Source organism: Kitasatospora sp. NPDC089913, from assembly GCF_044748625.1.
GTDB lineage: Bacteria > Actinomycetota > Actinomycetes > Streptomycetales > Streptomycetaceae > Kitasatospora.
On the sequence record NZ_JBIVGI010000002.1, the window covers coordinates 408,914 to 466,584 of the forward strand.

The 57,671-nt window shown below is 75.8% G+C and carries 30 protein-coding genes and 1 riboswitch (2 of these 31 running past the window's edge); of the genes, 12 read left to right on the top strand and 18 right to left on the bottom strand.

Annotated elements, in window-relative coordinates:
- From ACIPYS_RS05895 to ACIPYS_RS05935, 9 genes are all read right to left on the bottom strand, one after another.
- Positions 1-4,383 carry the start of a type I polyketide synthase gene (locus tag ACIPYS_RS05895; protein ID WP_400743624.1) on the bottom strand. Its footprint begins 8,925 nt before the window's first position, so the window shows 4,383 of its 13,308 coding nt (coding positions 1-4,383); the start codon lies at positions 4,381-4,383; its stop codon lies beyond the left edge, outside the window.
- Positions 4,292-13,921, bottom strand: coding sequence for a type I polyketide synthase (locus ACIPYS_RS05900; RefSeq protein ID WP_400743627.1), 9,630 nt, complete (start codon positions 13,919-13,921; stop codon positions 4,292-4,294). Before ACIPYS_RS05900 ends, ACIPYS_RS05895 begins: the two co-directional genes overlap by 92 nt.
- Positions 13,922-14,223: 302 nt before the next feature.
- Positions 14,224-16,788 (bottom strand): ABC transporter permease, encoded by a 2,565-nt coding sequence (locus ACIPYS_RS05905; RefSeq protein WP_400743992.1) that lies wholly within the window; start codon positions 16,786-16,788, stop codon positions 14,224-14,226.
- A 137-nt stretch (positions 16,789-16,925) separates the two neighbouring features.
- A complete protein-coding gene (locus ACIPYS_RS05910; protein WP_093863258.1) occupies positions 16,926-17,717 on the bottom strand; it encodes an ABC transporter ATP-binding protein in 792 nt (263 codons plus the stop codon).
- 231 nt (positions 17,718-17,948) lie between these two features.
- The gene (locus ACIPYS_RS05915; RefSeq protein WP_400743630.1) at positions 17,949-19,217 is read right to left on the bottom strand and encodes a sensor histidine kinase; all 1,269 of its coding nucleotides are present in this window, start codon (positions 19,215-19,217) and stop codon (positions 17,949-17,951) included.
- A gap of 5 nt (positions 19,218-19,222) precedes the next feature.
- The gene (gene cseB, locus ACIPYS_RS05920; protein WP_286158595.1) at positions 19,223-19,942 is read right to left on the bottom strand and encodes a two-component system response regulator CseB; all 720 of its coding nucleotides are present in this window, start codon (positions 19,940-19,942) and stop codon (positions 19,223-19,225) included.
- A gap of 394 nt (positions 19,943-20,336) precedes the next feature.
- Entirely contained in the window at positions 20,337-23,390 is a 3,054-nt protein-coding gene (locus ACIPYS_RS05925) for an AAA family ATPase (RefSeq protein ID WP_400743633.1), read from the bottom strand.
- Between the two features lie 124 nt (positions 23,391-23,514).
- Positions 23,515-23,673: a hypothetical protein gene (locus ACIPYS_RS05930; protein WP_159425089.1), complete on the bottom strand. Its 159-nt coding sequence runs from the start codon at positions 23,671-23,673 to the stop codon at positions 23,515-23,517.
- A gap of 35 nt (positions 23,674-23,708) precedes the next feature.
- Positions 23,709-23,832, bottom strand: a riboswitch (SAM riboswitch).
- 184 nt (positions 23,833-24,016) lie between these two features.
- Entirely contained in the window at positions 24,017-25,426 is a 1,410-nt protein-coding gene (locus ACIPYS_RS05935) for a helix-turn-helix domain-containing protein (RefSeq protein ID WP_400743637.1), read from the bottom strand.
- Positions 25,427-25,888: 462 nt separating this feature from the next.
- On the opposite strand from ACIPYS_RS05935, the gene ACIPYS_RS05940 reads away from it, so the two are divergent.
- Together ACIPYS_RS05940 and ACIPYS_RS05945 are read left to right on the top strand one after the other, a co-directional pair.
- Positions 25,889-29,080 (top strand): M28 family peptidase, encoded by a 3,192-nt coding sequence (locus ACIPYS_RS05940; protein WP_400743640.1) that lies wholly within the window; start codon positions 25,889-25,891, stop codon positions 29,078-29,080.
- 243 nt (positions 29,081-29,323) lie between these two features.
- Complete coding sequence (locus ACIPYS_RS05945; RefSeq protein ID WP_400743643.1) at positions 29,324-30,640, top strand: cytochrome P450; 1,317 nt, start codon at positions 29,324-29,326, stop codon at positions 30,638-30,640.
- A gap of 59 nt (positions 30,641-30,699) precedes the next feature.
- Here the strand turns inward: ACIPYS_RS05945 and ACIPYS_RS05950 are convergent, their stop codons facing one another.
- Positions 30,700-31,494, bottom strand: a complete 795-nt coding sequence (locus tag ACIPYS_RS05950; protein WP_400743646.1) for a hypothetical protein — start codon at positions 31,492-31,494, stop codon at positions 30,700-30,702.
- Between the two features lie 203 nt (positions 31,495-31,697).
- On the opposite strand from ACIPYS_RS05950, the gene ACIPYS_RS05955 reads away from it, so the two are divergent.
- Positions 31,698-32,327, top strand: a complete 630-nt coding sequence (locus tag ACIPYS_RS05955) for a LysE family transporter (protein WP_400743649.1) — start codon at positions 31,698-31,700, stop codon at positions 32,325-32,327.
- Positions 32,328-32,394: 67 nt separating this feature from the next.
- Here the strand turns inward: ACIPYS_RS05955 and ACIPYS_RS05960 are convergent, their stop codons facing one another.
- Positions 32,395-33,291 (bottom strand): helix-turn-helix transcriptional regulator, encoded by an 897-nt coding sequence (locus tag ACIPYS_RS05960; RefSeq protein ID WP_400743652.1) that lies wholly within the window; start codon positions 33,289-33,291, stop codon positions 32,395-32,397.
- Positions 33,292-33,340: 49 nt separating this feature from the next.
- On the opposite strand from ACIPYS_RS05960, the gene ACIPYS_RS05965 reads away from it, so the two are divergent.
- The gene (locus ACIPYS_RS05965) at positions 33,341-34,072 is read left to right on the top strand and encodes an SDR family NAD(P)-dependent oxidoreductase (protein ID WP_360011942.1); all 732 of its coding nucleotides are present in this window, start codon (positions 33,341-33,343) and stop codon (positions 34,070-34,072) included.
- Between the two features lie 87 nt (positions 34,073-34,159).
- On the opposite strand, the gene ACIPYS_RS05970 is transcribed toward ACIPYS_RS05965, so the two are convergent.
- Together ACIPYS_RS05970 and ACIPYS_RS05975 are read right to left on the bottom strand one after the other, a co-directional pair.
- Positions 34,160-36,370 carry a discoidin domain-containing protein gene (locus ACIPYS_RS05970; RefSeq protein WP_400743655.1) on the bottom strand — a complete coding sequence of 737 codons (2,211 nt, stop codon included), beginning with the start codon at positions 36,368-36,370 and terminating at the stop codon, positions 34,160-34,162.
- A 360-nt stretch (positions 36,371-36,730) separates the two neighbouring features.
- Positions 36,731-38,038, bottom strand: a complete 1,308-nt coding sequence (locus ACIPYS_RS05975; protein WP_400743658.1) for an ROK family protein — start codon at positions 38,036-38,038, stop codon at positions 36,731-36,733.
- A 126-nt stretch (positions 38,039-38,164) separates the two neighbouring features.
- On the opposite strand from ACIPYS_RS05975, the gene ACIPYS_RS05980 reads away from it, so the two are divergent.
- The 5 genes from ACIPYS_RS05980 to ACIPYS_RS06000 all read left to right on the top strand — a co-directional run bounded on the left by ACIPYS_RS05980 (position 38,165) and on the right by ACIPYS_RS06000 (position 43,434).
- Entirely contained in the window at positions 38,165-39,478 is a 1,314-nt protein-coding gene (locus ACIPYS_RS05980; RefSeq protein ID WP_400743661.1) for an ABC transporter substrate-binding protein, read from the top strand.
- 1 nt (position 39,479) lies between these two features.
- Positions 39,480-40,418, top strand: coding sequence for a carbohydrate ABC transporter permease (locus ACIPYS_RS05985; RefSeq protein WP_231978005.1), 939 nt, complete (start codon positions 39,480-39,482; stop codon positions 40,416-40,418).
- A complete protein-coding gene (locus tag ACIPYS_RS05990) occupies positions 40,415-41,257 on the top strand; it encodes a carbohydrate ABC transporter permease (protein ID WP_093863247.1) in 843 nt (280 codons plus the stop codon). Before ACIPYS_RS05985 ends, ACIPYS_RS05990 begins: the two co-directional genes overlap by 4 nt.
- 62 nt (positions 41,258-41,319) lie before the next feature.
- Entirely contained in the window at positions 41,320-42,672 is a 1,353-nt protein-coding gene (locus ACIPYS_RS05995) for a GH1 family beta-glucosidase (RefSeq protein ID WP_093863246.1), read from the top strand.
- Positions 42,673-42,864: 192 nt separating this feature from the next.
- On the top strand, positions 42,865-43,434 hold the full coding sequence (locus tag ACIPYS_RS06000) for a hypothetical protein (protein WP_093863245.1): 570 nt from the start codon (positions 42,865-42,867) through the stop codon (positions 43,432-43,434).
- A gap of 96 nt (positions 43,435-43,530) precedes the next feature.
- Here the strand turns inward: ACIPYS_RS06000 and ACIPYS_RS06005 are convergent, their stop codons facing one another.
- The gene (locus tag ACIPYS_RS06005; protein WP_400743667.1) at positions 43,531-44,586 is read right to left on the bottom strand and encodes an ABC transporter substrate-binding protein; all 1,056 of its coding nucleotides are present in this window, start codon (positions 44,584-44,586) and stop codon (positions 43,531-43,533) included.
- Positions 44,587-44,746: 160 nt separating this feature from the next.
- Between ACIPYS_RS06005 and ACIPYS_RS06010 the strand changes: the two genes are divergently transcribed.
- Genes ACIPYS_RS06010 through ACIPYS_RS06020 form a run of 3 tightly spaced genes read left to right on the top strand, consistent with a single transcriptional unit; the run spans position 44,747 to position 47,707 of the window.
- A complete protein-coding gene (locus tag ACIPYS_RS06010; protein WP_400743670.1) occupies positions 44,747-45,796 on the top strand; it encodes a FecCD family ABC transporter permease in 1,050 nt (349 codons plus the stop codon).
- Complete coding sequence (locus tag ACIPYS_RS06015; protein ID WP_400743673.1) at positions 45,793-46,839, top strand: FecCD family ABC transporter permease; 1,047 nt, start codon at positions 45,793-45,795, stop codon at positions 46,837-46,839. The genes ACIPYS_RS06010 and ACIPYS_RS06015 overlap by 4 nt, the downstream gene beginning before the upstream one ends.
- A gap of 49 nt (positions 46,840-46,888) precedes the next feature.
- Positions 46,889-47,707 (top strand): ABC transporter ATP-binding protein, encoded by an 819-nt coding sequence (locus tag ACIPYS_RS06020; RefSeq protein ID WP_400743676.1) that lies wholly within the window; start codon positions 46,889-46,891, stop codon positions 47,705-47,707.
- A gap of 100 nt (positions 47,708-47,807) precedes the next feature.
- Here ACIPYS_RS06020 and ACIPYS_RS06025 read toward each other — a convergent pair whose 3' ends face one another.
- The 4 genes from ACIPYS_RS06025 to ACIPYS_RS06040 form a co-directional block, all read right to left on the bottom strand.
- Positions 47,808-50,141 carry a transglycosylase domain-containing protein gene (locus tag ACIPYS_RS06025; protein ID WP_400743679.1) on the bottom strand — a complete coding sequence of 778 codons (2,334 nt, stop codon included), beginning with the start codon at positions 50,139-50,141 and terminating at the stop codon, positions 47,808-47,810.
- A gap of 297 nt (positions 50,142-50,438) precedes the next feature.
- The gene (locus ACIPYS_RS06030) at positions 50,439-51,173 is read right to left on the bottom strand and encodes a hypothetical protein (protein ID WP_093863240.1); all 735 of its coding nucleotides are present in this window, start codon (positions 51,171-51,173) and stop codon (positions 50,439-50,441) included.
- Positions 51,170-55,399 carry an NEW3 domain-containing protein gene (locus ACIPYS_RS06035; protein ID WP_400743682.1) on the bottom strand — a complete coding sequence of 1,410 codons (4,230 nt, stop codon included), beginning with the start codon at positions 55,397-55,399 and terminating at the stop codon, positions 51,170-51,172. Before ACIPYS_RS06035 ends, ACIPYS_RS06030 begins: the two co-directional genes overlap by 4 nt.
- A gap of 119 nt (positions 55,400-55,518) precedes the next feature.
- A protein-coding gene (locus tag ACIPYS_RS06040; protein WP_400743685.1) for a discoidin domain-containing protein crosses the window boundary here: on the bottom strand, positions 55,519-57,671 show its 3' portion. It continues 316 nt past the right edge of the window; 2,153 of the gene's 2,469 nt are visible here — the last part of the coding sequence; the start codon falls outside the window, past its right edge — the gene reads right to left on this strand; it ends in the stop codon at positions 55,519-55,521.

Below are 57,671 nucleotides of genomic sequence, written 5' to 3' on the forward strand. Positions count from 1 at the left end.
CGGCAGCGAGGCGAGCCCGTGCCGGAGCAGTTGCCGTTCGGCGCCGTCGGCGGCGATCCCGGCGCCCGCCCAGTGGCCCCAGGCGATCGAGGTGGCGGGCAGTCCGGCGGCCCGGCGCTCGGCGGCGAGGGCGTCCAAGTAGGCGTTGCCGGGCGCGTAGTTGGCCTGGCCGGGGATCCCGGCGACGCCCGCGAGCGAGGAGAACAGGACGAACGCGGTCAGCGGCAGGTCCGCGGTGAGTTCGTGCAGCAGCCGGGCGGCGCCCGCCTTGGCGCGCAGGGCGGCGGCGAGCCGGTCGGCGCCGAGGGTGGGGAGCAGTCCGTCGTGCAGGGCGGCGGCGGTGTGGACGACGGCGCCGAGCGGCAGGTCGGCGGGGATCCCGGCGAGCACGGCCGCGAGCTGCTCGCGGTCGGCGACGTCGGCCGCGGCGAAGGTCACCCGGGCGCCGAGGGCGGCGAGTTCGGCCTCCAGCACGGCGGCGCCGGGCGCCTCGGCCCCGCGCCGGCCGACCAGCAGCAGGTGTTCGGCGCCGCGCGCGGCCAGCCAGCGGGCGACGTGGCCGCCGAGCGCGCCGGTGCCGCCGGTGATCAGGGTGGTGCCGCGCGGCTCCCAGGGCTGCTCCGCCGGGGCGGACGGCGCGGCGGGGGCCAGCCGGCGGGCGAAGGCGCCGGCCGGGCGCAGGGCGAGTTCGCTCTCCCGGTCGGGCGAGCGGTCGGTGACCAGGGCGGCGACCTGCTGCCAGGTGTGCCGGTCGGGCTCGGCGGGCAGGTCGAGCAGACCGCCGTGCAGGGCGGGCTGCTCGGCGGCCAGGATCGCCCCGAAGCCCCAGGTCAGGGCCTGCTCGGGGGCGGTGACGGGGTCGGTCGCGGAGTCGGCGGGCCCGGTGCTGACGGCGCCCCGGGTGAGGTACCAGACGGGGGCGGGCGCGGCCGCGTCGTCGAGGGCCTGGGCCAGGGCCACCTGGGCGGCGTGCGCCCAGGGCAGCTCGGGGTGCTCGGGGTGGGCGCCGGGGCGCAGGGCGAGCAGCGAGACGACGCCGCTGAGCGGGCCGTCCGCGGCGGTCAGCCGGGCCAGTTCGGCGGCCAGGGCGGGCCGGTCGGCGCCGGCCGTGAGAGTCGCCACGGTGGCGCCGAGCGCGCCGAGCGCCTCGGTGAGCGCGTCGGCCCACGGGTGGCGGGCCGGGTCGAGAGCCTCGTCCAGGCCCTCCGGCAGGACGAGCAGCCAGCGGCCCCCCGCGGCGGTCGCGGTCGCCGCCGGGGTGCCGACCGGCCGCCAGACGACGCGGTACCGCCAGCCGTCGGCGGCGGTGGCGGCGCGGCGCCGGTCCCACCAGGAGGCGAGTGCGGGCAGCACGGGGACCAGCCGGTCGCCGTCCACCCCGATCGCCTCGCCGAGGCGGCCGGCGTCCTGCTCGCCGACCAGGTCCCAGAACACGCTGTCCCCGGCGGGCCCGCCCGGGGCGGCGGCCAGCTCCGGGGAGCGGCTGGCGTCCAGCCAGTAGCGCTGCCGCTGGAACGGGTAGCCGGGCAGCTCGGCGTGTGCGGGCCGGGCGCCGGCGAAGGCGGCCGTCCAGTCGACGGCCACGCCGCGCACGGACAGCTCGGCGACGGAGGTGAGCCAGCGCTCGCGGCCGCCCTGCCCGCGCCGCAGCGAGCCGGTGACGACGGCGGACGCGGTGGCGCCCGGGGTCACGGCGTCGAGGGTGTCCTCGATCGCGCCGGTGAGCACCGGGTGCGGGGAGACCTCGACGAACACGGTGTGGCCGGTCTCCGCGAGCCGGCGGGTGGCCTGCTCGAAGCGGACGGTGTGGCGCAGGTTGCGGTACCAGTAGCCGGCGTCCAGGGCGGCGGTGTCCTGCCAGTCGCCGGTGACGGTGGACAGCAGCGGCACGGTACCGGTGCGCGGGCGCAGGTCGGCGAGCAGGGTGAGGAGTTCCTCGCGCAGCGCCTCGGTCTGGGCGGAGTGCGAGGCGTAGTCGATGTTGACCGGCCGGACGGTGGCGCCCTCGGCGGTGTACGCGGCGGTGAGTTCGGCGAGCGCGTCGAGGTCGCCGGAGACGACGGTGGCCTGCGGGCCGTTGACGACGCCGACGGAGAGCCGGCCGGGCCAGGCGGCGATCCGCTGCTCGACCTCGGCGAGCGGGCGCGGCACCGAGACCATGCCGCCGCGGTGGGAGATCCGGGCCAGCAGCTTGGCCCGCAGGGCGACGATCCGGGCCGCGTCGGCGAGGTCGAGACCGCCCGCGACGTACGCGGCGGCGACCTCGCCCTGGCTGTGGCCGACGACGGCGTCCGGGCGGACGCCGTAGGCCCGCCAGAGTTCGGCGAGCGAGACCATCACCGCGAACAGCACCGGCTGGACGACGTCCACCCGGTCCGGGTCGGGGCCGTCGGCGGCGCCGCGGACGACGTCGAGCAGCGACCAGTCGGTGTGCGGGGCCAGCGCCTCGGCGCAGCGGGTGAGCGCGGCGGCGAAGGCGGGTTCGGTCTCGAGCAGTCCGGCGGCCATGCCGGCCCACTGGGAGCCCTGGCCGGGGAAGACGAAGACGGTCCGGCCCGGGGTGGCGGCCCGGCCGCGGACGACGCCGGGGCCGTCGAGCGCGCGCAGGGCCCCGGCGGCGTCGGCGGCCGGGGCGACGACGACGGCGCGCTCGTCGAGTGCGGCGCGGCCGGTGGCCAGGGTGTGCGCGGCGTCGACCGGCCGGGTGCCGGGCAGCCGGTCGGCGATCCGGGCGGCGTGGGCGGTGAGGGCCTCGGGGGTGCGGGCGGAGAGCACGTACGGGAGGACGGCGGGGGCGGCGGCGGGCTCGGGCGCGCCCGGGTCGGCGGCGGGCTGCTCGGCCGGGGCCTGCTCGACGATGACGTGGGCGTTGGTGCCGGAGACACCGAACGCGGAGACGGCGGCCCGGCGCGGACGCTGCAGCGCCGGCCACTCCCGCTGCTCCGTGAGCAGCTCGACCGTGCCCGCGGACCAGTCCACGTGCGGCGACGGCGCATCCACGTGCAGGGTGCGCGGCAGCACCCCGTGCCGGATCGCCAGCACCGACTTGATCACACCCGCCACACCGGCCGCCGCCTGGGTGTGCCCGATGTTCGACTTCACCGAACCCAGCCACAGCGGCTGTTCGGCACTGCGCCCCGCACCGTAGGTCGCGATCAGCGCCTGCGCCTCGATCGGATCGCCCAGCCGGGTACCGGTGCCGTGCGCCTCGACCACGTCCACGTCCCCGGCGGTGAGCCCGGCGGAGTCGAGCGCCGCCCGGATCACCCGCTGCTGCGAGGTCCCGCTCGGGGCGGTGAGCTGGCTGGAGCGGCCGTCCTGGTTGACGGCGGAGCCGCGCAGCAGGGCGAGCACCCGGTGGCCGTTGCGGCGGGCGTCCGAGAGCCGCTCCAGGACGAGCAGGCCGGCGCCCTCGCCCCAGCCGGTGCCGTCGGCGGCGGCGGCGAAGGGCTTGCAGCGGCCGTCGGCGGCCAGGCCGCGCTGACGGCTGAACTCGATGAACATGCCCGGCGCGGCGAGCACGGTGGCGCCGCCGGCCAGGGCGAGCGAGCTCTCGCCGGAGCGCAGCGAGCGGGCGGCGAGGTGCAGCGCGACCAGCGAGGAGGAGCAGGCGGTGTCGACGGTGACGGCCGGGCCCTCCAGGCCGAGGGTGTAGGCGATCCGGCCGGAGGCGACGGAGGTGGTGGTGCCGGTGAGGACGTAGCCGTCGGTCTGCTCGGCGGGCAGGTGGTGCATGCTCGGCCCGTACTCCTGGGCGATCACACCCGCGAACACGCCGGTGCGGGTGCCGCGCAGGGCCTCCGGGTCGATCGCGGCGTCCTCCAGGGCCTGCCAGGCGGTCTCCAGCAGCAGGCGCTGCTGGGGCTCGGCGGCGAGCGCCTCGCGGGGCGAGATGCCGAAGAAGTCGGCGTCGAACTCGCCCGCGTCGTAGAGGAATCCGCCCTCGCGGGCGTAGCTGCGGCCGGCCCGGTCGGGGTCGGGGTCGTAGAGGTGGTCGAGATCCCAGCCGCGGTCGGTCGGGAAGGGGCCGACGACGTCGCGCTCCTCGGTGACCAGCCGCCACAGCGCGTCGGGGGTGTCGGCGCCGCCGGGGAAGCGGCAGGCCATGCCGACGATGGCGATCGGCTCCTCCGCGGCGGGGCCGGTCGCGCCGTCGGCGGCGGTGTCGGTGACGGCGGCGCGGGCCTCCGCGTCGCGCAGGCGGCGGCGGGTCTGGTGCAGCTCGGCGGCAACCTTGTTGAGGTAGTCGCGCAGCTTCTGCTCGTTGGTGCTCATCTCTGCGGTGCCTCTCTCAGGAAATGCCGAGCTCGTTGTCGATGAAGTCGAAGATGTCGTCGTCACTGACATCGGTGATGCGGGTGGCGAGGTCGCCGTCGCCTTCACCGGGGGGCGGGCCGGTCAGGCCGGCGAGCAGCGCGGTGAGCCGGTCGACGGCCCCGGCGCGGGCGGCCGGGTCGGCGGCGAGGGCGGTCAGGGCGCGCTCCAGCCGGTCGAACTCGACGGCCGCGTCCACGGGTTCGACCGCGTCGGCGGGGCCGGCCGGCGCTGCTGACGCTTCGGCCGGTGCCGGGGCGAGCCGCTCGCGCAGATGGGCGGCGAGGGCGGCCGGGGTGGGATGGTCGAAGAGGGCGGTGGTGGGCAGTCGCAGACCGGTCGCGGTGTTGATCCGGTTCCGCAGCTCGATCACTCCGAGGGAGTCGAACTCACTGTCCATGAAGCCGAGTTCCGGCCGGATCGCAGTCGCGTCCGGGTGGCCGAGCACGGCCGCCGCGGTGGTGCGGACCAGCGCCAGCAGCTGCCGTTCCTGCTCGGCCGCCGGCTGCCCGGCCAGTCGGGCCAGCAGCGCGGCCGGGCCGTCGGCGCCGCCCCGGGCGGCCGGGCGGGGCCGGTGCCGGGCGAGTCCGCGCAGCACCGGTGCCAGCCGGTCGGCGGGCACGGCCGCCGGGTCGAGCCGGGCCGCCACCAGGGCGGCGTCCGGGACGCCCCGGGTTCCCGGAGCGGCCGTCGGGGAGCCGAGCGCGGCGTCGAACAGCGCGAGCGCCTGCTCGTCGGTCATCGGCGCCAGACCGGTGGCGCCCAGGCGCTCCCGCTCGGCGGCGCCGAGGCCGGCCGCCATACCGCCCTCGGCCTGCGCCCAGTGGCCCCAGGCGAGCGAGACCGCGGGCAGCCCCCGCACCGTCCGGTGCTGCGCCAGCGCGTCCAGCTCGGCGTTGGCGGCCCCGTAGTTGGCCTGGCCCGGATTGCCCAGCAGGCCCACGGCGGAGGAGAACAGGACGAACGCGGCGAGGTCCTGGGAGCGGGTCAGCTCGTGCAGGTGCCGGGCGCCGTCGGCCTTGGGGCGGCCCACGGTGCGCAGCCGCTCGGCGGTGAGCGAGCCGAGCACGGCGTCGTCCAGTACTCCGGCGGTGTGCACCACGGCGGTCAGCGGGCGCTCGGCGGGGACGGCCGCGAGCAGTTCCGCGACGGCGTCCCGGTCGCCGAGGTCGGCGGCCCGCACGGTCACCTCGGCACCCGACTGCGCCAGTTCGGCGACCAGTTCGGCCACGCCCGGGGCCGACGGCCCGCGCCGGCTCGCGAGCAGCAGGTGCCGCACGCCGTGCCGGTCGACCAGGCGGCGGGCGACGAGCCGGCCGAGGGCGCCGGTACCGCCGGTGACGAGCACGGTGCCCTCGGGGTCGAGCGGGGCGGGCAGGGTCAGTGCGAGCTTGCCCGTGTGCCGGGCCTGGCTCAGCCGGCGCACCGCCTGCGGGGCCTGCCGGACGTCCTGGGCGTGCACCGGCAGCGGGCGCAGCGCGCCCTCGGCGAAGAGCCCGGCGAGTTCGGCGAGGATCGCGGCGATCCGGTCGGGGTCGACGTCGAACAGGTCGAAGGCCAGGTAGGCGGCGCCGTCGTGGTCGGCGGCGACGACGGCAGGGTCGCGCGGGTCGGTCTTGCCCATCTCGACGAACCGGCCGCCGGGGGCGAGCAGGCGCAGCGAGGCGTCGGTGAACTCGTGGGCCAGCGCGTTGAGGACGACGTCGACGCCCCGGCCGCCGGTGGCCGTGCGGAAGGCCGGTTCGAAGTCTAGGGTGCGGCTGGAGGCGACCCGGTCGCCGACCAGGCCGAGCCCGCGGAGCACGCCCCACTTGCCGGGACCGGCCGTGGCGAGCACCACCGAGCCGCCGTGCTGGGCGAGTTGGACGGCCGCCTGGCCGACGCCGCCGGTCGCGGCGTGGATCAGCACGGACTCGCCGGACCGCAGCCGGGCGAGGTCGTAGAGGCCGTGGTAGGCGGTGAGGAAGGCGACCGGGGCGGTGGCGGCCTCGGCCCAGCTCCAGCCCTCGGGGACGGGGAGGAGCAGTCGGTGGTCGGTGACGGCGACCGGGCCGAGGGTGCCCTGCACCAGGCCCATCACCCGGTCGCCGGGCCGCAGTCCGATGACGCCGGGGCCGGTCTCCAGGACGGTACCCGCTCCCTCGGCGCCGATCCGGGCGCCGCCCGGGTAGAGGCCGAGGGTGATCAGCACGTCCCGGAAGTTGAGGCCGGCGGCGCGCAGGGCGATCCGGACCTCCCCGGCGGCCAGTGGCCGGCGGGCCTCGGGGGCGGGCAGCAGGGCGAGCGAGTCCAGGCTGCCGGGGGTGGCGGTGTCGAGCCGCCAGGTGTCGGCGGCACCGGGGTCGAGCCGGTCGCCCGGGCGGGGGCGGCCGATCCTGGGGACGAGGATCTCCCCCGCGCGGAGCGCGAGTTGGGGCTCGCCCTCGGGAGCGGTGCGCTGCGCGGCGGCGAGCGCCGCACCGAGGGCGGCGCGACTCGCGGGGGTGCCGTCGGTGTCCAGCAGGACGAAGCGGTCGGGGTGTTCGGCCTGGGCGGTGCGGACCAGGCCCCAGACCGCGCCGGCCGCCGGTTCGGGGACGTCCTCGCCGGGGTGGGTGGCGACGGCGTGCTCGGTGAGCAGCGCGAGGGTGCCGGTGTGCGTGGCGTCCAGCCAGCCGTGCAGCAGGGCGAGTGCCTGTTCGGCGGTGCGGACGGGGGCCAGCACGCTCTGCCCGGGGGCGGCCCCGGCGAGGGAGGCGAGCACGGGCTGTCCCTCGACCGGGTCGGCCGGGTCGACCGGCGCGGCGGACTCGGCGGACTCGGCGGACTCGGCGGCTGAGGCTGCTGAGGCCGGGTCGGCCAGCAGGGCCCAGTCGACGGGCGGGGCGTCGGCGGCCGTCAGCGGGTGCCAGTCCAGCCGGTGGAGCGAGTCCGGGCCGGCGGCGGCCGGGGCACGCAGGGTCAGTGCGCCGACGGTAGCGACCGGCAGCCCGGCCGGGTCGGTCAGCTCCAGCGCGACGGTGTCGGGCCCGGCCGGGGTGATCCGGGCCCGCAGGGCGCCGGTCCCGGTGCCGGTTCGGTGCACGGTGACGTCCCGCCAGGAGAACGGCAGCACCGTCCGGTCGGCGTCCAGCACGACGGCGTGCAGCACGGCGTCCAGCAGGGCCGGGTGGAGGGCGTAGGCCTCGGCCCCGACGGCGGGCAGCACCGGCGGCGCGGTGACCTCGGCGTAGCGCCGCTCGCCGTCGACGGCGGCGGCGGTGAGGCCCCGGAAGGCGGGCCCGTAGTGGTAGCCGCGCTCGGCGAGGCGGTCGTAGGCGTCGGCGAGGTCGAGCGGCACGGCGGCATCGGCGGCAGCGGGCCCGGCGGAGGCGTCGGGCCCGGCGGGCTCCCCCGGGGCGACGGCGACCGCGCCGGTCGCGTGGGTGGTCCAGTCGGCGTCCCCGGAGTCCCCGGCCTCGGGCTGGGAGCGGATCCGCAGCGGGCGGCGTCCCTCCTCGTCGGCGGCGCCCAGCAGCACCTGGAGCCGCACCCCCGCCCTCGCGGCGGCCGGCAGGGCCAGCGGCGCGGCCAGGTCCAGGGTCTCCACCCGGGCGGCACCGGACCGCAGCGCGGCCTGCACGGCCAGCTCAAGGAAGGCGGTGCCCGGCAGCAGGACGGCACCGGCCACGGAGTGGTCGGCCAGCCACGGGTGGGTCCGCAGCGAGAGCCGGCCGGTGAACAACCAGCCTTCGCCGTCGGGGAGTTCGGTGACGCCGGTGAGCAGCGGGTGGCCGGTCGGGGCGAGACCGCCGGGGCCGTCGGCAGTGTGCCCGGCCGGAGTGTCCAGCCAGTGCCGGCGGCGTTCGAAGGGGTAGGTGGGCAGCTCGGGGCGGCCGGCCCCGGGGGCGGCCGGCAGGGCGGCGGCCCAGTCGACCGGCACCCCGTGCACGTGCAGCCGGGCCAGCGCCTCGGCGACGGTCGCCCGCTCCGGCCGGTCGGCGCGCAGCAGCGCCGCGATCGCCCGCGCGGGCGGGGCGGGGAGGGCCGTGTCCGCGTCGGCGAGCGCCTCCTCGGCGAGGGCGGTCAGCACGGGGCCGGGGCCGAGTTCCAGGTAGGCGGTGGTGCCGAGGCCGTCCAGGGTGCGCACGCCGTCGTGGAAGCGGACCGCCTCCCGGATGTGCCGCACCCAGTAGCCGGGGTCGGTCAGCTCCCCGGCCCGGGCGAGGCCGCCGTGCAGGTTGGAGACGACGGGGGTGTGCGGCTCCCGGTAGTCGAGCCGCTCCGCGACCGCGCGGAACTCGTCCAGCACGGCGTCCATGTGCGGCGAGTGGAACGCCCGGCCGACCGTCAGCAGCTTCACCCGCCGTCCGCGTGCCCGCCAGTCCTCGGCCAGTCGGCGGACCTCGGTCTCGTCACCGGAAAGGACCACGGACGACGGGCCGTTGACGGCGGCGATCGCCACCCGGTCGGCGAGCGCGGCAAGTTCGGGCGCGACCTCGGCCTCGGTGGCCCCGATCGCGGCCATCGCGCCGTGCGCGGGCAGCGCCTCCATCAGCCGGCCGCGCGCGGCCACCAGCGCCACCGCGTCGGGCAGGGTGAGCACACCGGCCAGGTGCGCGGCGCTCAACTCGCCGATGGAGTGGCCGATCAGCCGCTCCGGACGCAGGCCGTACGCCTGGACGGCGAGCCGGTGCAGGGCCACGTGCAGGGTGAACAGGGCGGGCTGGGTGTAGGCGGTGGTGTCCAGCAGGGCGGCCGGTGCGGTGCCGGGTTCGGCGAACAGCACCTCGGCCAGCGGCGTGGCCAGGTGCGGGGCGAACAGCTCCGCGATCTCGTCCACGGCGGCCCGGAACACCGGCTCGCCCGCGTACAGTTCGCGGCCGGCGCCCGGCCGCTGGCTGCCCTGGCCGGAGTAGAGGAAGGCCGGTCCGGACGGGCGGGCGGCCTCGGCCCGGAGCAGGCCGGGCGCGTCCTGCTCGCCCTCGGCGAGTGCCCGCAGGGCCTCGGTGCGGGCCTCGACCGGGCCGGCCAGGACGGCGGCCCGGTGCGCGAAGTGGGTGCGTCCGGTGGCCAGGGCCCGGGCGACACCCGGGGCGTCGGGCGCGACCGCGTCCAGCAGCCGGGCGGCCTGGGCCCGCAGGGCGGCGGGCGTCCGGGCCGACAGCAGCAGCGGGGCGTCGGACAGCGCCGTGTGCTCCTCGGAAAGCTCGGGCTCCTCCGGCGCGGCCTCCAGGATCAGGTGCGCGTTGGTGCCGCTGATCCCGAACGAGGACACCGCCGCCCGGCGCGGCCGGCCCGTGACGGGCCAGGCGCGCGTCCCGTCGAGCAGTTCCACGCTGCCCGCCGACCAGTCGACGTGCGGCGAGGGCGCGTCCAGGTGCAGCGTGCCCGGCAGTTCGCCGTGCCGCAGCGCCTGGACCAGCTTGATCACCCCGGTGACCCCGGCGGCGGCCTGGGTGTGCCCGAGGTTGGACTTCGACGAGCCCAGCAGGACCGGCTGTCCGCCCGGGCCCCGCTGCCCGTAGGTGGCGAGCAGCGCGCGGGCCTCGATCGGGTCGCCGAGCGCGGTACCGGTGCCGTGCGCCTCCACCGCGTCCACCTCGGCCGGGGTGAGACCGGCGGCGTCGAGCGCCTGGCGGATCACCCGCTCCTGGGCCGGGCCGTTGGGGGCGGTCAGCCCGTTGGAGGCGCCGTCCTGGTTCACGGCACTGCCCCGCAGCAGCGCCAGCACCCGGTGCCCGTTGCGGCGGGCCGCGGAGAGCCGCTCCAGCAGCACCAGCCCGACGCCCTCGGCCCAGGCGGTGCCGTCGGCGGCGGCCGCGAACGGCTTGCAGCGGCCGTCCGGGGCCAGGCCGCGCTGACGGCTGAACTCGGTGAACATGCCGGGCGAGGACATCACCGTGGCACCGCCCGCGAGGGCGAGGTCGCACTCCCCCGCGCGCAGCGCCTGCGCGGCCAGGTGGATCGCGACCAGCGAGGAGGAGCAGGCGGTGTCGACGGTGATCGCCGGCCCCTCCAGCCCGAGCGCGTAAGCGAGCCGGCCGGAGGCGACGGAGGTCAGGGTGCCGGTGAGGGCGTGCCCCTCGTACCCGGGCGGCGTCTCGTGCAGGCGCGGGCCGTAGTCCTGCGGCATCACGCCGACGAACACGCCGGTGCGGGTGCCGCGCAGGGCCGCCGGGACGATGCCGGCCCGTTCGGTCAGCTCCCAGGCGGACTCCAGCAGCAGCCGCTGCTGGGGGTCGGTCGCGGCCGCCTCGCGCGGCGGGATGCCGAAGAAGGCGCCGTCGAACTCGTCGGCGTCGTGGAGGAATCCGCCCTGGCGGGTGTAGGAGGTGCCGGGCCGCTCGCCGTCCGGGTCGAACAGGGCGTCGAGGTCCCAGCCCCGGTTCTCCGGGAACGGGCCGATGGCGTCCCGGCCGTCGCGCAGCAGCTCCCACAACTGCTCGGGGGTGTCGGCGCCGCCCGGCCAGCGACCGCTGAGGGCGACCACGGCGACCGGGTCGTCCGCCTCCCGCGCGGCGGCCGTTCCGTGAGCGGCAGGACCGGATCCCGCACCCGCACCTCGGGCTCCCGCACCGGTGGCCTCCGGCCGGGCGGCGTCCGGCCGGGCGGCGAGGAACGCCGCGACCGCGCGCGGAGTCGGCCGGTCGTACACCAGGCTGGTCGGCAGGGCGCGGCCGACCGAGCCCGCGAGGCGGTCGCGGAACTCGACCGAGGCGACGGAGTCGAAGCCGAGGTCCTTGAAGGTGCGGTCCGGGTCCACGGCCTCCGCCCCGCCGGGCTCGCCCAGCACGATCGCCGCGCCCGCGCGGACGGCGGCCAGGGCGGCGGCCTCGTCCAGGGCGGGCGCCTCGTCCACAGTGGGCGCCCCGTCCGGGGCGGGAGCCTCCGGGACGGCCACCGGCTCCTCGGTCACCGGACGGCCCGGCCCGGTCGCCACCGCGACCGGCCCGCCGTCCGGCAGCCAGAGCCGGCGCCGCTGGAACGCGTACGTCGGCAGCCCGGTGAGCCGCTGCCCCGGCCCGGACCAGGCGTGCCAGTCGACCGCGCCGCCGCGCACGAACAGCTCGGCGACGGAGCCGCCGAACTGGTCCAGGCCGCCGTGGTCGCGGCGCAGCGTTCCGGTGACCGCGGCCGCGCCGTCCGTCAACTCGCCCAGGCCGAGGGTGAGTACGGGGTGGGGGCTGCTCTCGACGAAGGCCCGGTGGCCGTCGGCCAGGGCGGCCCGCACGGCCCGGTCCAGCCGGACGGTGCCGCGCAGGTTGCGGAACCAGTACCCGCCGTCCAGCCCCGCGGTGTCGAGGCGGCCGCCGGTGAGCGTCGAGTAGAACGCGACATCACCGGTGCGCGGGCGGATCCCGGCCAGCAGTGCGGGCAGGGACTCGCGCAGCGGCTCCATCTGTGCGGAGTGCGAGGCGTAGTCGACGGGGACGAGCTTGGCCCGCACGCCCTCCGCCCGGTAGCGCTCGACCAGCGCCTCGACGGCCTCCCGCTCCCCCGAAACCACCGTCGAGGTGGGGCCGTTGACGGCGGCTACACCGATCAGGGCCGGGTTCGGCACGGCGGCGATCGCGGCCTCGACCTCGGCGACGGGCAGCGGGACGGCGGCCATCGCGCCCCGGCCGGTCAGGCCGAGCCCGGCGATCGCCCGCGACCGAAGGGCGACCACGGCGGCCGCGTCCTCCAGCGAGAGCGCGCCGGCCACCTGCGCGGCGGCGATCTCGCCCTGGGAATGGCCGATCACGGCATCGGGCCGCACCCCCGCCGCCTCCCAGAGCGCGGCCAGGGCCACCATCACGGCGAACAGGGCGGGCTGGACGACGTCGACCCGGTCCAGGCCGGGCGCTCCCGCCCGGCCGCGCAGCACCGCGTCGAGCGACCAGTCCACGTGTGGGGCGAGGGCCCGCTCGCAGTCCTCGATCTTCGCCGCGAACACCGGTGCGGTGTCGAGCAGTTCGCGCGCCATGGCGTCCCACTGGGCCCCCTGGCCGGGGAAGACCAGCACGGTGCCGCCCGACGCCGACAGCGGCGACGGCAGCACCGCCCGGCCCTGCACCAGACCCGGCAGCTGGCCACCCCCGGCGAGGGCGTCCAGACCGGCGAGCAGCTCGGACCGGTCGGTGCCGGTGACGGCGGCCCGGTACTCGAAGGCGGTCCGGGTGGTGGCCAGCGCCCGCCCGAGGTCCGCCGGCGCCAGATCCTCCCGCCCGGCCGCGAACTCCCCGAGGCGGAGGGCCTGTTCGCGCAGCCCGGCCGGGGTCCGCGCGGACAGCGGCCAGAGCGCCGGCCACGGCGTCGGCTCCGCCGGGGTGCCTCCCCCGGCCGCGCCCGGGGCCGTCTCCGGGGCTGTCTCCGGGGCGTCGGCGACCAGGACGTGGGCGTTGGTTCCGCCCACGCCGAAGGAGCTGACCCCGGCGATCAGCCGGCCCTGCGGGTCCGGCCACGGACCGGACCCGGTACGGACGGCCAGGCCGAGCCGGTCGAAGTCGATGTCCGGGTTGGGCGTACGGAAGTTGAGGCTGGCGGGCAGTCGGCGGTGGCGCACCGCCAGGACCGTCTTCAGCAGGCCGACCAGGCCCGCCGCGCCCTCCAGGTGGCCCACATTGGTCTTCGCGGAGCCGACCAGCAGCGGCCGGTCCGCCGGGCGGCCCGCGCCCAGCGCGGCACCGAGGCCGGCCGCCTCGACCGGGTCGCCGACCCGGGTGCCGGTCCCGTGCAGTTCGACGTACTGGACCAGGCCGGGGGCGACGTCCGCACGCCGGGCGGCGGCGCGGATCACCGCGGCCTGGGCCTCGGCGCTCGGCACGGTGAGTCCGTCGGTCCCGCCGTCGCTGTTGACCGCGCTGCCGAGCAGCACGGCGTGCACCGGGTCGCCGTCGGCGACGGCGCGGGCGAGCGGCTTCAGCACCAGCAGCACCGCGCCCTCACCGCGCGCGTAGCCGTCGGCCCCGGCGTCGAAGGTGGCGCAGCGGCCCTCGGGCGACAGGGCGCCGAACCGCTCGACGGTGAGGGTGGACCCGGGGGCGAGGTTGAGGTTGACGCCGGCGACCAGGGCGACGTCCGACTCGCCGGTGCGCAGGCTCTCCAGCGCGAGGTGGACGGCGACCAGCGAGGAGGACTGCGCGGAGTCGACGGTGAGGCTGGGGCCGCGCAGGTCGAGGGCGTGGGAGACGCGGTTGGCGATCAGGCCCCGGTTGACGCCGGTGAGGCTGTGCCGGGTGATCGCGTCGGCCCCGGTGGTGAGGGTGCTCCAGTCACCGGCGATGGCGCCGACGAAGACGCCGGCCCGCCGCCCGGCCAGGGCGGCGGGGAGGATGCCCGCGTCCTCCAGGGCCTCCCAGGCGAGTTCCAGGACGAGCCGCTGCTGCGGGTCGGCGGCGGCGGCCTCCCCGGCCGCGAGGCCGAAGAACTCGGCGTCGAAGAGGTCGACCCGGTCGAGCCAGCCGGCGGCCAGCCGCGGACGGGCCGCGTCGGCGAACCGGCCCGGCGGGACGGTGCCGACACTGCTGGTGCCGGTGTCGAGCAGCCGCCAGAACGCCTCGGGGTCCGCCGCGCCGGGCAGGCGGCAGGCGGCGCCGACGACGGCCACCGCCTCCGGCGGGCCGGACTGCGGGACGGACGGGTCGAGGGGTTCCAGGGGCGCCATGGTGGTTCCACTCCTGAGGGCCGGCGGCTCGGGTGACGGACCTCAGCGTTCCGTGGCACCCGGCCCACCGGCCCCCTAGCCAACCCCTGTCGAACCCCTATGACGCCTCCGACCAGGCCGGGAACGGCCTCCGGCCGCCCCGGGAGGCCGTCGGCACCCGGTGCGCCGACGGCCCGTCACCACCGGCCGACGGTCCGTCACCGCCGGGAGCCGGCCGCGAGCCGGGCGGGACCCCGACCGCGAGCCGGAGGCCGACCCCGACCGGGCCGCCGGCCGGGAGCCGACCCCGCCCGGGCCGCCCGTCACCGCTCGGCGACGGCCTCCAGCGGCCCCAGACCGGCGGCCCGGCGGGCCGGGACGGTGGCGGCGAGCGCGCCGATCACCGGCGACGCCAGGCAGATCAGCAGCAGCGTCGGCCAGGGCAGCTCCAACCGGTACTGCGGGACGGCCCCGCCCGCCAGGGCGCCGACCCCCCAGGCACCGAACAGTCCGGCCGCCAGGCCCAGCACGGTACCGAAGAGCGCCACCGTCACCGCCTCCAGCCGGATCGTCCGGCGGACGGCGGCCCGGTCCATGCCGACCGCGCGCAGGACGCCGATCTCGCGGGTGCGTTCGGTGACCGACATGACCAGGGTGTTGACGATCCCGAGGGCGGAGATCAGGACCCCGATCCCGAGCAGCCCGTACGTCAGGCTGAGCAGGCTGCTCGTCACACCCCCGGCCGCCCGGACCAGCTCGGCCCGGCTCTCCACCCTCAGCAGCGGGTTGTCGCCGACGGCGGTGCGCAGCTGCCGCGCGGTGGCCCCGTCCGCGCGGACCAGGATCCGCTGGACGCTGCCGGGGCGGAAGGCGTCCCGCTGGACGTCCTCGCGGACGGCGAGCGCGTCGCGGGCGGTGGGGTTGTCCTGGTAGACGCCGACGACGGTGACGGTGGCGGGCTCGCGGTTGCGGCCGACGGAGGCGCTGACCCGGTCACCGGTGGTCAGTCCGTTCTCCCGGGCGGTGCTGCGGGAGACGGCGATCCGGCCCGGACCGAGGTCCTGGAGGGAGCCGCTGACGAAGTCGAGCCGCAGGACGCGCCCGGCTGTCGCCGGGTCGACGCCGGAGACCTCCCGGACCGTGCCGCCGAGGAACAGCGTGGAGTCCGCGACGGCCGCGGCCGTCCGCACCCCCGGGACGGTGGCGACCCGCCGCACGGCCTCCGGGTCGATGCCGGTCATGGTGCTGCCGGTGGCGACCACCCAGTCCGCGTCGAGCCCGGCCGCGGCCTGCCGGTCGAGCGCCCGCCCGGTGGAGTGGCCGACCGTGGCGAGCCCGCCGACCAGTGCGGTACTGACGAGCAGGGTGGCGGCGGTGGCCGCGGTGCGGCGCGGGTCGCGCAGCACGTTCTGCCGGGCGAGCAGGCCGGTGACGCCGAAGCGCCGGGTGAGCGGCCCGGTCAGCCGGACGGCCGGGGCGGCGAGGGCGGGCGCCAGCACGATCAGGCCGACGACGAGGGCACCGCAGGCCAGCATGGCATTGCGCAGGTTGGCCTCGGAGGCGTCCTCCGCGTGACCGGCGAGGGCGACCAGCAGGCCGGCCCCGAGCAGCAGCAGTCCGGCCCCGGCGACGGGGCGCAGCCGCGAGCGGGCGGCGGGGCGCTCCGCCGCGCGGAGTGCCTCGACGGGGGCGATCCGGGCGGCCCGGCGGGCCGGCAGCCAGGCGGCGAGGACCGTCACGCCGACGCCGACGAACAGTGCCGCCGCGACCGGCCGGGGCCCGATCACCAGCGGGCCCTCCGGCAGCCGGTCGCCGTCGGTGCCCAGCAGGCCGGGCAGCAGTTCGGCGATGCCGAGGCCGAGGACGAATCCGGCCGCGGAGGCGGCCAGGCCGACCAGCAGTGCTTCGGCGAGCAGCGAGCGCACCACCTGGCGGCGGGTGGCGCCGACCGCCCGCAGCAGCGCGATCTCCCGGGTGCGGCGGGTGATCAGCATGGTGAAGGTGTTGACGACCAGGAAGGAGCCGATGAAGAGCGAGACACCGGCGAAGACCAGCGGCAGCTTCTGGTAACCACGGGTCAGGGTGCCGACGTAGCGGGCCTGCTGGTCGGCCAACGCGCGGCCGGTGGTGGCCTCGGCGCGGGCGGCGGGGAGCAGTTCGGTGATCCGCCGCGCCAGCTCGTACTGGCCGGTGCCGGGGGTGGCGGAGACGTCCAGGGCGGTCCAGTGGCCGGGGGTGGCGAACAGCCGCTGGGCGGTCGCCCGGTCGAACAGGACGAGGGTGCCGCCCGCGGTGATCCGGGTGTCCGTGGTGGTGACGAGGCCGGTCAGACGGGCGGTGCGGGCCGGGCCGTCGGTGGCGAGGGTGACGGCGTCGCCGAGGCGCAGGTGTCCGGCGGCGGCGGTGCCCCGGTCGAGGGCGATCTCGTCGGCGCCGGCGGGGGCGCGGCCCTCGACCAGGGGGTGCCGGGGGTCGGTGCCGTCGGCGCCGGGCGTGTACGCGGCGGCGAGATTGGCGCCGGGCCGGACCCGCAGCGGGCCGCCGTCGGCGGCGTTCAGCACGGCGGTGCCGTCGGCCCGGGGCCGGACGGCGGCCACGCCGGGGACCTCCGCCAGCTTCGCGGCCAGCGCGTCGTCGAGCACGCCGTCCGGTCCGCCCCCGGCGGCCGTGCCCGGCGGGGGTTCCGCCGCGGTGACGGGGGTGAGCGCGGTGACGGTGACGGCGGTGTCGGCGAAGTCCTTGGAAGCGGCGGCCCGGTGGGCGGCGGCGGTGGAGTCGGCGAACACGAGGGTGCCGGAGGCGAAGGCGACGCCGAGGCAGATCGCGAGGACGGTCATCAGCAGGCGGGCCTTGTGCGCCAGGACGTTGCGCAGGGCTGTTCTCAGCATGGCGGGGCTCTCGGTGGCGGTGGTGGCGGGCGGAGGGTCCGGCGTGTTCGCGAGCGCGGCCACGGTCACGATCGGGGTCGCGGCCACGGTCGCGGTCGCGGTCGCGGTCGCGGTCAGGGTCGCGGTCAGGGTCGCGGTCAGCCGGTGCGCACGCGGGTGTCGACGGTCCGCATCACGTCGAGCACCCGCTCGGGCGTCGGGTGGGCCAGCTCGTCCACCGGGCGGCCGTCGGCCAGGAACAGCACCCGGTCCGCGTAGCCCGCCGCGACCGGGTCGTGGGTGACCATGACGACCGTCCGCCCCAGCTCGTGGACGGACTCGCGCAGGAAGCCGAGCACCTCGGCCCCGGCCCGCGAGTCGAGGTTGCCGGTGGGCTCGTCGGCGAACACGATCGCGGGCCTCGAGGCCAGGGCGCGGGCGACCGCCACGCGCTGCTGCTGGCCGCCCGACAGTTCGGCGGGCCGGTGGCCGAGGCGTTCGCCCAGGCCCACCATGGCGACCACCCGGTCCAGCCACTCCGGGTCGGGCCGGCGCCCGGCCAGCGCGAGCGGGAGCGTGATGTTCTCCAGCGCGCTGAGCGCGGGCAGCAGGTTGAACGCCTGGAACACGAAACCGAGCCGGTCCCGGCGCAACCGGGTGAGCTCACGGTCGCGCAGGCCGCCGAGTTCGGTGGTGCCGATCCGGACCGAGCCGGCGGTGGGGGTGTCCAGACCGGCGGCGCAGTGCAGCAGGGTGGACTTGCCGCAGCCGGACGGGCCCATGATCGCGGTGAACTCGGCCTCCCGGAAGGCCACGGTGACCGCGTCGAGCGCGGTGACCCGGGTGTCCCCGCGACCGTAGACCTTGGTGAGGCCGGTGGTGGCGGCGGCGATCCCGGGCGCCGGGTACGGGGCGCGGGCCGGGCGGGGGGCGAACGGGTCGGTGATCACGGGGCGGAACTCCTCCTCGGGTGCGTTCGGTGCACTTCGAAGGGTGTCCGGGCGACGTATCGGCCGACCGCGCCGCGACGTATCGGCGCGGGCTCCGGTTCGCGTCGGTTCCGCAGCAGGAGTTCGGGGCCGCCGGACGGCGGGCAGGAAGGCCGAGTCCTGGTCCTCCGGGACGGCCGCCGCCCGGTCGAGTCCTGGTCCTCCGGGACGGCCGCCGCCCGGTCGCCGACGTCAGTCCGGCAGGTGGAGGGTGGCGACGGCGCCGCCGTCCAGGGCGTTGGCGAGGCGCAGGTCGGCGCCCAGCAGGCGGGCCTGGCCGAGTGCGATGGTCAGGCCCAGGCCGTGGCCCGCGCCGCGTTCGGCGGCGCCGGTGTGGAAGCGGCGCGGGCCGTGCCGGAGCAGGTCCGCGGGGAAGCCGGGCCCGTGGTCGCGGACCCGCACGGTGGAGCCCTCGACGGTGACGAGCACCGGCGCGCCGCCGTGCCGGTGGGCGTTGACGACGAGATTGCCGACGATCCGTTCGAGTCGGCGCGGGTCGGTCTCGACGGCCCCGGCCGCGCCGGTGTCCAGTCCGGTGTCCAGGCCGGTCCGCCGGACGGCCTCGCGGACGACCTCGCCGAGCGGGATCCGGGCCCGCACCGGCTGCTCGGCCCCGGCGTCCAGCCGGGAGATCTCCAACAGGTCCTCGACCAGCGCCCGCAGGTCGCGCACCCGGGCCCGGACCCGGTCCTCCGTCTCACCGTCCGGCAGCAGGTCGGCGGCGGCCAGCAGGCCCCCGACGGGCGTGCGCAGCTCGTGGGCCACGTCGGCGGTGAACTGCCGCTCGACCCGCAGCCGGTGGGCGAGGCTGTCGGCCATCAGGTCGACGGTGACGGCGATGTCGGACACCTCGTCGCGGCCCCCGGTGGGCCCGGTGCGGGCGTCGAGGTCCCCGGCGGCGATCCGGTCGGCGGTCGCGGCGACCAGCCGCAGCCGGCGGGCGAGCAGGCCCGCGCCGTAGGCGGCGAGCGGGGTGGCGGCCGCGAGGGCGATCAGCGAGGCCACGGCCATCGCCGCGTCGAGCCGGGGCAGGTCGGAGAGTTCCGGGCCCATGTTGATCTGGACGGCGAGGACCGGGCTGCCCGGGCCGCCGGTGCGCTGGGCGGCCCAGACGCTCGGGCCGACGTTGCCCTCGACGCGGTCGACGACCGCGGTGTGCCGGTCGCCGTCGGCCGGGTGGCGCAGGGCGGCGGGCAGCTCCGCGGGGTCGAGAACCGCGCCGTCGGACAGGGCGCCGGTGCGGCGGTAGACGTCCATGGCCGCGTACACCGAGTTGAACGCCCGGGCCTCGGCGCGGGAGCGGATGTCGTGCTCGGTCCAGACGTGGACCAGGACGCCGACCGCGGCGGCGACCAGGCAGGCGGTGGCGGCGGCCAGCGCCGCGATCTTCCGGCGCAGCGAGATCCGGCGGGGGCGGCGGTCCCGGCGGGGGTGCGGGCGCGGGCGGAGGTACGGACGCACCGGGCTCAGCGCCTGAGCTTGTAGCCGAAGCCGCGGACCGTCTCGATCCGTTCCCGGCCGAGCTTGCGGCGCAGGCGCTGCACACACAGGTCGACCACCCGGCTGTCGCCGTCCCAGCCGTAGTCCCAGACGTTGCGCAGCAGGGTGTGGCGCTCCAGTACGACGCCCGGGTGGGCGGCGAACTCCAGCAGCAGCTTGAGTTCGGTCGGGGTCAGGGCCACCGGGCTCCCGGCGACGGAGACCTCCATGCCCGCGGTGTCGACGGTGAGGTCCCCGAAGACCAGCACCGCGTCCCCGGGCTCAGGGTCCGGGGATCCGGCGGGCGCGGGCGCGGGGGCGTAGGTGGCCCGCCGCAGCAGCGAGCGGATCCGCGCCACCAGCACGAAGGTGTCGACGGGCTTGACCACGTAGTCGTCGGCGCCGGCCTCCAGTCCGGCCACCACGTCCAGCCCGTCGCCGCGCGCGGACATCATCAGCACCGGCACCAGGCTGGTCTCGCGGACCCGGCGGCACAGGCCGATGCCGTCCAGACCGGGCAGCATGACGTCCAGGACCAGCAGGTCGAAGGTTCCGTCGCGGAAGAGTTCGAGGCCGGTGAGGCCGTCGGCGGCGGCCGTCATCGTGTAGCCGTAGCGCTCCAGCGCCGTGGTGAAGGAGCGGCGCATCAGGTCGTCGTCCTCGACCAGCAGCACGCGGACGGGGCGCGAGGGATCGGGCGACGACACGGGCGGACGGCTCCTGTTCGGGCGGGGCGGCGACGGCGGGGCGGGGGCGACGGGGCAACGACGAGGGGACAGCGACGGCGGGGCGGGGACGGCTCGACGGCGGACGGCACGACGGCGGACGGCCGATGCGGGGCCGGCGGCGCGACGGGCCGTCCCAGGGAACGATACGACAGGCGGCCGACCGGTCCGCGGTGCGGCGACGGCGCGTACGGCCGCCGCCGCGCCGCCGGGCCCGGGCGCGGATCCGCAGGTCGGACGGGCTGCCCGGGCCCGGCGGCGGAGTCCCGGACGCCCCGGGGCGGGGCCCGACCGGGGTGTCCGGGCCGCCGATCCGATGCACGGTGGAGCGCCGCCCGATACCCGGCGGACACAGAGCCGCCGGACCGCTCCGGCCTCAGCCGGCGACCAGGTCCGCCCGGCGGGGGAAGCCCGGGTGCGGCGGGATGCCGTCGGCGGCGGCCGGCGGGACCGGGCCGAGCAGCCGGGCGAGGTCGAGCCGGCGGCGCACGCCGAGCTTGCGGTAGACCCGGGTGAGGTGCTGCTCGACGGTCGACACGGTGATGTAGAGCTTGCGGGCGATGTCCCGGTTGGACAGGCCGCGCGCGGCGAGCTCGGCGACCCGGCCCTCGGCCTCGGAGAGCGCGCCGACGCCTTCCGCCGGGGTGGCGGCCGGAAGCGCCCCGGCCCCGGGCACACCCGTCACGGGCGCCGCGGCCACCGGCACGGCGGTCACGGAGGCTCCGGCCACCGGGACTCCGGCCACCGGGAGGGGACCCGCCACCGGCAGCAGCGACACCGGCGCGGCCGTCTGCGCCCGGACCGGCACCGGCACCACCGCCAGCACCGGCGTCCGGCGCAGCCGCCGGTCCGCCCGGCGGGCCCGGCCCGGGTCGCCGTCGTGCTGGTGGGCCTCGCTCAGCTCCCCCAGCGCCGCCGCCAGCTCGGACTCCGCCCCGGCCTCCTCCAGCAGTCCGACGGCGCGTTCCAGCAGTTCGGTCCGCTCCGCCGGTCCGCCCGCCGCCGCCCGGATCCGCAGCGCCAGGCCGCGGATCCTCGGGTGGCCGACCGGCCCCAGCCGGGCGAGCTGCTGGTCCGCGAGCGCGGCGGCGCCGCCCGGCCGGCCCAGGGCGAGCTGGGCGCGGGCCGCCCCGAGCCGCCAGGGCGCGATGGCCGGCAGGTGGTCCACTCCCCAGCGGGCCATGGTGTCGCCGCAGGCGCGGTAGTCGGCGAGGGCCTGCTCGGCCCGGCCGAGGGCGAGCCGGTGACCGGCCAGCGCGTACCGGTGGTGCAGGCCCGCGGGGGTGTGCTCCAGGCCCGCCGGGGTGGCCAGCTCCAGGAAGTGCGCCGCGTCCTGGTGCAGGCCGAGCGCGGTGCGGGCGGCCGCCATGGTCGCCAGCGGCAGCCCCACGGCCACCCCCCAGGCCTCCGGCCGGACGTGCGCGAACGCGGCCCGACCGGCCTCGTCGGCGCTCCGCAGGTCGCCCTGGCGCAGCGCCGCCTCGGCCCGCAGCGCGGCCAGCAGGGCGTTCCAGTGGGCGCCGCAGCGGGCGCCGGCGCGTTCGGCGAGCGGGGCGCACCAGTGGACGGCCCGGTCGGCGCGGTCGGCGTAGAGCAGGACGGTGAGCGCGGCGGTGAGCGATTCGGTGCGCACGCCGCCGAGGAGTCCGGCGCGCAGCACGAGTTCGGCGCGGACCACGGCGTCCTCCGGGGACACGGTGCCGGCGAACAGGGCGGCGAGCAGCCGCATGCCGTCGCTCCGGTCGGCGGTGGCGCCGTCGGCCGGACCGCTCCGGCGGGCGGGGTTGGGGAGCAGCGCGGGGTACCAGTAGGCGAGCCAGTGGCGCAGGGCCTCGGTGTGGACGGCCTGGCCGGGGACGGCTTCGAAGCGGGCGAGCGCGGCGGTGCCCTCGTCGATCCGGCCGTGCCAGAAGTGGTGGCGCAGGCGCTTGAGTTCGTGGCGCCGCGCGGTGTCGGCATCGGTGACGGTACCGGGGAGGGTGGGGACGCACTCGACGGCGGGGCCGGTCGGCGCCGGGCCGGACCACAGCCGCAGCGCGTGGTCCGGCACCGGTCCGAAGCCACCGGTCGCGGCGGTCTCCTCCGGCTCCGGCTCCGCGGCCGCGACCTCGGCCGCGACCGCGACCGTGGCCTCGGCCTCGGTGGCATCCGCCGCCACCCCGGCCCCGTGGCCGGGCCCCTCCCACGCCCCGCCGCCGCCGAACTCCGGCAGCACCGCGCCGGGATCCCCGGCTCCGGCGGCGGGCGCCGGTCCGAGCGAGCTGCGCAGATGCCCCTCGGCCACCCGGGCGTGCCCGTCGACGGTGGCCGCCGTCGCACCGGCGGCGCGCAGCAGCCGGCCGGCCCGCTGGTGCAGGGCCGCGAGTTCGAGCGGCCGCATCGCGGCGAGCAGGTCCCCGGCGGCGGTGGGGTGGCGGAAGCCGCCGTCGCGGAAGAGCCCGGCCGCGTGCAGCAGGTACAGCGCCCGGGGCAGCGCGTCGGGGGCGAGCAGCAGCAGTTCGGCGAGGAGTTCCGGGGTGGCGCCGCCGCCGAGGACGGCGACGCCGCGCGCGTAGTGCAGGGCGAGCGGGTCGATCCGGTGCAGGCAGTGCATCAGACCGCGCCGGTAGCCCTCGCCGACGACCAGGGTGCCGGGGCTGCCGGCCCGTTCCTGGTCGCCGACGAGGCTGTGCACGAGCAGCGGGTTGCCGCCGGTGAGGGCGTGCGCCTCGACGGCGTGCCGTTCGGCGGCCGCGGCGCCGAGGCGGGTGCGCAGCACCTCGGCGACGAGGTCGGTGCCGAGCAGGTCGAGCCGGATGTGCTGGTGGTGCGGCTGGCGGGCGAGTTCGACCTCGAACAGCGGGTGCGCCGGGGTCATGGTCTCGCGGGAGCTGAGGACGGTGAGCACGCCGGTGCCCCGGGTGCGGCGGACCAGGTAGAGCAGGAATTCCAGGGACTGCGGGTCGGCGTCCTGCCGGTCGTCGACGGCGATCAGCACGGGGGCGCGTTCGGCCAGGCCGCGGACCAGCCGGAACAGACCCTCCAGGACGCGCTGGCCGAGCCGTCCGGCGGGGCGGTCGGACGGGGCGGGAACGGTGCCGGAGGCCGCGCCCTCGGCGAGCAGGGCCTCGGCGGCGGCGGCCTCCTCCGGCGCGAGGTCGGCACCCTGGAGGAGCTGCCGGGCCAGGCCGAGCGGGAACTCGCGTTCGAGCGGCGAGCCGGTGCCGACCAGGACCTGGACGCCGCGCTCGGCGGCGCTGTCGGTGAAGGCGTAGAGCAGGTCGCTGCGCCCGCTGCCGACCGAACCGTGCAGCACGATCACGCTCCCGGCGCCGGCCGAGCAGCGGTCGAGGGCGTGGTGCAGCCGCCGGTACTCGGACTCGCGGCCGGCCGGCGGGGTTCTCGACGGATCGTACGGATCGTGCGGCGGGGACACGGGAAGGGGGGACATCCGTTCTCCTGGTGCAGGGCGCACGGGAGGACGGGCCGCTGGGCGCTCCTCCTCGCGCGGGTTCGTGGGCGAGGGAATCGGACGGACCGACCGGGGCGGGCGGACGCCCGGCCGGCCGACCGGCTCAGCGACAGAGGGAGCTGGCGCGCCGCAGCAGGTCGACGTCGAGGCGGGCGACCAGGCGGAGGTCGGCACGGAGCAGCGGGGCGGCGGACGTCGTACGCGAACCGATGAGCGGCGACGACTGCGAACCGGCGCGCTGTCCGCCTGCCCGCTGTGCCACGACGTTCTCCGTTCCCCCGCGCCCTCCCGGGCCCAGCACCGCGCTTGTGACGGTCCGTCGGTCCGACGAACCCTCACCTGGCTTATCCCCGGGGCACCCCACCGCAGTGTGGGGGTTGCCGGTCAGCCGGCCGGGGCCTTGTGGCTGACACTCTTCGCCGCCCCGAGTCTAGGAAGTGCCCGGCGAGCGAGTCAATCGGCTGCGAGGCCCGGAATCCGGGCCACCGGCCGGTTCGCCACGGGGCGCAACGGTCGCGCAACACGGCCGCGACACACCGTGACGCACCGCTGCGCAGCCGCTACGGTGCGGCTCGGGGCCCCGGGCACGGGCCCCGGTCTCCGGCTCACCCCGCCAGGCCGTGCCCGGCCAGCCGGCGGCGCAGTCCGGCGAGTTCGCGCCGGACCAGCGGCGGCAGCCCGTCCACCCCGCCGCCGGCCGCCGCGAGTACCGGTCCGAGCAGGTCGGCGGCGGCCCGCGGGTCCTGGGCGAGCAGGTGACAGTCGGCCACCCGGACGGTGAACAGCAGGCGGGCGGAGGGAAGTTGGTCGGGGGCGAGCAGCGCCAGCGCGGTCTCGGCGGCGTCGACGGCCCGGCGGGCCAGCCGGGGGTCGTCGACGGCGGCCGCCGCGTCGCGCAGGGCGGCGGCGGCCCCGGCCTCGACCCGCAGCCGCATCGAGGCGATGGAGAGCCAGGCGGCGTCGGACTCGTCGTGGATGCCGATGTGGTCGAGGTGGAGCCGGGAGCGGCCGAGGTGGCGGACGGTGGCGCGGACGTCGCCGGTCATGGCGTGGGCGCGGGCCCGGGCGATCTGGCCCATGGCGCCGGCCCAGTGCCGGGCGGGGGCCACCCGGGAGATCTCACGGGCGTAGCCGAGGGCGGCGTCCGGGTCGCCGTCGAGGCGGGCGAGGAAGCTCATGTCGCTGAGCGCGGCCACCTGGGTGGCGTGGTCCCCGGCGAGTTCGGCCCAGCCGAGGGCGCGGGTGAAGCAGGCCATGGCGGTGGCGTTGCGGCCGTCCTGCATCCGCAGGGCGCCGGCGGCGTGGGCGTACTCGCCGGCGAGCCGGGCCAGCGGGCGGCGGTCGGGGCCGGCCGGGTGGGCGGCCAGGCGGCGCAGCACGACCCGCAGGGTGTCCTCGACGGCCGCGGTGCCGGGGGCGGTGGGGCTGTCGCCGGCCCGCAGGTGGGCGGCGAGCAGGCCGGCCAGCGCGTGGGCGGTGTCCGGGTCGACGGGGGCGGCGGTGTCGGGGTCGGCGGCACGGAACGCGGTGTGCAGGGCGGCCAGGTCGGCCGGGGCGGGGACGGCGCAGCCGGCGGCGTCGTGCAGCGGGCAGAGCAGCCCGTAGTCGGGGAGGCGGTGCGGCAGGTGGGCGGCGAGGCCGGCGGGCAGGACGGGGCCGAGGGCGGCGACGGGCGGGCCGGGCAGCGGGGGGCGGGTCCAGTCGCCGGGCGCCGGTGCGGGGGGTGCCTCGACGGCGGGGGCGGGGGCCGGGGCGGGGCCCTCCTCGGCGAGGCGGCAGGCGGCGCGCAGTTCGCCGCCCGCCCGCAGCAGGTCGTCGAGGCGGTCGGCGATCCGGGGACTGGTGCGGCGGGTGCCGTGCTCCAGTTTGCTGACGGCGGTGTGGTCGTAGCCGATCTCGGCGCCGAGCTGGGCCTGGGTCAGTCCGGCGCGGCGGCGCCACTGGCGCAGCTGCCGGCCGAAGGCCTGCCAGAGGTGGTCCTCGACGGGCGTGGTCGCCGCCCGGTTGCGGTGCACGGGGCTGCCCTCCCGAGTGCGTTCCGGGCCCTCCGGTGGGAGAGGTCCGCTGAGGAGGACGGTACTGGACGAGGGCCCCCGCCGTACATGATGTGGTCTCAACCACTTCCGCACTCTGGTCTCAACCTCTCCACATGATGGTCTCAACCTCTCCTCTCTATTGGTCTCTACCTCACGGGCCACCGGTCTCTACCTCTCCGAGCACTCCGACCTGCCGAAAAACCCTTCGCACCGTCAGCTGCCGCACACTCAAGGCTGCTTGACGCTCCGGGGCGGCACTTGACGGAACTTGCCAACCCCCCGTTCCGCGCGTCCAGCCCGTTGACCGTGGCATGACGGCGTGTGAGGGTTCCGGCACCCGAGCGCGGACGCCCGTCGGCCAGTCCCCCCAGCGTCCTGCGGTGAGCGCCCCTCCGGCGCACCGTCCGCGGTCGAGCACCCCCACGTTCGAGGAGCCTCGGAATGAAACGCAGATTGCTGACGGCGGGGACCACCCTGACCGTCCTCGCCGGGATGCTGACCGCCACCGCGGTCGGACAGGCCGGTGCCGCCCCGGGTGCGGCCGCCCCCGCGCCCCCCAGCGCACTGGCCGCCGCCGTGAACGCCGCCGACCAGGCGGCCGCGGCCGGCCAGGACGCCCTGGCCAAGGGACCCGGCGAGACCTACGAGCGCCAGTCCGTGACCCCCTGGCTGGGCGGTCTCTACTCGGTCGCCTACGAGCGCACCTACAAGGGCCTGCCGGTGGTCGGCGGCGACGCTGTCGTGATCGCTGACGGCCAGGGCCGGGTGCACGGGTCCCAGTCCGCCAACACCGGCGCGATAGGCGTGCCGACCACCGCCCTGATCAGCGCCGCCAACGCGGAGCGCACCGCCCGCACCAAGCTGGCCACCGTGGACGGCGTGCAGTCGCGCCGGCTGGTCGTCCGGGTCAAGGACGGCGCCGGGCGGCTCGCCTGGGAGACCGTGCTCACCGGCCGCACCGCGACCGCCCCGAGCACCCTGCACGTCTTCGTCGACGCCCGCAACGGCGAGGTCGTCGACAGCTACGACGACGTGCGGGCCGGGACCGTCAACAGCAAGTGGAACGGCCCCTCGCCGGTCATCAGCACGACGGCCTCGGGCAGCACCTACTCGCTGCGCGACCCGAACCGGCCCGGCCTGACCTGCGCCGACTACTCGACCGGCCAGATATTCAGCAAGTCCTCGGACTCCTGGGGTACCGGCAACCCCACCAGCAAGGAGACCGGCTGCGGCGACGTCATGTTCGCGGCGCAGAAGGAATGGGACATGCTCAAGGACTGGTTGGGCCGCAACGGCCACAACGGTACCGGGGGCAGCTGGCCGGTCAAGGTCGGTCTCAACGACGTCAACGCCTACTGGGACGGCTCCTCGGTCTCCATCGGCCACAACAACGCCAACGAGTGGATCGCCGCGATCGACGTCGTCGGCCACGAGTTCGGACACGGCATCGACCAGTACACCCCGGGCGGCGCCAACAACGAGAACGGCCTGGGCGAAGGCACCGGCGACATCTTCGGCGCGCTGACCGAGGCGTACGCCAACGAGCCCTCCCCGTACGACAGCCCGGACTACACCGTCGGCGAGATGATCAACCTGGTCGGCCGCGGCCCGATCCGCAACATGGCCAACCCCTCGCTCGTCAACGGCGACCCCAACTGTTACTCCTCCTCGATCCCGAGCACCGAGGTGCACGCGGCCGCCGGCCCGCTGAACCACTGGTTCTACCTGCTCGCCGAGGGCTCCAACCCGGGCGGCGGCAAGCCCACCAGCCCGACCTGCAACAGCTCCACGGTCACCGGCGTCGGCATCAAGGACGCGGGCCGGGTCTTCTACGGCGGCATGCTGCTCAAGACCAGCGGCATGACCTACAAGAAGTACCGGACCACCACCCTGACCGCGGCCAAGAGCCTCGACCCCTCCTGCAACCTCTTCAACCGCACCAAGGCGGCCTGGGACGCGGTCAGCGTGCCGGCCCAGACCGGTGACCCGAAGTGCGACGGCCCGACCGGCCCGGACTTCTCGATCAACTCCAGCCCGACCTCCGGCACCGTCCAGCCGGGCTCCTCGGCCACCGCGACGATCGTCACCCAGGTGACCCAGGGCGGCGCCCAGACCGTCAACCTGACCGCCACCGGCGCCCCGAGCGGCGCGAGCGTCAGCTTCAGCCCGTCCTCGATCCAGTCCGGGACGAACGCGACGATGACGGTCGCCACCAGCGCCACCACCGCGCCCGGCAGCTACGTCATCACGGTCACCGGCACCGGCCAGACCACCCACACCGCCCAGTACACGCTGACGGTCGGCGGCGGCAACCCCGGCGGCCAGGCGCCCGACATCAGCGTCGCCAACGTCCAGGCGCACCTGGCCCAGCTCAACACCATCGCCTCGCAGAACGGCGGCAACCGCCGTACCGGCACCGCCGGTTACAGCCAGTCGCTGGCCTACGTGAAGGCCAAGCTGGTCGCGGCCGGCTACCAGGTCAGCGAGCAGACCTGCGGCTCCTGCACCTACACCGCCAACAACCTGATCGCCGACTGGCCGGGCGGCCCCGCCGACCAGGTCACCATGTTCGGCGCGCACCTGGACGGCGTCAGCGCCGGCCCGGGCATCAACGACAACGGCTCCGGCTCGTCCGTCCTGCTGGAGACCGCGCTCGCGCTGGCCCAGCAGAACCCCACCATGACCCGCCACGTGCGCTTCGCCTGGTGGACCGGTGAGGAGCAGGGCCTGCAGGGCTCGCAGTACTACGTCAGCCAGCTGGGCTCCACCCAGCGCAGCGCCATCAAGGGCTACTACAACTTCGACATGGTCGGCTCGCCCAACGCCGGCTACTTCATCAACAACGTCAACTCCGCCACCTCGGCGCCGATGAAGGCCTACTGGGACTCGCTGAACCTCCAGCCGGAGGAGAACGTCGAGGGCCAGGGCCGCTCGGACGACGCCTCGTTCCAGTCCGCCGGCATCCCGACCTCGGGCTACGCGGCGGGCGCCAGCGCCACCAAGACCGCCAACCAGGCGGCGAAGTGGGGCGGCACCGCGAACCGGGCGTACGACTCCTGCTACCACTCCGCCTGCGACACCACCAGCAACATCAACGCCACCGTGCTGGACCGCAGCGCCGACGGCGTCGCCTACACGCTGTGGAAGACCTCGGTCGGCAGCGGCCCGATCCCGACCAACGACTTCTCGGTCGCGGTCAACCCGGCCACCGGCAGCGTCAAGCCGGGCGAGTCGGCCAGCGCCACGGTGAACACCCAGACCACCTCCGGCTCCGCCCAGACCGTGAACCTCACGGTCACCGGCGCGCCGGCCGGCGTGACGGCCACCGTCAGCCCCGCCTCGGTGCAGTCGGGCGGCTCCGCGACGCTGAACATCTCGGTCGCGGCCTCGGTCCCCGCCGCGACGTACAACCTGACCGTCACCGGCACCGGTTCGGTCTCCCACTCCAGCAGCTACTCGCTGGTGGTCACCTCCGACCCCGGCCCGGGCAACGGCACCTGGGCCGCGGGCACCACCTACAAGGCAGGTGACACCGTCACCTACAACGGAATCAGCTACCGGTGCCTCCAGGGCCACACGGCCCAGGTGGGCTGGGAGCCGCCGATCGTCCCGGCCCTCTGGCAGCCGATCTGAGCGGACCGGATCGTCTCCGGGACGGGATGAAAAAGGGCGGTGCCGCGGTTCGTCGAGGGGGACGGACCGCGGCACCGCCGCATTGTGTGTCGCGCGGGAGCCGGCCGGCGGTCGCGGCCGGTGCCTCCTCGGCGGCGACGGTCACCGCCGGCCCCACTGACGTAGAGTCAGCGCGGACACCGCGGCCGGACATCCGACCCGGCCGGGCTCGGCCGGCCCGCCGCCGACCGAGGAGGCACCCCCGTGACCACCGCCGCGAACCCCGGCCCCTCCCCCGCCACCGCCCCGCCCGTCCCCGAACTGCCTCCCGGGGCCGTCGAGCAGTGGCGCAGCGAGGAGGCCGAGCTGATCGACCTGCTGGCCCGCACCCGGCAGCGGCTCGGCGGCGTCGCCGCGTTCCGGATCGGCCCCCGCCCCACCGTCCTGGTCACCGACCCCGAGGCCGTGCAGCACGTCCTCGGCCGCCACCCCGAGCGGTACGTCAAGCGCTCGCACCGGGCCCGGCTGCTCGCCGGCGAGGGTGTCCTGACCGCCACCGGCGAGGCCTGGAAGCGCCAACGGCGCATGCTCCAGTCCCAGTTCACCGGGACCGGGATGCGCCGGTACGAGCAGCGGATCGCCGCCGCCGCCCACCGCGCCGCCGACCGCTGGGCCGGGTACGCCCGCACCGGCGAGCGGATCGACCTCGGCGAGGAGATGCGGCACTTCGCCCTCGACACCATCTGGCGCGCGCTCACCGGCCACCCCCTGGACCGGGACACCGAGCGCGAACTCGACCGCATCGCCACCGTCGTCGCCGCCCTCCCCCAACTCCCCGACGGCGAGCAGGCCGGCGAGGCCGTCGCCGAGGACCTGGCCCGGATCGACGCGGTGGCGCACGCCGCCGTCGCGGCCGCCCGCCGCCACGAGGACGGCCCCGACGGCCCCGGCGTCCTGCGGGTGCTGCTCGAAGCGGCCGAGCGGCACCCCGAGTACACCGAACGGCTGATCCGCGACGAACTGGTCACCCTGCTCGTCGCCGGGCACGAGACCACCGCCACCACCCTCACCTGGCTGTACCTGCTGCTCGACCGGGAGCCCGGCGCCCGGCAGTGGGCCCTCGACGCCGGGCCCGAGGGCTCGCCCGAGCGGCGCGAGGCGGTGCAGGCGCTGGTCTCCGAGACGCTGCGGCTCTACCCGTCCGCCTGGATCCTCCCCCGGCACGCGCTCACCGAGGACACCCTGGCCGGCCACCGGGTCGAGGCCGGCACCGACCTGCTGGTCTGCCCCTACCTCACCCACCGCGACCCGGAGCTCTGGCCCGAACCGGAGCGCTTCGACCCGGCCCGCTTCGGCCCGGACGGCGTCCGCCCCGCACACCTCGGCGGCTACCTCCCGTTCGGCCTCGGCGCCCGGGCCTGCCTCGGCACCCAGTTCGCGCTGCGCGAGTCGGTGGCAGTGCTCGAACTCCTGCTGCCCGCCTTCACGGTGCGCTTCCTCGACCGGCCCGCCGGGGCCGTCTACAGCATCACCGTCCGCCCGGACGGGCCGACGCCGGTGGTGGTGACGGCGGTCGGGTGAGGTCGGCGGGGTGACCGCGGCGGACCGACGGTCACGACCGACCCGGCAGCGGACCCGGCTCACCAGTACCGGGTCCGTTGCGGCTGCCAGCGGATGAGCGCCGCCCGGACGGCGTGCGGCGGGACGCCCACCGTCCTGAGGTTGCAGATCCGCAGCATCCCGCGCTTGTCGTCGTACATCTCCATCGTCGGCCGGGTCATCAGCAACGGCGAACCCTTGCCCAGGTGCGCCACCAGCCAGGTGCCGCCGAAGGTCGTCGACCGCAGCGACACCGACGTCAGCTCCGACCACGGCAGTACCGCCCGGCCCCGCGGCCCGCTGAACACCAGTGCCTGCGCCGAGAACTCCAGCCGCCCACGGCCCCGGCCGGCCGCCATCACCACGGCCGGCACCGCGAAGGCCAGCAGCAGCACGGCCAGCCCCACCCAGGTGCCCAGCGGGTGCGCGTCGAACATCGAGGGGTCCGCGGGGCCCGGATTCCACTTCCTGGTGGCCGACCCCGGCCGAGACATCACCAGCGCCCCCGCCCCGGCCACGAACACTCCGCACAGCAGCACCATCAGTGCGGCGCCACGCCGACCGGCCCGCAGACCCCCCAGCACCGTCACCTCGGCCGACGACAGCAGCACAGCGACCGGCACCGGCGGCACCGGCGCGGCACCGACGACGGCGGCCGGGGAACGCAGCTCCCGGTAGGTCTGGAACACCAGTACACCCGCCAGCAGCGCGCACGCCACCGCCGCCACCACCCACCAGAAGGGCGACAGCGACACCTCGTTGGTGACCAGGTTCGCCACCACCGCGAACAGAGCCGGACAGACCGCCAGCAGCACCGGCCACAACCGCGTCCTCACCGCGACCCCTCCCCTCGGACCGTTCACGATCGCTCCCCATCACTCCCGAGAGAAGCACCGGACACCCTCGGAGACTCGGTCACCGGACCGAATCCCGCCGATGGGCCGACGCCCCGCCCCCGGGAAATCGGTGGCCCGGCCCGGCGGCCCCGCACTACGCTCCCGGCCACCACCCCTGCCCGCCCCGCCCGAACCGGAACCCCATGACCGACGCCCTGCTCTCCGGCCTCCTCGCCGGCTACGGCATCGCCGTGCCGGTCGGGGCGATCTCCGTCCTGATCGTCACCCTCGCCTCCCGCGTCTCGCTGGCCCGGGGCATGGCCGCCGCCCTGGGCGTGGCCACCGCCGACGGCCTGTACGCCCTGCTCGCACTGATCGGCGGCGCGACGCTCGCCCCGCTGCTCGCACCGGCCGCCGGCCCCCTCGAACTGGTCGCCGCGGCCGTGCTCGTCCTGCTCGCCGCGCACGGGCTGCGCGCCACCCTCCGCACCCACCGGGCCGACCGGGACCCGGCCGGCCCGCCGCCCCCGCTGCCCGCCTCCCCCTGGCGCACCTACGCCTCACTGCTCGGCCTGACCCTCCTCAACCCGCTCACCGTGGTCTACTTCAGCGCCCTGGTGCTCGGCGGCCGCACCGGCCCCGGCAGCCTCGGGCCGGGCCTGGTCTTCGTGCTGGCGGCCTTCGCCGCCTCGGCCAGCTGGCAGGCCCTGCTCGCCACCGGCGGCGCCCTGCTCCGCCGCCTCCTCACCGGCCCCCGCGGCCGCCTCCTCACCGGGCTCACCGGCAATCTGGTCGTGCTGGCCCTCGCGCTGCGCCTCGTGCTCCAGCGCTGACCCGGCGGGCCGCGGCCGCGCCCAGGCACACCCACCCACGTGCGCCACCGGCCCGCACCCCCTCTCCTCAATGGCCCCCGGCGCGACGGAACTCCGACGGCGGGCAGCCGAAACGGGCCCGGAAGCGGCGGCTGAGGTGGGCGTGGTCGGTGAAGCCCGCGGCGGCGGCGACGTCGGCGAGCGGCAGCACGGTGCGGGCGGTCAGCTGGCCCGCCACCTCCAGCCGCACCCCGAGCAGTTCGGCCCGGAACGAGGTACCCGCCTCGGCCAGGCCGCGCTGGAGGGTGCGCGGGCTCAGGCCGAGCAGGTCCGCCGTCTCCCCCAGCCGCCACGGACGGGCCGGATCGCGGGCGAACCGGGCCCGCACGGTCTCCAGCGGGCGGGCGGCGCCGACGACGGACGGCGGGGCGGTCCAGTGCAGGCGCCACCCCGCGACCCGGGCCGCGCCCACCCGCAGGACCTCCTCGGGCCGCCCGGCCGCACCGTCCGCCCGGATCTCGACCCGGGCCGTGCGGCCGGCCGGCCCCGCCGTGGCCAGCACGTCGATCGCGCACACCAGCAACGACTCCGCCGGACCGGGCACCGTACCCAGGAGCGGCACATGACGTACCGTCAGCCCATCGCCGTCGAGCGTCCGGACGGTCCGGTGGCCCGCGTGGAACCAGGGCTCCACCAGCCGGGCCCGGTCGAGGAGTTGCGCGAGGTCGGCGCAGCCCGGGAGGGCGCCGAGCAGCGGATCGTCGGTGAGCAGCCGCTCGGCGGCGGCGAGCAGCGCCGGCCAGCCCCGGGCCGCGAGCGCGGCCGTCAGCCGGGCGTGCAGGCGCTCCGGCACCGGCAGTCCCTCGCCCAGCAGCCGTTCGGCCCGCTGCCCCGGCGCACCGGCGTGCGGGCCGAGTCCGCGCAGGACGGCGCGGGCCATCGAGGGGCGGACCGAGCGCGCCATGTCGACACCGGTACGGGACATGGCGCGATCGTACAAGCGGACCGGAGGCGCGCACTCCACGATGAGCGGCGTGAACCTCAGCTCGAAGCGCATCCTCGTCACCGGCGGCACCGGCGGTGTCGGCCTGGCCCTCGCCGACCACCTCACCTCCCTCGGCGCCGCCGTCGTCACCTGCGGCCGCAGCGCGCCGTCCGACGCCCCGCACGCCGTCCGGGCCGATCTGGCCGTGCCCGGCGAGGCGGCCGGGGTGGTGGCCGAGGCCGTCCGACGGCTCGGCGGTCTGGACGTCGTGGTCGCCAACGCCGGCGTCCAGTACCCGACGCCGCTCACCCTCGGGCCCGATCCGCGGACGCTGGCGCTGGCCCGCCAGGAGATCGAAGTCAACCTGGCCTCGGTGGTGGAGCTGGCGGCCGCCGCCTGGCCGCACCTGGCGGCGGCCGCGCCCGACGCCGCGTTCGTCGCGGTCACCTCGGGGCTGGCGTTCGCGCCCAAGCAGAGCGCGCCGGTCTACTGCGCCACCAAGGCGGCCGTCCACATCCTGCTGGAGTCGCTGCGCCACCAGGCCCGGACCGCGAGCCCGGGGGTCCGGGTCCAGGAGATCGTGCTGCCGCTGGTCGACACCGCGATGACGGCCGGCCGCGAGGGCCCGGCGAAGAAGCTCACCCCCGCCGCCGCGGCCTCCGCCGTCGCCCGCGGCATGGCGGGCCGGCGCCCCGTCGTTCCGGTGGGTGCCACCCGCGCCCTGCTGGCGCTGCTGCGGATCGCCCCGCCGCTGGGGCGGCGGGTCCTGCGCGACGGCTGAGCCCCGGCGGCCCGCCGGATCGCGGACCGCCGGGGCGGTGGTCGGGGACGGCGCCCCGGCGCCGTCCCCGGACAGGTACGGGAGGTGCTACGGGAAGGAGGTGACCGTGGACGGGGTGGTGCCGGTGCCGGAGGTCGCGCCGCCGGTGCCGTTGATCACGTGCTCGTACTGACCGTTGCCGCCCAGCGAGACCACCAGCAGGTCGTGGAACCGCACCCCGGGCCGGACCGGGGCCTCGAAGCCGTGGTCCATCCGGATGCTCGGGTCCACGTTGAAGTAGCAGTAGCTGCCGAGCCCCCAGCCCTCGTGGGTGGTGACGCTGTCGTCCACCTTGTAGGCGGCCCATCCCCGGGTGGCGCCGTTCTGCACGGCGGCCTGGTTCGGGGCGTCGTAGGCGATCTCGTTCTGGAAGAAGATCGTCCGGCCGCGTTCGCCCGACCATTCGACGTCGTACTTCTTGAAGTGCTCGACGAACAGCCCGGTGCCGAGCACGTCGTCGCCGCGCACCAGCAGGCCGTAGTCGGCGGGGTTGACCGTCCAGCCGACGCCGGCGCCGTGGTCGGCGCGCCAGATCCAGGTGTGGTCCACGATGACGTCGTCACTGTTGACCACGATCCCGGCGGTGGCCGAACCCGCGCCCGCGCCGCCGACCCGGACGAACACGTCCTGGAGGGTGGTCGGGTCGGCGGCGTGGTCGGCCGCGGCACTGTCCGGGCCGATCTGCACCAGGACCGGCGAGTTGACCGGTCCGGCGTCGACCAGCAGCCCGGCCAGCCGGACGCCGTCCACGTCGGCGACCCGGATCGCGGTCACCCCGTTGTCGGGCACCACCGTGGCCAGGCCGAGGCCGAGCACCACCGTGCCGGGGCGGGTCACCTCGATCGGCCGGTCCACGTGGTAGACGCCGGGGGTGAACAGCAGGTCCAGGCCCTGCGCCAGCGCCTGGTTGATGGTGGCCGCCGTCGCGCCCGGCTTGACCAGGTAGAACTGGTTCAGCGGCCGCGAGGTGCCCTGCGGCACGCCGTCCCAGGAGACGCCCCGGGCATCGGTCCGCTTCGCCGGGACGAACACCCGGTACTCGTTGCCGTCCAGGTACAGGAACGGCTTCTCGCGCGACACCGGGGTGGTGTCGAGGGTGGTGTAGGGCGGGTTCGGGAAGGTCTGCGCGGGCGCGCCCTGGACACCGGAGAACACCTGGTTCCAGACCCCGTTGGAGAAGCCGCCGATCGCGCTGTCCCTGGTGTACCACTGCTGCTGCGAGTAGTTGCCGATCTGGCCGTCCACCCGGCTGTCGGCGATGTAGCCGCCGCTGGCCCAGCCGTAGCCGTTGGGCGCCAGGTTGAGCCCGCCCCGGACGTGCATCCGGCGGAACGGCGCGGCCTGGGCGACGGCCCAGCGGTCGGTGCCGTTGACCGGGTTGAGGGCGAGGTTCTCGGCGGAGCGCCAGAAGTTCTGGGTGGCGTTGCCGTTGAACCAGCCGGCGTCCACGGTGACGTCGCCGTTGAAGGTGGTGTCGTCGGGCTTGAGGCCGAGGCCCGCGATCGAGGTGTAGAAGCCGAGTTGGGCGTTGAGGTTCTGGTAGGTGCCCGGCTTGAACAGCAGCGCGTACCGCTCGGGGCCGAACTGGTTGGACTCCTGCTTGCGGAACACCTCGTCCAGCTCGGCCTGGATGCCGGGCGTGCCGGGGTCGAAGACCAGCACGTTCGGGCCGAGGTCGCCGCCGCCCTGCACCGGCGGCACGGTCGGGCCGTCGGAGGCGGCGACCCGCAGCTCCCACAGCGAGTAGCCCCAGGCGGTGCCCCGGGCCGTGCCGTTGAGCCGGACGTAGCGGCCGCTGCCGGAGACGGCGAGGGTCTCGGTGCCGCCGGTGCCGTTCGCGGTGCTGTAGAGGGTGCGCCAGGTGACGCCGTCGTCGGAGGCCTGGATCTGGTAGGCGCGACCGTAGGCCGCTTCCCAGGCGAGTTCGACCCGGCACAGCTGCCGCACCGAGCCGAGGTCGACCTGCAGCCACTGCGGGTCGGCGAAGGCGGAGGACCAGCGGGTGCCGGGGTCGCCGTCGACGGCGTTGGCGGCGGACAGGCCCGCGTTCTCGGTGGAGGAGGCGGTGGCCGGGCGGCCCCGCGCGGCGTCCGCGGCACCGCACTCGGCGGCGGCGGTGGGCGCCGTCGTGGCGGCGGAGGTGGCCGGGGCCGCCAGGGCCGCCGGTCCCGGCAGGGCGAGGGTGGTGGCCGCGAGCAGGGCGAGACCGAGCCTGGCGGCCGGCCCCCCGCGACGCGGGCGTGCTGAAGTGAGCCTCATGGGCCGCTCCTGCGGTGGGGGTGGGTGGAGGCGGAGGCGCACACCGCGGCCCGTGCCCGGTACGCCGTCGGGCGCCGGGCGGTGGGGAACGACGGGACGGCTCGACGGGTCCGCGCACCGGCCGGCTCGGGGTTCGGCCGGTGCGCGCACGGACCCGCCGCGGCGGGCGGTCACCTGGTGCGTGACGGAGCGCCGCCGGCCCGGGGTCCGGGCCCGGGGAGCGCCCCCGACCGGGAGTCTCGGGGCAGTCGATCCGGGGTGTCAACCCTTTGCGCAGGCTTTCCTCACACCGTGAACTTTCCTCCACCACAAGGGATTCCGACGATCCGGCAGCTCAGGGCAGGGGTCCGGGGGCAGTACTCAGGTCCACCGCCCGGTCGCGCCCGCGCCCACCGCGGCACCGTCCGCGCGGCGCGGGAACTCCCCGCCGGAGTCCAGGAAGTCGGAGAGCGGCAGGGTCGCCGCGCCCACCGTCACCGCCGCCGGGCCGAGCGTGCCCAGCACGATCTCGGTCTGCTCCCGCGGGAAGCGCAGCGCGTACTCGGTGGCGGCCGCACGGATCCCGGGCAGCAGCCGGGGACCGAGCAGCAGTCCGGCCCAGCCGCCGATCACGATCCGCTCCGGGTTGAACAGGTTCACCAGGTCGGCGATGGCCGCACCGAGGTACTCGGCGGCCTCGTCGAGCAGCGCGACCGCGGCCGGATCGCCCGCGCCGGCGGCCGCCAGCAGGGCCGCCAGCCCCGCCTTCTCCCCACCGCCGGGCGGCGCCGCGCCCCACCGCGCGACCAGCGCCTCGGCCCCGACGTACGCCTCCAGGCAGCCGCGCGCACCGCACCGGCAGCGGCGTCCGCCGACGTGCACCTTGGTGTGGCCCCACTCGCCCGCGCTGCTGGTGGCGCCCCGGAAGCGGGCGCCGTCGGCGATCACGCAGGCGCCGACGCCGGAGCCGAACAGGGCGACCACCGCGTGCCGCGTGCCGCGCCCGGCGCCGAACCACATCTCCGCCTGGCCGAGGGTCTTGGCACCGTTGTCGACGAACAGCGGCAGGTCGGTGCCGGCCCGCAGCATCCGGCCGAGCGGCACCGCGTCCCAGCCGACGGTCTGGCCGTGCACCACGGCCCCCGCGCCGCCCCCGAGGTCCGGCCCGACGCCCTGCCCGAGGTCCGGCCCGACGCCCCGGCCGAGGTCCGCCTGCTCGACGATGCCGGGCACGCCGACACCCACGCCGAGCACCGTGCCCGGGTCGGTCCCGGTGCGCTCCAGCACGTCGGCCAGCCCGGTCAGGATCAGCTCCGCGACATGGCCGGCGTCGTGGCCCCGGTCGTCCAACGGCCGGTCACTGGCCGCCAGTTCTGTCCTGGCCAGGTCGAACAGCGCGACCCGGACCTGGGTCTCGCCGACGTCCACGCCGACCAGATGGGCCCGGCCGGCGGCGACCCGGAGCAGGATCCGGGGCCGCCCGCCGTCCGACTCCACCGAGCCGCACTCCTCGATCAGGCCGTCGGCGAGCAGCTCGCCGGTCACATTGCTGATCGATCCGCCGCTCAGCCCGGTGATCGAGCCGAGCTCCTGGCGGCTGAGCGGCCCGTCGAAGTACAGCCGCCGCAGCAGCGTGGACCGGCTGCCTCTGCGCAGGTCACGCACCGTCTTCTTGCCTCGCGCGGTCATGGGATCTCCCTCCTGCCCCGAATCTATCGCTGTCCGAACCCTTGACGGAAGCTTTTCTCACACGTTAAATCACGCCTCGAATTAAGTATCGCAGCAGCGGACTTCACCCGAAGAGGGGATCCCTTCATGCCCATCGCCCGCGCCGCCGCAGCCGGCGTGCTCGCCACCGCGCTCGTCCTCACCGCCACCGCCTGCGGCGGGGGCTCCACCGCCGGCGGCGGGGGCGACAGCAGCCCCGGCACGCTCACCTACTGGGCCTCCAACCAGGGCACCAGCCTGGAGAACGACCGCCAGGTACTGGAACCCGAGCTGCGGAAGTTCGAGCAGCAGACCGGCATCAAGGTGAAGCTGGAGGTCATCCCCTGGTCGGACCTGCTCAACCGGATCCTCGCCGCCGCCGGCTCCGGCCAGGGCCCCGACGTGCTCAACATCGGCAACACCTGGTCCGCCTCGCTCCAGGCCACCGGCGCGCTGCGGCCCTTCGACGCCGCCACCCTCGCGAAGACCGGCGGCAGGGACCGGTTCCTGCCCGCCGCGCTCGCCTCGGCCGGCGCCGCCGGACAGGACCCGGCCGCCGTCCCGCTCTACTCGATGGCCTACGGCCTGTACTGGAACAAGAAGCTCTTCGCCGAGGCCGGGATCGACCGGGCACCGGCCACCTGGGAGGAGCTCGTCGCCGACGGGAAGAAGCTCACCACCGGCGGCCGCTACGGCCTCGCCGTCGAGGGCGGCAACATCAGCGAGAACGTCCACCACGCCTTCACCCTCGCCAAGCAGCACGGCGCCGACTTCTTCGACCCGTCCGGCCGCCCCGCCTTCGACAGCCCGGGCGCCGTCGCCGCGGTCAAGCAGTACGTCGACCTGCTCGGCACCGAGAAGATCGCCGCCGCGGGCAACGCCGAGTACGCCAACAACCAGTCCGTCACCGACTTCGCCACCGGCAAGGCCGCCATGCTGCTGTGGCAGGCCGCCGGGGCCAACCTCAAGTCCCACGGCATGGCCCCCGAGGACTACGGCGTCGCCCCCGTCCCCGTCCCCGCCGGAGCCACCGGCGAACGCGCCACCACCTCGATGGTCGCCGGGATCAACCTCGCCGTCTTCCGCGCCACCAAGAACACCGAAGGGGCGCTGAAGTTCGTCTCCTTCATGACCGGCACCGAGGAACAGACCGTGCTCAACAAGGCCTACGGCACCATCCCCCCGGTGGTCGAGGCCCAGCGCGACGCCGCCTTCGCGACCCCCGAACTCGGCACCCTGGCCGCCGTCCTGGGCCAGAGCGCCCGCCCGCTGCCCCAGGTGCCCGCCGAGAGCCAGTTCGAGACCCTGGTCGGCACCGCGGTGAAGAACCTGCTCGCCTCCGCCGCCGCCGGCAAGGCCGTCACCGAGGACGGCGTGCGCGCCGAACTCACCCGGGCCCAGCAGCAGATGCCGGCCAACTGACGTGATCCGGGGCCGAATCGACCGACTGCGCCGACGCGCCGGAACCACCGCCCTCCCCTATCTGCTGCTGCTCCCCGCACTGCTGCTCGAACTCGCCGTCCACCTGGTGCCGATGGTGCTCGGCACCGTGATGAGCCTCAAGCGGCTCACCCAGTTCTTCATCCGCGACTGGACCGCCGCGCCCTGGGCCGGACTCGCCAACTTCCGCACCGCCGTGGACTTCGACGCCCCGGTCGGCCGGGCCCTGCTGCACTCCTTCTGGGTCACCTGCGCCTTCACCGTGCTGGCCGTCGGCCTCGCCTGGCTGATCGGCACCACCGCCGCCGTGCTGATGCAGGACTCCTTCCGCGGCCGCGGCCTGCTGCGCGCCCTGTTCCTGCTGCCCTACGCGCTGCCGGTCTACGCGGCGGTCATCACCTGGTCGTTCATGTTCCAGCGGGACACCGGTCTGATCAACCACGTGCTGCACGACCAGCTCCACCTGGTGGACGACAAGCCGTTCTGGCTGCTCGGCGACAACAGCTTCACCGCGCTGGTCACCGTCTCGGTCTGGCGCAGCTGGCCGTTCGCCTTCCTGACCCTCACCGCCGGGCTGCAGAACATCCCGCGCGAACTCTACGAGGCGGCCGCGCTGGACGGCGCCGGGGTCTGGCAGCAGATCCGCCGGATCACCCTGCCCTCGCTGCGGCCGGTCAACCAGGTGCTGGTCCTGGTGCTCTTCCTCTGGACCTTCAACGACTTCAACACCCCCTACCTGCTGTTCGGCCGCTCGGCGCCCGCCGCGGCCGACCTGATCTCGGTGCACATCTACCAGTCCTCCTTCGTCACCTGGAACTTCGGCGCCGGCTCGGCCATGTCCGTCCTGCTGCTGCTGTTCCTGCTGGTGGTGACGGCCGGCTACCTGCTGCTCACCTCGCGCCGGAAGGACGCCACCGCGTGATCGACCCGCCCGCCTCGTTCCGGTGGCTGCGCCGCGCCGTGCTCGCCGCGCTCACCGTCTTCACCCTCGTCCCCGTCCTGGTGATGCTCGGCAGCTCGCTGAAGCCGCTCCAGGACGTCCAGGGTCCGTTCCGCTGGATCCCCAGCACCGTGACCCTGCGTCCCTACGCGGACATCTGGCGCACCGTGCCGCTCGGCCGCTACCTGGTCAACTCGCTGATCGTGGCCGGAGGTTCGACGATCTGCTCGGTCCTGGTCGCGATCGTCGCGGCGTACGCGGTGAGCCGCTACCGTTTCCGTGGACGGCGCTTCTTCACGGTGACGGTGCTGTCCACCCAGATGTTCCCCGGCATCCTGTTCCTGCTCCCGCTCTTCCTGCTCCTCGTCAACGTCGGCAACGCCACCGGGGTCGCCCTGTACGGCAGCCGCGGCGGTCTGATCCTCACCTACCTGACCTTCTCGCTGCCGTTCTCGATCTGGATGCTGGTCGGCTACTTCGACTCCATTCCGCGGGACCTGGACGAGGCCGCGCTGGTCGACGGCTGCGGTCCGGTCCGGGCCCTGGTGCGGATCATCGTCCCGGCGGCGGTGCCCGGCATCGTCGCGGTCGCGGTGTACGCCTTCATGACGGCCTGGGGAGAGGTGCTCTTCGCCTCGGTGCTCACCAACGAGGAGACCCGCACCCTGGCCGTCGGCCTCCAGGGCTACGCCACGCTCAACGACGTCTACTGGAACCAGGTGATGGCCGCCTCGCTGGTGGTCAGCGTCCCGGTGGTGGCCGGCTTCCTGCTGCTCCAGCGCTACCTGGTCGCCGGACTCACCGCCGGGGCCGTCAAATGACCGGCGCACCGCACCCCGGCGCCGCCCGCTCCCCTGTCCTCCACCGCCCCGAAAGGCCCGCCATGACCGACCCCGGCACTCAACTGGCCGCCCTGCCTGACGACTTCCTCTGGGGCGCGGCCACCGCCGCCTACCAGATCGAGGGCGCGGCGGACACCGACGGGCGCGCCCCCTCGATCTGGGACACCTTCGCGCGCACCCCGGGCCGGGTGGCCGGGGGCGACACCGGCGACACCGCCTGCGACCACTACCACCGCTGGCCCGAGGACGTCGCGCTGATGGGCCGGCTCGGCCTCGGCGCCTACCGGTTCTCGATCGCCTGGCCGCGCGTGGTGCCGCTCGCCGACGACCGGGTCAACCGGGCCGGCCTGGACTTCTACGACCGGCTGGTGGACGGCCTGCTGGCGGCCGGGATCCGCCCGTTCCCGACCCTGTACCACTGGGACCTCCCGCAGGCGCAGCAGGACCGGGGCGGCTGGCCGGTACGGGACACCGCCGAGCGGTTCGCCGAGTACACCGCCGCGGTCTCCGCCCGGCTCGGCGACCGGGTCACCGACTGGGCGACGCTCAACGAGCCGCTCTGCTCGGCCTGGATCGGCCACCTCGACGGCGCGATGGCCCCCGGCCTGACCGACCTCACCGCCGCCGTGCACGCCTCCTACCACCTGCACCTCGCCCACGGCCTGGCCGTGCAGGTGCTGCGCGAGAACGTCCGGGACGCCCGGATCGGCATCGTCAACAACCTCAGCCCGATCGAGCCGGCCACCGACTCGCCCGCCGACCTGGCCGCCGCCGTCCGCGCCGACGGCCACGTCAACCGCTGGTGGCTCGACCCGATCCACGGCCGGGGCTACCCCGAGGACATGCTGCGGGTCTACGGTGTCGACCTGCCGGAGCGCCCCGGGGACCTCGACCTCATCGCCGCGCCGCTGGACTGGCTGGGCCTCAACTACTACTTCCGCCAGATCGTCGCTGACGACCCCGCCGGGCCGGCCCCGTACGTCCGCCAACTGCCCGGCCCCAACCGGGAGCACACCGCGATGCCCTGGGAGGTCCACGCGCCCGGACTGGAGCAGCTGCTGCTCCGGCTCACCGAGGAGTACGACGCCGAGCGGATCTACGTCACCGAGAACGGCTCGGCGTACGCCGACTCGGTGGCCGCCGACGGCAGCGTGCACGACCCGGAGCGGACCGCGTTCCTGGCCGAGCACCTCGCCGCCTGCGCCCGGGCCGTCGACCGGGGCGCGCCGCTGGCGGGGTACTTCGCCTGGTCGCTGCTCGACAACTTCGAGTGGGCGTACGGGTACGCCAAGCGCTTCGGGCTGGTCCACGTGGACTACCCGACCCAGCGCCGCACCATCAAGTCCAGCGGCCACCACTACGCGCGGCTGATCGCGGCGCACCGGGGGCGGTAGGGGCCGCGGGGGCGCTAGGGGGCGCGCGGGGGGCGTACGGGGTGCCGGGAAGCTGCCGGTCGATCTGCCGCCACCCGCCGTTCCGGCGGCCATAACCTGGGCGCCCGGCGCGCAGGAACGGACCGACGCGCCGTCAGATCAGCGGCCCCGACCGGGCCGCCCCGCACGTCCGGAAGGATCCCGTACCCCGCCATGACCAGTCTCCGCACCAGAGCGGCGGCCCTCGCCGCCGTCGCCGCGATCGGCTTCGCCACCTTCGCCTCCGGCACGGCCACCGCCGCCCCGGCCCCGGCCGCCCCCTCGACGGCCGGGGCCCCCGCCCTCGCGACGGCCGCGCTCACCCCGCCCACCCGCATCCCCGGCAACACCTCGATCGGCCGCAACCAGGCCTGGTACTCGCCGAACGGCAAGGTGATGCTGGCCATGCAGGGCGACGGCAACGTCGTGCTGTACCGCGACGGCAAGGCGATCTGGGTCGCCCAGGGCGCCATGCCCCGCGGCGAGTTCCTGGTGATCCAGGGCGACGGCAACCTCGTCGTGTACGCCGCCGACAACACCCCGCTGTGGAACAGCCAGACCGGCGGCAAGTGGGGCGCCGAGCTGACCATCTACAACGAGGGCGCGATCGCGGTCGAGCTGAACGGCAAGATCCTCTGGACCTCCGCCCCGCCGCAGCCGCTGCCCACGTGCCCGCCGTGGGGCCCGTCCTACCCCGGCCAGGTCATCCCGCCGTGGTGCCCGACCTGGCCCTTCCCCTCCTAGTAGTAGGGCCGGAGCGGGTCGACCGGCCGGGACATCCGCCGGAGCGGCGGGACGTACGGGCAGCCGCCCCCGCCGCTCCGGCACCCGGTCCGCTCGTCAGGCGAGCTTCTTCGCGCCCTGGACGGCCTTGGCCAGGTTCTCCAGCAGCGGGGCGGCGCCCAGCCAGGAGAAGCGCGGCACCGCGTCCCACGGGGCGACCTGGCCGGCCTTGACGGCGGGCAGCGCCGACCAGGCCGGCTTGGCCGCGAGGTCGGCGGGCTGGAGGGCGGTGCTGCGGTTGTCGAGCAGGATCAGGTCGGCCTGGTACTTGCCGGCGTTCTCCCAGCTCAGGCTCTCGAAGTAGCCCTGCGGGTCGAGCGCGTCCGGGACGACGAAGTCGACGCCCAGCTCGCGGAAGTACATCAGGTCGGTGCTGACCGCCGGGTTGGTGACGTAGAAGAGGTCGGCGCTGCCGGAGGCGGCCATCACCTTGAGCCCGCCGGCGGCCTTCGCGGCCTGCCGCAGGGTCTCCGCGGCGGCCTCGAAGCGGGCCTTGGCCTCGGTGACCCGCTTGGCGTTCAGGTCCGCGCCGAGCGACTCGGCCAGCGCGGCATAGCGCTTGATCGGCTCGGGCAGCGGGACCCGGGCGGTGGTGACGGCGACGCTCGGGGCGAGGGCGAGGATCTTGTCCTTGCTCTCGTCCGGGACGTACCAGAGGGCGTCCGGGTCGTACATGTGGGTGACCAGCAGGTCGGGGCGCAGCGCCGCGTACTTCTCGATGCCGAACTCGCCCCAGGCGTTGCCGACGATGGTGACCTTGTCGATGTCGAGCTCGCCGGCGGACGGGTCGGCCTTGCCGTCGGCGCGCCTGGTCTCGCCGAAGACGCCGGCGATCCGGTCGCCGAGTCCGAAGTCGTGCAGGGCGGCGGCGGTTCCGGTGAAGGCGACGATCCGGCGCGGGGTGTTCTTCGCGGTGACGGCCCGGCCCCGGTCGTCGGTGAAGGACCAGGCCTTGCCGTCGGCGCCCCCGCCGTCCGCGCCCTTCGTGCCGCCCCCGCCCCCGCCCCCGCTGCCGCAGGCGGCCAGTGCGGCGCCGAGGCCGAGGGCGCCCGCGGCGGTGAGGAGGGTGCGGCGGGTGGGTCGCCCGGGGGTCGGGAGGCCGGGGTTGGGCATGGGGGTGCCTTTGTTCGGTGGTGGGAGTCGTGAAGGTCCCGGGGCGGGTCGCACCCCGAGCCGGGACTTAGGTTAGCCTAACCATATTCACCGGCCTGTCGACCGTCCGTCGGCGCCCCGCCACCCACCGTCCGCACCCCGGTCCCCGGAGCACCCCACCATGCACGACGTCACCGCCCGCCCGGGACCGCCCGCACCGGCCGCGCCCGCCGGCCGCCGCCACCGCCACCGGACCCGCGCCCTCGGGCTGCTCGCCGCCCTCGCCCTGCTGGCCGCCGCCGTGGTGCTCAGCATCGCCGTCGGCGCCAAGGCGCTCTCCCCCGCCGAGGTCTGGCACGGTCTCACCGACCCCGCCTCCCCGGCCTACCCGGTCGTCAACCGGATGCGGGTCCCACGCACCCTGCTCGGACTGCTCGCCGGCACCGCCCTCGGCCTGGCCGGCGCCGTCATGCAGGCCGTCACCCGCAACCCGCTCGCCGACCCCGGTCTGCTCGGCATCAACGCGGGCGCCTCCGCCGCAATCGCCACCGCGATCGCCTTCCTCGGCGTCGGCGGCTTCACCGGCTACGTGTGGTTCGGCCTGGCCGGCGCCGGCGTCGTCTCCGCCCTCGTCTACGCGGTCGGCGGCGGACGGCGGGCCACCCCCGCCCGGCTCGCCCTGGCCGGTGCCGCGCTCAACGCCGCCCTCTACTCCTACGTCAGCGCCGTGATGCTGCTGGACTCCGCCTCGCTGGACCGGATGCGGTTCTGGACCATCGGCTCACTGGCCGCCGCCGGACCCGGCACCGTCACCGCCGTCGCGCCGTTCGTCCTGGTCGGCGCGGTGCTGGCGCTCGCCCTCGCCCGGCCGCTCAACGCGCTCGCCCTGGGCGAGGACTCCGCCCGCGCCCTCGGTGCCCGGCCCGCCCGGGTCCGGGCCGGCGCCGTCCTCACCGTCACCCTGCTCTGCGGTGCCGCCACCGCCGCCTGCGGACCGATCGTGTTCGTCGGCCTGACCGTGCCCCACCTGGTCCGCGCCCTCACCGGCCCCGACCTGCGCTGGATGCTGCCGTACTGCGCCGTGCTCGCGCCGCTGCTGCTGCTCGGCTCCGACGTGCTCGGCCGCGTCGTCGGCCGGCCCGGCGAACTCCAGGTCGGCCTCGTCACATCCGTGCTCGGCGGCCTCTTCTTCCTCCTCCTCGTCCGTCGCACGAAGGCGGCCCGCGCATGACCGACCTCACCCGCACCCGCGCCCTGCGCACCCCCGGCGGACTCTCCGTCCGCTACCGCCCGCGCACCGTGCTCGCCGTCACCGCCTGCCTGTTCACCGCGATCGCCGTCGCCGTGACGACCCTCGGCAGCGGCGACTACCCGCTCACCCCGGGCGAGGTGATCGGTGCCCTCACCGGCGGCGGCGACCCCGCGGCCGACTTCGTCGTCAACGAACTGCGGCTCCCCCGGGTGGTCACCGCCCTGCTCACCGGCGCCGCCCTCGCCCTCTCCGGCGCCGTCCTCCAGGCCCTGGTCCGCAACCCGCTCGGCAGCCCCGACATCCTCGGCCTCACCCAGGGCGCCACCACCGGTGCGCTGCTGGTGGTCGCGACCGGCGGCAGCAGCCTCGCCCTGGCCGGCGGCGCCGTGGCCGGCGGCACCGCCGCGGGCGCGCTGATCCGCGCCCTCGCCCGGCGCGGCGGCAACGGCGGACACCGACTGGTCCTGGTCGGCATCGGCGTCGCCGCCGTGCTCGGCGGTGTCAACGGCTACCTGCTCACCAGGATCAAGCTGATGGAGGCCGCCCGCGCCCTGCTCTGGCTGACCGGCAGCCTCGACGGACGCGGCTGGGACGACGCCCTCCCCCTGCTCGCCGTCCTCGCCGTGCTGCTCCCGGTGGTCCTGCTCGCCTGCGGCCCCGGCCTGCGGATGCTGGAACTCGGCGACGACACCGCCCTCGGCCTCGGCGTACCGGTCGAACGGATCCGGCCCGTCCTGCTGGGCTGCGCCGTGCTGCTCGCCTCGGTCGCCGCGGCCGCCGCCGGACCGGTCTCCTTCGTCGCCCTCACCGCACCCCAACTGGCCCGCCGCCTCACCCGCGCCCCCAGCCCCAACCTGCTGGCCTCCACCGCGATGGGCGCGGCCCTGCTCGCCGCCGCCGACCTCGCCGCCCAGCACGCCTTCGGCGGGCGGCAGCTGCCGGTCGGCGTGGTCACCGGCGTGCTCGGCGGCGGCTACCTGGTCTGGCTGCTGGCCGCCGAACGCCGCGCCGGCCGGCTGTGACCGCCGCCGCGCCCCCCACTACCCGACCCCGACCGAACGAGTCCTCGCCATGACCCTCGCCGCCACCCCGCACACCACCACCGCCCGCCTCACCGCCCGCGCCCTCACCCTCTCCTACGACCGGCGGACCGTCACCGAGGGCCTGGACGTCGAGATCCCCGACCACTCCTTCACCGTGGTCATCGGCCCCAACGCCTGCGGCAAGTCCACCCTGCTGCGCGCCCTCGCCCGCGTCCTGCGTCCCAGCCGCGGCACCGTCCTCCTCGACGGCGCCGACCTCGCCCGCCTCCCCGCCCGCCAGGTCGCCCGCACCCTCGGCCTGCTCCCCCAGTCCTCGGTGGCCCCCGACGGCATCACCGTCGCCGACCTCGTCGCCCGCGGCCGCCACCCCCACCAGGGCCTGCTGCGCCAGTGGTCCCACGAGGACGAGCGGATCACCGAGGAGTCGATGGCCGCCACCGGTGTCGCCGAACTCGCCGACCGCCCCGTCGACGAACTCTCCGGCGGCCAGCGCCAGCGCGTCTGGATCGCGATGGCCCTCGCCCAGCAGACCCCGCTGCTGCTCCTCGACGAGCCCACCACCTACCTGGACATCAGCCACCAGATCGAGGTCCTGGACCTCTGCGACCGCCTCCACCGCACCCAGGGCCGCACCCTGGTGGCCGTCCTCCACGACCTCAACCAGGCCGCCCGCTACGCCACCCACCTCATCGTGATGCGCGACGGCAAGGTGGTGGCCGCCGGCGACCCGACCGGGATCCTCACCGCCGAGCTGGTGGAGGAGGTCTACCGCCTCCCCTGCCGGATCATCCCCGACCCGGAGACCGGCACCCCACTGGTCGTCCCGGCCGCCCCGAAGCGGGGGTGAGGGACCCCTCGTGCCCCGAGGAACCCCTCACCCGAAGAACGCCGCGGCGGCGCCCGACGCACCGGCTGCCCGTCGGTGCGCACGAAGACATGACGATCCGTCAGTCGTCCTGACCGGTCGGGGCATTGGCGGCGGCACCAGCCGGTGCGTTGGCCGGCGCTCCGGCCGGGGTGTTCGCAGGAGCCGTGGCCGGCGGGTGGGCCGGGGCCGAGGTCCGGCCGCCGCCGGTGCGGGGGTTGGTCGGGGAACCGGTCGGGGTCCCGGTCGGCGAACCGGAAGCGCTGGCGCTGCCGCTGGCGTTCGGGTCCTTGCGGGGCGGGGCGTCGGGGATGTCGGCCATCGGTATGGTCTGCTTGGGCGTCCCGCGCAGGGCCTGGTTCATGGCGTCCCGCCAGATCGGCCCGGGGCCGTCGGCGCCGAAGACCTCCTTGCGGTACTTGCCGTTGATGGTGATGTTGCGCATCTCCACACCGCCGTTGGGGCCGCCGATCCAGACCGAGGTGGCGAGCTGCGGGGTGTAGCCGCTGAACCAGGCGGCCCGCTTCTTGTCGGAGGTGCCGGTCTTGCCGGCGATCTGCCGGTCCCCCTCCAGGCCCAGGTCGCGGCCGGTGCCGGTCTCGGTGACGCCGTTGAGGACGGTGTTCAGCGCCTTGGCGGTGTCGGCGGAGAAGGCCGTCTCGCAGTGGGCGGCCGGGACCGGCACGTCCTTGCCGTCGACGGTGGTGATCGAGGTGATGGCGAGCGGGGTGCAGTACTTGCCGCCGGCGGCGAAGGTCGCGTAGACACCGGCCATGCTCAGCGGGCTCACCTCCTCGACACCGAGGCCCATCGCGGGGACCTCGTCCAGCGGCTTGCCGCTGGCCTTGCCGCCGATGCCGAGCTTGTTGGCCATCTGCTTGACCGCGCAGAGGCCGATCTCCTGCTCCATCTGCACGAAGTAGGTGTTGACCGAGAGGGCCATCGCCTCCTTCAGCTGGTACGGCCCCTGCTCGCTCGCCGACTCGTTGGGCACCACCGCCTTGGGCTTGGTGGTGTTCTTCCAGGTGCCCTCGCAGGTCTTCATGGTCGGGTACTCGAGCTTGTTCGGCGAGGAGTACTCCTGGGTGGGCGTCAGACCCGCCTCCAGGGCGGCCGCCACCACGATCGGCTTGAAGGTGGAGCCGGGCTGGAAGCCGTTGCCGCCGCCCATCGCCGCGTCGACGTTGAAGTTGACGACGGTCTGGTTCTTGGCCGCGGAGAGGCCGTACGGGCGGGTCTGGGCCATCGCCAGGATCTTGCCGGTGCCCGGCTCGACCATGGTGGCGGCGGCCGACACCGGGTCGGTGACGCGCACGTTCGAGCTGACCGCGCTCTGGGCGGCGGCCTGCTTGTCCGGGTCGAGGGTGGTGCGGATGTTCAGGCCGCCCTGGTCCCAGAGCTTCTTGCGCTCCGCGGCGGTGGCGCCGAAGGCCGGGTCCTGCTTGACCACGTGGCGGACGTAGTCGCAGAAGAAGCCCATGCCCGCCTTCGCGGTGATGCAGCCGTTCTGCGGCTCCTGGTAGTTCAGGCCCAGCGGGGCGGCCTTGGCATCCTTGGCCTGGTCGGCCGTGATGTGGCCGTTCTCCAGCATCTTGTCGAGCACGGTGTTGCGCCGGTTGAGCGCGGCCTGCGGGTGCGCCTTGGGGTCGTACTGGGACGGGTTCTGCACCAGTCCGGCCAGGGTGGCGGCCTCGGCGACGGTGAGGTCCTTGTTCGACTTGCCGAAGTACCGCTGGGAGGCGGCCTCGACACCGTAGGCGCCGTTCCCGTAATAGGTGATGTTGAGGTAGTTGGTGAGGATCTGATCCTTGGTCAGCTCCTCCTCCAGCTTGATGGCGATCTTCAGCTCCTGGATCTTGCGGCCCAGGGTCTTGCGCTGCGCCTCCCGGACCGCCACCGGGTCGTCGCCGGCCTTCTCCACGTTGACGTTCTTCACGTACTGCTGGGTCAGCGTGGAGGCGCCCTGGGCGGTGGTCCCGCTCTCGGCGTTCTTGCTGATCGCCCGGAGCAGGCCCTTGGGGTCGACGGCCCCGTGCTCGTAGAAGCGGGCGTCCTCGATGTCGACCTGGGCCTGCCGCATCAGCGGGGACATCTGCTCGGCGGTGAGCACGGTGCGGTCCCGCTCGTAGACCTTGGCGATCAGCGCGCCGCCGGCGTCGAAGATCTGGGTCGCCTGGGTGAGCGGCGGGGTCCTGAAATCGTCCGGGATGTCGTCGAACCCCTCCGCCGTGTTCTTGGCGGACAGCCCGAGCGCGCCGACGGCCGGCAGGGCCATGCCCGCCAGCAGCGCGCCGGACACCACACTGACGCCCAGGAAGGTCGCTCCGTGGCGGGCCAGCCGCAGCGGCGAGCTCCGGGCCGGCTGCGGTGTCTCGTCCTCGGGCGAGTTCCATATCGGGGGAGTGTTCGATTCCATGCCGGAATGCTAATCCTCGATCGTGAGAGGTCGAACCGGTTTTCCCACAGGATTGTCACAGCCGCGCAACAAACGGCCGGGGCCGACCCTCGGAAGACATTTGTGCACGAACTCAGACGCCGTGAACGGGTTTCCGCACCGGCACCGCCCGGGGCGACGGGCGGTGCGCCGTCACTGTATGGATGCCTCGGGCGGGTGGAAAGGTTGCACACGCCCGCGCCCGAACGGGCAGGCGGTCTGCCCGGGCGTCCGCCGGGCACCCGGGTCCGGTGTCCGCAGGGTGCCCGGCGGGACCGCTCAGTGGCGGTGGTGGTTGTCCGGCTGGGCCGGGTCCCCCGGGTGTTCGAGGCCGGGGACGAGGACGAGCCGGGTGGCACGGGCGTGGTCGAGCCAGCGGACGAACGCGGACCGGCGGGCGGCGGCCCGCACCACGGCCGACGGATCGGGGTCGGGGTCGGGCTCGGCGGCAGGCCCGGCGGCGAGGCGGGCGGCCGTCCAACCGGCGGCGGTGACCCACTCGCCGGGGGCCGCGCCGCCCAGGGCCTCGGCGAGGGCGAGCGGGAGGGTGTCCGGGGCGGCCTCGAAGACGGAGCCGTCGGGGAGGGCGAGCCGCCACGGAGCGGCGGACGGGGGCCGTTCGGTGAGGGCGCGGTAGTGGGCCACCTCGGCGGCGGAGGGCTCGACCCCGGCGGTGACCGCTTCGCAGACGGCCCGCACCGCCGCACTGCCCTCGTACGCGGCGGCGGTGACGGAGCCGAGTTCGACCGCGGCCTGCTGGTCGAGGCGGGCGGGCGGCGCCGCCGGGTGGACGGCGAGGCCGCGTTCGGCGGCGACCGCTTCGCAGAGCGCCTCGGTCAGCAGCACCTGGGCGACCCAGCGGGCGAGTTGGCGGTCCTCGCCGCTGCCCGGCACGGGCAGCGCGGCGGCCCCGGGGCCGGCGCGCAGGGCGGCGAGGCGGCGGTCGAGGCCGGTGCGGGGCAGCGGCCGGCCGTCGAGCAGGCCGAGGACCGGGGCTTCGGCGGGGGCGCTCACGGTGCGACCACCACCGCGACGGTGGGGGCGTACTGGCAGCGGCCGAACCACATCACCTTGGCCAGGGCCCAGTACGCGCCGGGGTCCATGGCGGCCGGGGCCGCGAGTTCGAACTCCTCGACCGATTCGGCGCCCGCCGCGAGGGCGAAGCCGCGGACGGGGTCGGCGACGGTCTCCCAGGCGCCCCAGGGCGAGACGAGTTGCAGTTCGCCGCGGATCCCGCCGCGGGTGCGGTTGGTCAGCCGCAGCGCCAGGACGCCCCGCTCCCCCGGGGCGAGCCAGACGGTGTCGGCGAGCACCGCGACGCCGAGGCCGGTGTCGCGGCCCTCGGTGGCCGTGGTGCCCTGGGCGGCGGTCCAGTCCTCGAGGGCCTCGCCGGGGACGGGGAGGAGTTGCGGCAGGTCCCCGACCGCCACCGTGACCACGTCCTCGCTCTCCTGCCCGTCGTGGACCACCCGCACGGCGGCGAAGTACAGGCCGGGTTCGGCGCCCGCGGGCGGGGTGAGGGTGACCGGGAAGCGGAGGTGGCCGCCCGGGGCCAGCCGGTAGGGGCGGGCGGTGGGGCCGGCCGTCCAGCCCTCCGGCGGGTGGACGGTGGCGGTGCCCTCCACGGCGGCGTCCTGGAGCTGCGAGGAGAGCGCGACCGAGAGGGTGACGGGCTCCCCGGCCGTCCGCAGCAGGCCGGGCGAGGCACCGACGGACACCGGGAGGTAGCCGAGCGGCGCCGGGCCCCGGTTGTGCAGCCAGTAGCGGGCGTGCACCGGCTGGGCCGGCTCGGCGACCGCGCCGAGGACGGCTCCGGCCGGGTCGGCGGCCACCCCGGGGCGGGCCAACAGGGTGGCGAACGCCGAACCGGGGAGCGTGAGTTCGCCGTCGACCGGGCCGGTGGGCCGCTCCAGCAGATCGGCGTGGCGCAGGTCGACCAGGCCGAGCGCGCCGCCCAGGGCGACGGTGCCGCCCAGTCCGGTCGACTCGACCAGACGGACGGTGAGCTGCTCGGCGGAGGTGGTGACGGCGGACCCGTGGGCGATCGGGTTGCCGGCCGCTTTCAGGGCGCCCAGCAGCACCCGGCGAGCGGGTTCGACCCGCAGCCAGGAGAGCGTGGCCGGCAACGGGCCCGACTGTCCGGCGGGTACCGCCCGCGCGTACAGCGGGTGGTTGAACTCCTGCCCCTGAGCGGGGAGTTCCTGGTCCCGCCAGTCGCCGGGCCCGCCGACCAGGGCACAGTGGAAGTCGTGCGTCCAGTGCTGGAGCTGGAAGGACGCGCCGTCGGGCAGGGTGCGCCGCGGCGGGTCGATCCAGACGCCGGAGGGCCAGCCGGTGCACGAGCGCAGCAGCGACAGATGGAGCGCGCCGGTGGTGTCGACGGCGAAGCCGGGCAGGCCGTAGGTCAGCAACGCGACGGTGTGGTCGGTGAGTTGTTCGGCGGCGGGCGGGGCCACCGGGCAGCGGGCGGTGATCCGGGCGTCCGCGAGGTCGGCGGCGAGCGCGGCCGGGTCGACGACCACCAGCGCGGGCAGGGCCCGCAGGTCGCGCAGGTCCGCGCCGGGCCGCCAGACCTCGGCCAGCGGGGCGTCGGCGGGCACCCAGACGGCGCCGTGCGCCTTCAGCACGGCCGCGTACTCCTCGCCCGCGCGCTCCAGCAACTCCCGGGTGGCGTCGTTGGTCTCGGGCCCGCCGAGGAGGATCCGCAGGTCCGGCAGGTTGGAGTCGACGTCCAGCCAGCCGTACCGGGCCCAGTCGGCGCCGGAGGTGGTGGCGGTGACGCCGACCCGGGCGAGGGCGACGACCAGCTCCCGGGCGTCGGCGGCGGCGTCCAGCCCGGGGACGACCACCTCCGCGACGCCGAAGGCCCGTTCGCCGAGCGGCGCGCCGGTGACCGGGTCGGTGAGCACGGCCCGCGCGGTGGAGCCGAGGCCGAACCAGGTGTTGGCGGGGTTGTCGAGGGTCCACGGCGCTTCGGCCGAGTCGACGTCCGGCATCGCGAAGCCCCGGCCGACGACGGCACCCGCCACCTCGCTGACCGGCAGCGCCCCCGGCAGGTCGACCGGGAAGCGCAGCCGCAGCAGCCGGTCGGCGCCGCGGTGGTCGAGCACCCTGGTCCGGCAGTCGACCCGGTCGAGGCCGCGCCAGAGGGTGACCGTCTGCTCGAACCGCAGGCCGTCCACCGTCCCGGTGACCACCAGGCGTTCACCGAGCGGGCCGGTCTCCCGGCGGACCTCGGCCGGGCGTTCGGCGGAGCCGGTCACCGGGCCCTTGGGGATCAGGTGCCAGGGGCCCTCGCCGAAGTCCGGGTGCTGGGGGTACTCCTCGTACACCCGCAGTTCGTTGCCGACCAGTCCGGTCCGGATCAACTCCCTTTTCTGGCGCAGGTCCCGGACGGAGCAGAGGCCGCCGCCGCGGGCCGGGTCGGCCGTGACCCGGTAGCGGGCGTTGGCGACGGTGAGGCCCTCGGCCGGGTACCAGGGCGTGCTGTCCGGGGCCCCGGGCAGCAGCCGCCAGGTCCGCCAGCCGAGCGCCGGCACGTCCTCGGCCAGGAAGCGCAGGGTGCCCCGGTCCAGTGCGCAGGGCACCGGCGCCCCCGTGTCGTCCAGCACCCGCACCCCGCCGGCCGTGACCTCCGGGGGCAGCGGGACGGCCACCAGGTCGGTGCGGTCGAAGGAGAGCGTATTGGTGACGACCAGCGCCCGGCCCTCGCCCGCCGGGGTGGCGATCCGCGCCGTCAACGCGTCCAGCGCCCGGTCCCGGACGTCGGCCGCGAGGTCGTACGCCTCCCGCCAGCCGCCGAGCAGGTCCAGGTACACCTGGTCGGACTCGGAGCCGGTGATCGCGTCGTGGTGGGCGCCGTAGGCGAGGTGGCGCCACGCCTTGTCGAGCGCGGCCGCCGGGTAGCGGCCCAGGCCCTGCGTCTCGGCGAGCGCCGCGAGCTTCTCGGCGTCGACGGCCGCGGTCTCCGCCGCCCGCTGGGCCTGCTTGGTGTCGATGTAGGAGACGTCCTTGCCGGTGTAGACGGGGTTCATGTCGCGGCTCTGCGGGCCGGGACGGCGGCCGGTCGCGGCGAGTTCGGCGCGCACCGCGTCCAGGAAGTCGCGGGGGGTGGCGCAGACGAACCTCGGCCACAGGTACTTGGCGGCCCAGGAACGGTGGATCTCGGTGACCCACTTGTTGGGCGGGGTGTAGTCGGTGCCGACCGGCAGCAGCAGGTTCCTGGTCGCGCCGACCGGCTTGAGCTTGCGGTAGAGCTCGTACACGGCACGTTCGGCGGCGGCGAGGTCGGCCGAGGAGTCCATCCACCAGCCGGCCGAGTAGTGGTGCGGCATGTAGTGCGTGAGCACACCTTCGCCGCTCGGGGCGATCCATTCGAACTCGCTGGGGAACTGCATCACCCGGGCGTCGTCCTTCGCCTCCCGGAAGTTCTTCTGGATCGGGCCCCACTGGTGGAACGGGCCGCGCGCCCAGGCGCTGCCGGTGAGTCCGGCGGCGGCGAGGTGGCCGGGGAACTGCGGGTCGTGCCCGAACACGTCGAGCTGCCAGGCGGTCCGCGGATCGCCGCCGAGGATGTCGCGCTGGTAGCCGATGCCGTACACGATGTTGCGGATGGTGGTCTCGGCACCGGTGAGATTGGTGTTGGGCTCGTTGTAGGTGCCGCCGACGAGTTCCACCTGGCCCCGGTCGAGCAGCAGCCGCAGGGTCTCCCGCCGCTCCGGAAACTGGTCGAAGTACGGCTTCAGGTAGTCGACTTCGGCGAGCACGAACTTGTACACCGGATCGCGCAGCGCGAGGTCGAGATGGGCGTCGACGAGCGCGAAGCCGTTGCGCTCCCAGAGCGGCCGGGTGGTGGCGTCGGCGGAGAGCAGCTCCCAGGGGGAGGTGTAGGCGGCCTGGGTGTTCCACCACACCGGGTCGTAGTGGAAGTGGGAGACGAGGAACATCGTCCAGCCGGGCTCGGCGACCTCGACGACGGCCCCGGCGCGGGCACCGCCCGCCTCGACCGGCCCGCCCGCCTCGACCGTGACCGGCAGCCGGTCACCGGGGGCGGCGCCGGTGATCTCCAGGGGGACTTCGACCTGCCCCGTGCCGGCCGCCGCGCCGCGCACGCCCGGGCCGGTGACGGTGATCCGGGTGGCGGGCGGGCCGTCGAGGGTGACCCGCAGCAGTTGCCGCGGGGCGTGCTCGGGGCCGGTGAACAGATCCGTGCTCTCGACGGCGGTGAGGGTGACCGGCACGGGGAGGGTCCTTTCGGGTAGCGGCGGTCCGGGAACGGCGGGGTGTCACCCGCTCCGGGGGGCGTCGGACGCCCGGAGGGGGTCGGGCCCCCGGCGGGTGTCGGACGCCCCGGCGGGTGTCAGGCGCCCCAGGCCTCGAACTCGTAGATCCGGGCGGCCGGATCGGTGCCCTGGGTCGGTTTGGTCACCACCAGCCGGACGTACCGGGCCGTGGTGGTCACGGGGTGGGTGGTGGTGCCGGCGGTGTTGCCGGTGACGGTGGCGACGGTGGTCCACGGGTCGGTGGCGGCGGAGCGGACCTGGACCGAGAAGTCCCGGGTGTTGTACGCGGCGCTCTCCCCGCCCGCCTGCGCGTGCTTGACCACGAACTTCGTCAGCGGCTTCGCCGAACCGAGGTCCACCTCCAGCCACTTGGCACTGCTGAGGGTGCACCACTTGTCCCCGTTGCCGCCGTTGACGGTGCCGTTGACGGCCTTGGCCGGGCCCTCGTCGGTGTTGCACTGTCCGGAGGCGGTGGCCGGGCGGCCCAGTGCCAGGTTGCTGCCGGTGGGCGGGGTGCCGGTCCAGGGGACGGTGGTGGAGGCGACGGTGGAGCGGCCGAACTCGGTGGACACGGCCTCGACCTCGACGGTGGTGCTCGCCTCCGTGCCCGCGCGGTCGAGCCGGTTGACGAAGAAGGCGTCCGACGGGGTGGCGCCCAGGTAGCCCCGGGTGCCGTCGGCGTTGCGGCGGTACAGCTCGTAGTGGTGCACGTTCCCGCCGGCGGACGGCGTCCAGGCGAGCCGGAGCGACTGACTGCTCCCGGCCACCACGTCGGCCGCGCCGAGCAGAGTCAGCCCGGACGGTGCCGCCGGGGCGTCCACCGTGCCGTCGTAAACCGCGAGTTGGCCGATCCGCAGGTCGTAGGCGGAGCCGGTGCCGGTGGTCCGCAGACCGATCTGGGCGATGGTGCGGCCGGCGTAGGCGGACAGGTCGAGGGTCCTGCGCTCCCAGCCAGTACCGGTGGTGGCGCCCAGGTCGAGGGTGGTGAAGGTGGTCGGCGCGTCGGTGAAGGAGACCGCGGCGGCGAGGCGGGTGGCACCGGCGGCCGGGGTCTTCAGCACCACCGACAGCTTGGTGTCGGCCGCGACCGGCAGCCTGCTCTGGTACAGCCGCACGGTGTTGACGGCGCTCGGCGTCCCGGTGAGGCGCAGCGAGGAGCCGCCCTCGTAGGCGTCGGCGAAGTCGACCGACGGGGTCACCTTGCTGCCGGCCGACTCCACCAGCCAGTGGTAGGTGGGCGGCACGTCCTGGAGCGAGAGGTTGTTCCAGCCTCCGGTGGCGACCCGGGTGCCGGCCGCGTTGTAGAAGTCGCCCTCGCCGGAGGAGAAGTTGGTGACGAAGGGCTTGGCGGTGACCGGGGTGGACTCGGCGACGTAGCTCGCCAGGCCCTTCCAGGAGGAGGAGGTGGAGGTGTTGGAGGGGTCGTTGTTGGCGCCGACCCAGTACCGGGCGTCCTTGGTGAGGTAGTCGGCCCGGTCGGTCGACGACTTCCAGGTCCACTCGGGGCGGTAGAGGCCGAGTGAGGTGGTGTGCGGTTTTCCGGCCGGGAAGAGCGCGTTCCAGTCGACGCCGGTGTTGTAGCCGTTCGCCTCGGTGTCGATGCCGGAGTAGAGCTCGTACTCGCCCCGGCCGAGGCCCCGGGCCAGGGTGCGCGAGGAGTCCAGGCCGCCGGACGACCAGTTGAAGTTGAGGAACATCGAGTCGGAGGTGCGCTTCGCACCGTCCTGGAGGAAGGCGTCGTTGGCCGTGGTCAGGGCGTTCTGCCAACTGACCGATCCGGACTCGGTCATGGCGTCGTACCACATGAACTCGGTCCCGCTCTGCGCCTTGGTGTACTGCATCAGGTCGCGGACCTGGCCGGCGAGGGCCGAATCGCCGCCGCCGGTCTCCTGGTTGACGAACCAGCCGTCGAAGCCGTAGTACTGGGCGGCCTGGACGAGTTTGTCGGCGACGGGGTAGCGGCTGCCGGACTTCTGCACGAAGTCGCGCACCCACTGGAGTTGGCCGCCGTACGCGGCGGGCGGGAAGAAGACCGTGCCGTAGACCTTGACGCCGTTGCGGTGGGCGGCGTCGATCACGGTCGGGTTGGGGGCGAGGATGAGTCCCTCGCCGGCGGAGCCGCCCCAGAACACCAGCTTGTCGACGTACTGCCAGTAGCCGAAGGCGTAGTAGTTGGGGTCGGTGGAGCCCTGCGAGGGGTTGGCGGAGGTCGGCCCGAAGGAGACCAGGG

Bases quoted from the DNA above. Each gene is read 5' to 3' on its own strand.
- ACIPYS_RS05900 (WP_400743627.1), bottom strand. From the start codon at position 13,921: ATGGCGCCCCTGGAACCCCTCGACCCGTCCGTCCCGCAGTCCGGCCCG.
- ACIPYS_RS05905 (WP_400743992.1), bottom strand. From the start codon at position 16,788: ATGCTGAGAACAGCCCTGCGCAACGTCCTGGCGCACAAGGCCCGCCTG.
- ACIPYS_RS05925 (WP_400743633.1), bottom strand. From the start codon at position 23,390: ATGTCCCCCCTTCCCGTGTCCCCGCCGCACGATCCGTACGATCCGTCG.
- ACIPYS_RS05940 (WP_400743640.1), top strand. From the start codon at position 25,889: ATGAAACGCAGATTGCTGACGGCGGGGACCACCCTGACCGTCCTCGCC.
- ACIPYS_RS05955 (WP_400743649.1), top strand. From the start codon at position 31,698: ATGACCGACGCCCTGCTCTCCGGCCTCCTCGCCGGCTACGGCATCGCC.
- ACIPYS_RS05960 (WP_400743652.1), bottom strand. From the start codon at position 33,291: ATGTCCCGTACCGGTGTCGACATGGCGCGCTCGGTCCGCCCCTCGATG.
- ACIPYS_RS05970 (WP_400743655.1), bottom strand. From the start codon at position 36,370: ATGAGGCTCACTTCAGCACGCCCGCGTCGCGGGGGGCCGGCCGCCAGG.
- ACIPYS_RS05975 (WP_400743658.1), bottom strand. From the start codon at position 38,038: ATGACCGCGCGAGGCAAGAAGACGGTGCGTGACCTGCGCAGAGGCAGC.
- ACIPYS_RS05980 (WP_400743661.1), top strand. From the start codon at position 38,165: ATGCCCATCGCCCGCGCCGCCGCAGCCGGCGTGCTCGCCACCGCGCTC.
- ACIPYS_RS05995 (WP_093863246.1), top strand. From the start codon at position 41,320: ATGACCGACCCCGGCACTCAACTGGCCGCCCTGCCTGACGACTTCCTC.
- ACIPYS_RS06000 (WP_093863245.1), top strand. From the start codon at position 42,865: ATGACCAGTCTCCGCACCAGAGCGGCGGCCCTCGCCGCCGTCGCCGCG.
- ACIPYS_RS06005 (WP_400743667.1), bottom strand. From the start codon at position 44,586: ATGCCCAACCCCGGCCTCCCGACCCCCGGGCGACCCACCCGCCGCACC.
- ACIPYS_RS06010 (WP_400743670.1), top strand. From the start codon at position 44,747: ATGCACGACGTCACCGCCCGCCCGGGACCGCCCGCACCGGCCGCGCCC.
- ACIPYS_RS06015 (WP_400743673.1), top strand. From the start codon at position 45,793: ATGACCGACCTCACCCGCACCCGCGCCCTGCGCACCCCCGGCGGACTC.
- ACIPYS_RS06020 (WP_400743676.1), top strand. From the start codon at position 46,889: ATGACCCTCGCCGCCACCCCGCACACCACCACCGCCCGCCTCACCGCC.
- ACIPYS_RS06025 (WP_400743679.1), bottom strand. From the start codon at position 50,141: ATGGAATCGAACACTCCCCCGATATGGAACTCGCCCGAGGACGAGACA.